Source organism: Pseudoalteromonas sp. XMcav2-N (genome assembly GCF_024124545.1).
GTDB lineage: Bacteria > Pseudomonadota > Gammaproteobacteria > Enterobacterales > Alteromonadaceae > Pseudoalteromonas.
The window spans coordinates 115,343-160,822 of the sequence record NZ_JAMXSF010000012.1 but is presented as its reverse complement, the minus strand read 5'-3'; the positions used below and the strand labels follow the sequence as shown (position 1 = coordinate 160,822).

At 48.6% G+C, this 45,480-nt stretch carries 43 protein-coding genes (1 of these 43 running past the window's edge); 26 read left to right on the top strand and 17 right to left on the bottom strand.

All coding sequences use genetic code 11. The features are described from left to right. Positions 1-322: 322 nt before the first annotated feature. Entirely contained in the window at positions 323-1,060 is a 738-nt protein-coding gene (locus tag NH568_RS16170) for a transporter substrate-binding domain-containing protein (RefSeq protein ID WP_253048776.1), read from the bottom strand. Between the two features lie 110 nt (positions 1,061-1,170). Between NH568_RS16170 and NH568_RS16165 the strand changes: the two genes are divergently transcribed. From NH568_RS16165 to NH568_RS16125, 9 genes are all read left to right on the top strand, one after another. Further along, positions 1,171-1,863 carry a DNA-3-methyladenine glycosylase I gene (locus NH568_RS16165; protein ID WP_253048774.1) on the top strand — a complete coding sequence of 231 codons (693 nt, stop codon included), beginning with the start codon at positions 1,171-1,173 and terminating at the stop codon, positions 1,861-1,863. Further along, positions 1,860-3,296 carry a protein adenylyltransferase SelO family protein gene (locus tag NH568_RS16160; protein WP_253048771.1) on the top strand — a complete coding sequence of 479 codons (1,437 nt, stop codon included), beginning with the start codon at positions 1,860-1,862 and terminating at the stop codon, positions 3,294-3,296. Before NH568_RS16165 ends, NH568_RS16160 begins: the two co-directional genes overlap by 4 nt. A 3-nt stretch (positions 3,297-3,299) precedes the next feature. Continuing rightward, positions 3,300-5,087 (top strand): ABC transporter ATP-binding protein, encoded by a 1,788-nt coding sequence (locus tag NH568_RS16155; RefSeq protein ID WP_253048765.1) that lies wholly within the window; start codon positions 3,300-3,302, stop codon positions 5,085-5,087. A 111-nt stretch (positions 5,088-5,198) separates the two neighbouring features. Next, positions 5,199-6,251: an OmpA family protein gene (locus NH568_RS16150; RefSeq protein WP_253048790.1), complete on the top strand. Its 1,053-nt coding sequence runs from the start codon at positions 5,199-5,201 to the stop codon at positions 6,249-6,251. Between the two features lie 286 nt (positions 6,252-6,537). Beyond that, the gene (gene acnB, locus NH568_RS16145) at positions 6,538-9,135 is read left to right on the top strand and encodes a bifunctional aconitate hydratase 2/2-methylisocitrate dehydratase (protein ID WP_253048763.1); all 2,598 of its coding nucleotides are present in this window, start codon (positions 6,538-6,540) and stop codon (positions 9,133-9,135) included. A gap of 275 nt (positions 9,136-9,410) precedes the next feature. Next, entirely contained in the window at positions 9,411-10,391 is a 981-nt protein-coding gene (locus NH568_RS16140; RefSeq protein ID WP_253048761.1) for an autotransporter outer membrane beta-barrel domain-containing protein, read from the top strand. After that, positions 10,391-11,371 carry a hypothetical protein gene (locus NH568_RS16135; protein ID WP_253048759.1) on the top strand — a complete coding sequence of 327 codons (981 nt, stop codon included), beginning with the start codon at positions 10,391-10,393 and terminating at the stop codon, positions 11,369-11,371. The genes NH568_RS16140 and NH568_RS16135 overlap by 1 nt, the downstream gene beginning before the upstream one ends. Before the next feature lie 368 nt (positions 11,372-11,739). Continuing rightward, positions 11,740-12,372 (top strand): 2OG-Fe dioxygenase family protein, encoded by a 633-nt coding sequence (locus NH568_RS16130; protein ID WP_253048757.1) that lies wholly within the window; start codon positions 11,740-11,742, stop codon positions 12,370-12,372. Positions 12,373-12,381: 9 nt separating this feature from the next. Next, entirely contained in the window at positions 12,382-13,620 is a 1,239-nt protein-coding gene (locus NH568_RS16125) for a cysteine desulfurase-like protein (RefSeq protein WP_253048755.1), read from the top strand. 367 nt (positions 13,621-13,987) lie between these two features. Here the strand turns inward: NH568_RS16125 and NH568_RS16120 are convergent, their stop codons facing one another. The 6 genes from NH568_RS16120 to glnA all read right to left on the bottom strand — a co-directional run bounded on the left by NH568_RS16120 (position 13,988) and on the right by glnA (position 19,603). Beyond that, positions 13,988-14,446 carry a cyclic nucleotide-binding domain-containing protein gene (locus NH568_RS16120; RefSeq protein WP_253048753.1) on the bottom strand — a complete coding sequence of 153 codons (459 nt, stop codon included), beginning with the start codon at positions 14,444-14,446 and terminating at the stop codon, positions 13,988-13,990. Positions 14,447-14,561: 115 nt separating this feature from the next. Further along, positions 14,562-14,738 carry a hypothetical protein gene (locus NH568_RS16115; protein WP_171045659.1) on the bottom strand — a complete coding sequence of 59 codons (177 nt, stop codon included), beginning with the start codon at positions 14,736-14,738 and terminating at the stop codon, positions 14,562-14,564. Between the two features lie 114 nt (positions 14,739-14,852). Further along, positions 14,853-16,253 (bottom strand): nitrogen regulation protein NR(I), encoded by a 1,401-nt coding sequence (gene ntrC / locus NH568_RS16110; RefSeq protein WP_253048751.1) that lies wholly within the window; start codon positions 16,251-16,253, stop codon positions 14,853-14,855. Between the two features lie 55 nt (positions 16,254-16,308). After that, on the bottom strand, positions 16,309-17,370 hold the full coding sequence (glnL, locus tag NH568_RS16105; protein ID WP_138551830.1) for a nitrogen regulation protein NR(II): 1,062 nt from the start codon (positions 17,368-17,370) through the stop codon (positions 16,309-16,311). A 57-nt stretch (positions 17,371-17,427) separates the two neighbouring features. Then, entirely contained in the window at positions 17,428-17,940 is a 513-nt protein-coding gene (locus NH568_RS16100; RefSeq protein ID WP_253048749.1) for a DUF4124 domain-containing protein, read from the bottom strand. A gap of 256 nt (positions 17,941-18,196) precedes the next feature. Further along, positions 18,197-19,603: a glutamate--ammonia ligase gene (glnA, locus tag NH568_RS16095; RefSeq protein ID WP_125720298.1), complete on the bottom strand. Its 1,407-nt coding sequence runs from the start codon at positions 19,601-19,603 to the stop codon at positions 18,197-18,199. 411 nt (positions 19,604-20,014) lie between these two features. On the opposite strand from glnA, the gene typA reads away from it, so the two are divergent. Next, on the top strand, positions 20,015-21,835 hold the full coding sequence (gene typA, locus NH568_RS16090; protein ID WP_253048748.1) for a translational GTPase TypA: 1,821 nt from the start codon (positions 20,015-20,017) through the stop codon (positions 21,833-21,835). 112 nt (positions 21,836-21,947) lie between these two features. Here typA and NH568_RS24035 read toward each other — a convergent pair whose 3' ends face one another. From NH568_RS24035 to NH568_RS16065, 6 genes are all read right to left on the bottom strand, one after another. After that, positions 21,948-22,073: a hypothetical protein gene (locus tag NH568_RS24035; protein WP_290444280.1), complete on the bottom strand. Its 126-nt coding sequence runs from the start codon at positions 22,071-22,073 to the stop codon at positions 21,948-21,950. A gap of 74 nt (positions 22,074-22,147) precedes the next feature. Continuing rightward, on the bottom strand, positions 22,148-22,996 hold the full coding sequence (locus tag NH568_RS16085; protein WP_253048744.1) for a chemotaxis protein CheW: 849 nt from the start codon (positions 22,994-22,996) through the stop codon (positions 22,148-22,150). A 41-nt stretch (positions 22,997-23,037) separates the two neighbouring features. Beyond that, positions 23,038-24,129, bottom strand: a complete 1,092-nt coding sequence (locus NH568_RS16080; protein ID WP_253048742.1) for an ABC transporter substrate-binding protein — start codon at positions 24,127-24,129, stop codon at positions 23,038-23,040. Then, positions 24,074-26,179, bottom strand: a complete 2,106-nt coding sequence (locus NH568_RS16075; protein WP_253048740.1) for a GNAT family N-acetyltransferase — start codon at positions 26,177-26,179, stop codon at positions 24,074-24,076. The genes NH568_RS16080 and NH568_RS16075 overlap by 56 nt, the downstream gene beginning before the upstream one ends. Then, a complete protein-coding gene (gene uvrD, locus NH568_RS16070; RefSeq protein ID WP_253048738.1) occupies positions 26,157-28,322 on the bottom strand; it encodes a DNA helicase II in 2,166 nt (721 codons plus the stop codon). Before uvrD ends, NH568_RS16075 begins: the two co-directional genes overlap by 23 nt. Positions 28,323-28,469: 147 nt before the next feature. After that, entirely contained in the window at positions 28,470-29,414 is a 945-nt protein-coding gene (locus NH568_RS16065) for a chemotaxis protein CheV (protein WP_054016996.1), read from the bottom strand. Between the two features lie 200 nt (positions 29,415-29,614). Between NH568_RS16065 and NH568_RS16060 the strand changes: the two genes are divergently transcribed. Then, entirely contained in the window at positions 29,615-30,676 is a 1,062-nt protein-coding gene (locus NH568_RS16060) for a potassium channel family protein (RefSeq protein WP_253048736.1), read from the top strand. Next, positions 30,673-30,870 (top strand): hypothetical protein, encoded by a 198-nt coding sequence (locus NH568_RS16055; RefSeq protein WP_046004895.1) that lies wholly within the window; start codon positions 30,673-30,675, stop codon positions 30,868-30,870. Before NH568_RS16060 ends, NH568_RS16055 begins: the two co-directional genes overlap by 4 nt. Positions 30,871-30,897: 27 nt before the next feature. Here NH568_RS16055 and NH568_RS16050 read toward each other — a convergent pair whose 3' ends face one another. Continuing rightward, positions 30,898-31,362, bottom strand: a complete 465-nt coding sequence (locus NH568_RS16050) for an EVE domain-containing protein (RefSeq protein ID WP_253048734.1) — start codon at positions 31,360-31,362, stop codon at positions 30,898-30,900. Between the two features lie 173 nt (positions 31,363-31,535). On the opposite strand from NH568_RS16050, the gene tesB reads away from it, so the two are divergent. After that, entirely contained in the window at positions 31,536-32,402 is an 867-nt protein-coding gene (tesB, locus tag NH568_RS16045; RefSeq protein WP_054016993.1) for an acyl-CoA thioesterase II, read from the top strand. A 25-nt stretch (positions 32,403-32,427) separates the two neighbouring features. Here the strand turns inward: tesB and plsB are convergent, their stop codons facing one another. Next, positions 32,428-34,854 (bottom strand): glycerol-3-phosphate 1-O-acyltransferase PlsB, encoded by a 2,427-nt coding sequence (gene plsB / locus NH568_RS16040; protein WP_253048732.1) that lies wholly within the window; start codon positions 34,852-34,854, stop codon positions 32,428-32,430. A gap of 387 nt (positions 34,855-35,241) precedes the next feature. Here plsB and rpsJ point away from each other — a divergent pair, with 387 nt between their 5' ends. From rpsJ to NH568_RS15975, 13 genes are all read left to right on the top strand, one after another. Next, a complete protein-coding gene (rpsJ, locus tag NH568_RS16035; RefSeq protein WP_005495349.1) occupies positions 35,242-35,553 on the top strand; it encodes a 30S ribosomal protein S10 in 312 nt (103 codons plus the stop codon). Between the two features lie 27 nt (positions 35,554-35,580). Beyond that, the gene (gene rplC / locus NH568_RS16030; RefSeq protein ID WP_049863778.1) at positions 35,581-36,216 is read left to right on the top strand and encodes a 50S ribosomal protein L3; all 636 of its coding nucleotides are present in this window, start codon (positions 35,581-35,583) and stop codon (positions 36,214-36,216) included. 17 nt (positions 36,217-36,233) lie between these two features. After that, positions 36,234-36,836, top strand: coding sequence for a 50S ribosomal protein L4 (gene rplD / locus NH568_RS16025; RefSeq protein ID WP_010386164.1), 603 nt, complete (start codon positions 36,234-36,236; stop codon positions 36,834-36,836). Continuing rightward, on the top strand, positions 36,833-37,135 hold the full coding sequence (rplW, locus tag NH568_RS16020) for a 50S ribosomal protein L23 (RefSeq protein WP_049863779.1): 303 nt from the start codon (positions 36,833-36,835) through the stop codon (positions 37,133-37,135). Before rplD ends, rplW begins: the two co-directional genes overlap by 4 nt. 17 nt (positions 37,136-37,152) lie before the next feature. Further along, the gene (rplB, locus tag NH568_RS16015; RefSeq protein WP_054016992.1) at positions 37,153-37,977 is read left to right on the top strand and encodes a 50S ribosomal protein L2; all 825 of its coding nucleotides are present in this window, start codon (positions 37,153-37,155) and stop codon (positions 37,975-37,977) included. A gap of 16 nt (positions 37,978-37,993) precedes the next feature. After that, the gene (rpsS, locus tag NH568_RS16010; RefSeq protein ID WP_010367084.1) at positions 37,994-38,272 is read left to right on the top strand and encodes a 30S ribosomal protein S19; all 279 of its coding nucleotides are present in this window, start codon (positions 37,994-37,996) and stop codon (positions 38,270-38,272) included. A 12-nt stretch (positions 38,273-38,284) separates the two neighbouring features. After that, positions 38,285-38,617, top strand: a complete 333-nt coding sequence (rplV, locus tag NH568_RS16005) for a 50S ribosomal protein L22 (RefSeq protein ID WP_010386167.1) — start codon at positions 38,285-38,287, stop codon at positions 38,615-38,617. Positions 38,618-38,629: 12 nt separating this feature from the next. Further along, a complete protein-coding gene (gene rpsC / locus NH568_RS16000; protein ID WP_010386168.1) occupies positions 38,630-39,331 on the top strand; it encodes a 30S ribosomal protein S3 in 702 nt (233 codons plus the stop codon). A gap of 13 nt (positions 39,332-39,344) precedes the next feature. Next, a complete protein-coding gene (rplP, locus tag NH568_RS15995; protein WP_049863781.1) occupies positions 39,345-39,758 on the top strand; it encodes a 50S ribosomal protein L16 in 414 nt (137 codons plus the stop codon). Further along, positions 39,759-39,950 carry a 50S ribosomal protein L29 gene (gene rpmC, locus NH568_RS15990; RefSeq protein WP_010376372.1) on the top strand — a complete coding sequence of 64 codons (192 nt, stop codon included), beginning with the start codon at positions 39,759-39,761 and terminating at the stop codon, positions 39,948-39,950. Continuing rightward, positions 39,950-40,207 (top strand): 30S ribosomal protein S17, encoded by a 258-nt coding sequence (gene rpsQ, locus NH568_RS15985; protein ID WP_049863782.1) that lies wholly within the window; start codon positions 39,950-39,952, stop codon positions 40,205-40,207. The genes rpmC and rpsQ overlap by 1 nt, the downstream gene beginning before the upstream one ends. Before the next feature lie 922 nt (positions 40,208-41,129). After that, positions 41,130-41,498, top strand: coding sequence for a hypothetical protein (locus NH568_RS15980; RefSeq protein WP_253048730.1), 369 nt, complete (start codon positions 41,130-41,132; stop codon positions 41,496-41,498). A gap of 408 nt (positions 41,499-41,906) precedes the next feature. Next, positions 41,907-43,784 carry a methyl-accepting chemotaxis protein gene (locus NH568_RS15975; protein ID WP_253048728.1) on the top strand — a complete coding sequence of 626 codons (1,878 nt, stop codon included), beginning with the start codon at positions 41,907-41,909 and terminating at the stop codon, positions 43,782-43,784. Positions 43,785-43,831: 47 nt separating this feature from the next. On the opposite strand, the gene hemN is transcribed toward NH568_RS15975, so the two are convergent. Together hemN and NH568_RS15965 are read right to left on the bottom strand one after the other, a co-directional pair. Then, positions 43,832-45,202, bottom strand: a complete 1,371-nt coding sequence (hemN, locus tag NH568_RS15970) for an oxygen-independent coproporphyrinogen III oxidase (RefSeq protein WP_253048726.1) — start codon at positions 45,200-45,202, stop codon at positions 43,832-43,834. A 117-nt stretch (positions 45,203-45,319) separates the two neighbouring features. Next, on the bottom strand, positions 45,320-45,480 hold the end of the coding sequence (locus NH568_RS15965) for a methyl-accepting chemotaxis protein (RefSeq protein ID WP_253048724.1). It continues 1,789 nt past the right edge of the window; only the last 161 of its 1,950 coding nucleotides appear in the window; the start codon falls outside the window, past its right edge; it ends in the stop codon at positions 45,320-45,322.

Below are 45,480 nucleotides of genomic sequence, written 5' to 3'. Positions count from 1 at the left end.
CGTACTTTCTTTCTGGGATCTTTAGTCTGTTTGGAGAGCTTACTAAATTCAGAGGGCAGCAAAATCATTATCACATCGATGGATATTAGATTTTGATATTAGATCATAAATTTAATCAATTTGGTATTAGTTGAGAGCGCCGACATTTCTCCATTCAAACAGATCTACACTACCGTCATCCCGCACTTGATGCGGGATCTACTAACAGGCCACACAGTGAGTATGGATCGTACTCAGAGGAGACAATCATTATCAGACTCCAATCAAGATCAAGCCTGACTAGATAAAATAAGTTTTCTGCTGGATACTAAAACAGCATTTTTTAGTAGTCGTTAATTGCTGAGCAATTTGCCTTATATTTTTCCTGATAAGTGGTGTCAGACATCAGCTTTCTCACTGACTGATCGAATATCCTCGCATATTTTTCACTATGTTGATTTATCAACAGAAACCCCTGGTTAAAGAATGCTGGTTTTGGCTGTCTTACCAGGCGTTTCAGATCAGAGTCTGGTAGGGCTTTGGCGTATTCTCTCTCTGTCTGCTCATCCAAAATAATAATGTCTGTGCGTCGGCGTAGCAGAAATTGTAAGTTTTTGGTGGTATACGTTGCCTCCATGACTTCAATCTCATGTTCCTTAATGGCTTGCCAAAGCAGATCTGGATAAGTCAGGCCTTTGTTAATTAGTAATCGATAGGGCTTGAGGTCGGCATAAGAGTTAAATTTGAATGCCAGAGTATCAAGATGATAAAAGTGAGATACTTCTGAGGTGATAGGATAACTGGTATAGATGTACTCTGATGCCCGCTTTTCATTATAGTACCAGTAAGCGCTACCTATAAATTCAGTTTTTTTCCCCTCCTCATAGGCCCGCTGCCATGGCATAAACACAAACCTGACCCGGATCCCGTGCAAAGCAAATGCATCTCGGATAAGCTGAGCGGTACAGCCCTGATCCTCACGGTGCCTGTCTACGTATGGTGGCCATTGACCTGTTGTAATATGTACTGTCTCGGCTGCGGTAGTGAGACTAAAAACCAAAGCAAAAATAATGTATTTCACTGACAAGGCTCTAAAAACTGGGCTAAACAAAACTATAGCGCTTATTGTTGAATAAAACGAATAGGCCAACAAAAGCGATTAACCAAATGATGAGAATAAAAGGCTAAGTTGTGGAAAGTTTTTTAGATATTTATGAACGAGCATGCGCGAGAAAAGGCTTGAATGATTCACTGGAGCCACTACTCACGGAGCCATTGTCAAAAGTACAGCTGATAAAGCTATCCGATGATGTTTGGTTAGAAGAATTTACAAGAAAAATATTTCAAAGTGGGTTCTACTGGTCTGTGATCAATGCAAAGTGGCCCGGTTTTCGTGAAGTATTTTGGGACTTTTCGGTGGAAAAGCTACTGTATATGTCGCCTGAAATGTATGAACAGCGTGCACAGGACGAACGTATAGTACGTAACTACAAGAAAGTGCAGAGCGTTGCTCATAACTGTCAGATGATCCATGAGCTGGCACTTGAACATGGTAAGTTTAGTAAGCTAGTGGCGAACTGGCCGGAAGACAACATTATAGAATTATGGCTCTTGCTGAAAAAGCAGGGGAGCCGGCTGGGTGGTAACACAGGTCCTTATGCACTGAGGGCTGTTGGAAAAGATACATTTATTCTGAGCCGTGATGTTGAGGCTTATCTGAGAGCACATGATGTTATCTCTGGTGGACTGCATAGCCAAAAGTCATTGCGTGCTGCACAAGCCTTCTTCAATGAGCTACGTAGACAAAGTGGTTATTCGTTGCAAAAATTAAGTCAGCTCGTTGCTTATAGCGTGGGTGACAATGTGGTAGGAGTTTCATCATGAGTGACTTTTTTTCCCGTTACACCGAATTGGGTGAGGTTTACCTGGTGCCGCAACGGCCTCAGCAGTTTGAACACGCACAGCTACTATTAACCAATTCAGACTTATTAACCGAATTGGGTATGGATGTTGATCAGCAGCAGTTGCGAGACTATCTGGCGGGTAGGTCCCGAGTTGAAAACATCGAGCCGGTTGCAATGGCATATTGCGGTCACCAGTTTGGTCACTTTAATCCACAGCTTGGTGATGGCCGAGCGCATCTAATCGCCTCCTTTACTACAGCGCAGGGGCATACCTATGATATGCACCTGAAAGGCTCTGGGGCGACGGTTTTTTCTCGTGGGGGCGATGGGTTATGCGCACTGGGTCCTGCCGTGAGAGAATACATCATGAGTCATGCAATGCGGGCGCTGGGAGTACCGACAACACAGTGTCTGGCAGTGTTGTCGACCAATCAGCAGGTAATGAGGCAAGAGCGAGAGCCCGGTGCCGTTGTATGTCGCATTGCCAGAAGCCATATCCGGGTTGGAACATTTCAGCTGATGGCAATGAAAAAGGACGTTGATGCAATGCAGCAATTGGTGGAGCTTTGCATCACAGATCAGTTTAATGACATTTCCTCAAGTGGTGAGCAAAGAGTCTTCGACTTTTTCGAGCGTGTATGTTTGCATCAGTGTGCCTTGATCCTAAAGTGGATGCAGGTTGGTTTTATCCATGGTGTTATGAACACGGATAACACTCTGATTAACGGTGAAACCATTGATTATGGGCCCTGTGCGATGATGGAGTCTTTCTCATTTGATGCGGTGTTTAGCTCCATTGATCGTCAGGGACGTTATGCATTTGGTCAGCAACCGAATATTGCCAGCTGGAACTGTGGCCGCCTTGCTGAGTCGCTGATGCTGTTGATGGATGATAAAGATGCCGCACTCGAACGCTTTTCCGGTGTCTTAAGCCAGTTTGCGGAAGAATTTAACCAGGGCTATCAACAGATGTGGTCAAAAAAGCTCGGGCTACTAAGCTGGCAGGAGTCTGATCAGACACTGTTAAGTGAACTGCTATCGCTCATGCAGCAAAACAAACTCGATTACACCAATACCTTTGCAGCCCTTACCAACTCGATACAGCCCACTCCGCTTCCTGGTTATGTGATACCAGAGGTATTGGCTGACTGGACCGGAAAGTGGCGAAAACGAGTTGGAGACAGCAACTTGTCAGCTGCACATACTATCATGCAGTCGGTTAATCCTGCGATCATCCCGCGCAATGGTATGGTCGAGCACTTCATTGGCGAGTTTAACCTCGCGAAGCATAGCGACGAATTTACACAATGGCTGCATGCACTCAAAACGCCTTACTTATATCAGGTATACCCTGCAAGGTGGCTGGCAACCATGTCGAACGAACAGACCTATCAAACGTTTTGTGGTACTTAAACTATGAGTGAACAGACCGATCAGGCATTGACCTGGCAGGAAATCAAACGGCAGATCCTCACGCACAAAACGCCATTGATTTATGCCCATCTCATCGCATTGTGTGCTGCTTTGGTGAGTGTGCCTATCCCACTGATGATGCCTTTGCTGGTTGATGAAGTACTATTGGCACATCCCGGGACGGCAGTAGATACGTTGAATGCGTTCTTACCTGCGCAGTGGCAAGGCGCAACAGGCTATATCGTATCGATCCTGATTGCCGTGATATGCATGAGGCTCGCAGCGCTGCTGTTGGGGGTTGCTCAGTCTCGGCAGTTTACCATTATTGGTAAGGATATTTCTTATCGGATCCGCGAAAGACTGCTGGTGCATTTGGCAAAAGTGCAGCTAAAAGAATATGAAACACAGGGTGCTGCGGCGATCAGCTCTCGATGTATCACAGATATTGAAACACTCGATGGATTTATCAGCCAAACTTTATCCCGTTTTTTAATTGGTATTCTAACGATTATAGGAACGGCTGTAGTGTTACTCTGGATCGACTGGGTGCTTGGATTGATCATTCTGACTCTGAATCCTGCAGTGATTTACTTTTCCCGGCAATTTGGCAAACGTGTCAAGGATCTTAAAAAGCGTCAAAACAATGCCTTTGAAGCGTTTCAGAGTGCACTGGTCGACACCTTAGATGCCATCGCTCAGTTAAAAGCCATGCGACGTGAGCAAAGCTATTTTGATACCGTTGTGGATGCTGCAAAGTCATTGCGTCATCACTCTGTACAGTCACAATGGAAGACCGATGCGGTCAATCGCTTGAGCTTTACAGTATTCTTATTAGGCTTTGAGGTGTTTCGCGCCATTGCCATGCTGATGGTGGTCTTTTCTGATCTGACCGTTGGCCAGATCTTTGCGGTGTTTGGCTACTTGTGGTTTATGATGGGGCCGGTACAGGAAATACTAAGCATTCAGTATGCTTACTACGGTGCCACGGCTGCGCTACAGCGCCTCAATCAGGTTCTGGCATTTGACACCGAGCCGCATCAGGTGGCAGACAGCAAGATATTTCAACAGTCCAATATCCGGATAGATTTCCGTCATGTCAGCTTTGCTTATCAGGATGGTTTGCCAGTACTCAATGATGTGTCTTTGACTTTACCCAGTGGGAAAAAAACGGCTTTGGTGGCGGTGTCTGGTGGCGGCAAGTCGACTGTCGTTCAGTTACTACTGGGGCTATACCAGAAGCAGGCCGGGGATATCATGATTAATGATATACCGGTAGAAAAAGTGGGTTTTCACGCAATTCGCGAGCATGTTGTAACTGTGTTACAGCAGCCGATACTGTTTAATGCCAGTATTCGGGAAAATTTGTCAATGGGTAAGCCGTGTGATGATGAGCAGCTTTGGCATGCGCTAAAGGTAGCCGAACTTGCCCAGACCGTTATGGAAATGCCACAGCAGCTCGATACCGTGGTAGGCAGAAATGGCGTTCGCTTATCTGGAGGACAAAAACAGCGTCTGGCGATTGCACGCATGGTAGCTGCCGACCCTAAAGTAGTGATACTCGATGAGGCGACTTCGGCGTTAGATGTTGAGACAGAGGCGAAGATCCACCGCAACTTAAATACCTTCTTATCTGGCAGAACCACACTCATTATTGCACATCGTCTGAGTGCGATTCGTCAGGCAGATCAAATCTATGTATTGGATGATGGAGTGGTGAGTCAGGCTGGCGATCACCTTAGCCTGGTTGCAGAGCAAGGTCTTTATCGAGTGCTATTTGGTCATCAGAGCTGAATGTAAAATTAACAAAAAATTCCTATCTGGTGTTAAGTAAATATTAAGACATCATCTACTATTATTACTGCAAATATCAGATTGCACTATTATTTTACAGAGGGAAGGATGATGAAACTAAGAATGCTAAGCATTGTCGTATCAGCTTTAATTGCAACCGGTGCGCAAGCCGACGAGCACAAAGAAGGCATGTATTTAGGTGTCTTTGGCGACTACTACAATGCGGAGTGGGAAAATAGCCGAGATGCAGCCGGTGTTACGGTGGATGACTCAACAGGCTGGGGTGCTGAGTTGGGTTACCGTTTCAGTAAATACTGGAGTGGTCGCATTGAATATGCAGACATGGATTTTGATCTGTCGGGCGTTCGTAACGATTCTGTCGATGGTGACAGGATTGGCGTTGACGCTTTGTATCACTTCAACGGTGGACCTTTCTATGCGCTGGCGGGTCTCAAGTCAATTGATGTCTTTGACAGCAATACCTTTGTGAATGTGGGTGCAGGATATCGCCATCACTTCAGCGATAACTTTGCGGCTAATTTTGAGACGGCGATTTATCAGGGTATTGACCGTGGGTACACGGATGTTGGCGCAAAGCTGGGGATCAATTATTTCTTTGGCAGTTCAGGTCACAGCAAGCCTGTTGAACCTGCTCCTGCTCCGCAGCCAGAGCCTGTGGTGGTAGATGCAGCGCCTGTTGATAGCGACAAAGATGGTATCTATGACATGGATGATCAATGTGCTAACACACCTATGAGCGATGCAGTCGATGCCAAGGGGTGCACACTGTATGAAGACAAAGAAGTGACGGTTAGCCTGCTGGTACGATTCCCTAACAATAACTCCAGCGTGTCTCAGCAGTATCTGGATGACATTCAGGCGGTTGTACGCTTTCTGAATGAGCATCCTGAAACAACGGTGGTGCTTGAAGGTCATACCTCAGCGGTGGGTAAAGCAGAATACAACAAATGGTTGTCCAAGAAGCGTGCAGATGCCGTGGCAAAACAGCTAGTCGAGAAAGGCATTGATGAAATGCGTATTACAACGGTTGGCTATGGTGAAGAACGACTTAGAAACATGGGTGACTCTGCACAAGCTCATGCGGAAAACCGTCGTGTAGAAGCAAAAGTGAAATCAATCGAACGCGTAAAAGTTCAACGTTAATCAGATTTGAGTAGAGATAGCCCGGAGTGAACCGGGCTTTTTTGTGGCTGGTTTATACCCATGTCACTGACTATTTACGGTTACATATATTCATGAGTTTGCTCTTTTTCTTTTCTGACATTCACGTTGTTTATATCGAGTATAAGACGACTAAGTAGCCGTTTGATTTTCATCTATACTCTAAGACCTTATAATCAATCATCATATTTTATGTTTAAGTAAATTTATTGGTACTTGTGAGTACCTGGCTTTAACTATCCGTTCACGTCACCAAGAGGGCAAAACTGTGCTTCAAGAATATCGTAAACATGTTGAGGAGCGCGCGGCACAAGGGATCGTCCCTAAACCGCTCGACGCGCAGCAAACGGCAGAACTGATCGAATTATTGAAAACACCACCGGCAGGTGAAGAAGAGTTTATTGTCGATCTATTTATCAACCGTGTACCACCAGGGGTGGACGACGCTGCCTATGTTAAAGCGGGCTTTTTGGCCGCTATCACAAAAGGTGAAGCTGAGTCGGCATTGATCTCAAAAGCTTATGCAGCCGAGTTGCTGGGTACTATGCTGGGCGGTTACAACATTGCCCCTATGATAGATCTTCTGGATGACGACGAACTGGCACCCATTGCTGTTAAAGGGTTGTCTCATACCCTACTGATGTTTGATGCATTTTATGATGTTGAAGAAAAAGCCAAAGCAGGTAATGCATTTGCTAAACAAGTGATTGAGTCTTGGGCCAACGCTGAGTGGTTTTTAGAAAAGCCGGCTGTCGCAGACAAAATCTCTGTCACCGTATTTAAAGTCACTGGTGAAACAAATACCGACGATCTGTCACCGGCACCTGATGCCTGGTCACGGCCGGATATTCCATTACATGCGCTGGCGATGCTGAAAAATGAACGTGATGGGATTAATCCGGACAAGCCGGGCGAAGTTGGCCCGGTGGACCAGCTGGAGGTCTTGAAGCAACAAGGCTTACAATTGGCGTATGTCGGTGATGTGGTTGGTACCGGCTCTTCACGTAAATCGGCGACAAACTCTGTACTGTGGTTTATGGGGGATGACATTCCGTTTGTCCCGAACAAGCGAGTGGGCGGTGTTTGCCTTGGCGGTAAGATTGCACCTATTTTCTTCAATACCATGGAAGACTCGGGCGCGCTGCCGATTGAGTTACCCGTAGACGACCTGAACATGGGTGATCAAATTGATATCTACCCGTATGAGGGCGTTGTGAAGCGTCACGGCAGTGATGAGGTGATCACCACATTTAGCCTAAAATCAGACGTGATCCTGGATGAGGTGCGTGCCGGAGGCCGGATCCCGTTGATCATTGGTCGGGGCTTGACTGACAAAGCGCGTCAGTCGCTGGGCATGGCGCAGGAAGAGATATTCTGTAAACCGAAATTGATCCAAGATTCAGGCAAAGGCTTCACTCTGGCGCAGAAAATGGTGGGTCGTGCCTGCAATATGCCAGGTGTACGTCCGGGACAATATTGTGAGCCAACTATGACCACAGTAGGGTCACAGGATACCACTGGACCTATGACCCGGGATGAGCTGAAAGATCTGGCCTGTCTGGGCTTTTCAGCAGATCTGACAATGCAGTCGTTCTGCCATACTTCTGCTTACCCCAAACCTATCGATGTGAATACGCATCATACTTTGCCTGATTTCATTATGAACCGTGGCGGTGTGTCATTGCGCCCTGGAGACGGGGTTATCCATTCATGGCTGAATCGAATGTTGCTGCCTGACACAGTAGGCACTGGCGGAGATTCCCATACGCGTTTCCCATTGGGCATTTCCTTCCCTGCGGGGTCTGGTGCGGTAGCCTTTGCGGCGGCGACCGGCGTGATGCCACTGGATATGCCAGAATCCGTTTTGGTTCGTTTTAAAGGTCAGATGCAGCCTGGTATTACGTTACGTGATTTGGTACATGCGATTCCCTATTATGCCATCAAGCAAGGCCTGCTGACGGTTGAAAAGAAGGGTAAGATCAATGAGTTCTCTGGTCGTATACTGGAAATTGAAGGGGTTGAACACCTCACTGTAGAACAGGCATTTGAATTATCTGATGCATCGGCTGAGCGTTCAGCTGCGGGTTGTACAGTTAAGTTGTCACAGGAGTCCATCGAAGAGTATCTGAACTCCAACACCGTCATGTTAAAGTGGATGATCTCAGAGGGGTATGGTGATGTTCGAACCATAGAGCGTCGTATTACTAAAATGGAAGAGTGGCTGGCCAATCCAGAGCTGATGACGGCAGATGCCGACGCAGAGTATGCGCATACAATTGAGATTGATCTGGCAGAAATTCAAGAGCCTATTTTATGTGCGCCGAATGACCCTGATGATGCGCGTTTGCTATCAGAAGTTACCGGCGAGAAAATCGATGAAGTCTTTATAGGTTCTTGTATGACCAACATCGGTCACTTTAGGGCGGCAGGTAAGTTACTGGACAATTTCGGTGGTCGGTTACCCACTCAACTGTGGGTGGCGCCTCCTACCAAAATGGACAGGGATCAGCTAACTGATGAAGGTTACTATGGGATTTATGGTCGTGTTGGTGCGCGCATCGAAACGCCGGGATGCTCTTTGTGTATGGGTAATCAGGCTCGGGTGGCTGACAAAGCCACTGTGGTGTCTACGTCGACGCGTAATTTCCCCAACCGCTTAGGGACAGGTGCCAATGTTTATCTGGCGTCTGCAGAACTGGCCGCCGTGGCAGCGATTATGGGTAAATTACCGACCCCAGCGGAGTATCAGGAATATGCCGAGCGGATCAATGCCACTGCAGCTGATACTTATCGCTATCTGAACTTCCACAAAATGCCTCACTACACAAAAAAAGCAGACAGTGTGATTATTCAGCAGGCTGTGTAAGAGTAGTATGTTCGAAAAGCCAGCCTCGTGCTGGCTTTTTTAGTTTTCGGGGCAGAGCGAATACTGCTTGTGTATCAAAAAAGCGTCTTAATAATCTGTGCTGAGTGTTTTTTGATTATATTTCAATTTCTTGCTGGTATTTTTGATTATTCAGGTCGCCTTGACTATCCGGTGAGCTGAATTAAAATTGTACAATGATGTAAGAAATTGTGACCAGGGATCGTTACATGCTCCTTGTGTTGCATTCACGTCCACTCTGCGCAAGGTCTAATTCTATGAATAAATCGTTCATCATGGCGTGCTGTTTTGCAACAGGCACAGCTGCCGCAGCCCCTAACCCCTCTTATAGTGAAATCCGGCTTGGCTTTGAATCCATCGATTATAGTGAAGCACTCAATGATTTGAGCGGACTGGGTCGTCTTACCCAGGATGCGACTGTCAGGAACCCGACTATCCGACAACTGTCATATTCTGGCATCAACGATGACTGGGGAGTTTATATCGGGACGGCTGCAACTATATATCCAGGTCTGGATACAGAGACCTGGTATGTGCATGATTTCACGGACCCCAACGACAGTTCTGTGATACACCAGTTTGGCGCAGTACAGCTCAACGATTTTAAAGTTAAGTCCAACGAAATTGCGATGAGTGCCGCCTATAATATGACGCGGGCATTGCAAGTGACTATGGGTGGACGGGTATTCACAACCAGTTTCACCCGCTCGGATTTTCAATTTGCACAGCCCGGTGCAGGTCAGTTTGATCAGGTTTTACAGTCAGCTCCACGTGGCGAGAATGATCCGGTCGCCCGTTTTAATTTGCCCGGGCAAAACAACATTGGCACAGGAGATTTAGAAGGCCTGCCAGGGAACTTGCAATCTGTGGTGTCAACGACTGAAGATCAAATGAGTATTATTGCAGCTGTCGGAGTCAGGTATGACAGCAAGTTGCAGAACACCGCCAATAAATTCAGCTGGTATGCCGATGCTGAAATTACGCTCCCGATATATACACGGGTGCAAAATACTCGCACTATAGAAAAAACACTCAGTGAAACGTTTAACGGCTGGGGCATGCAAGCCCGTGCGGGCGTTCGTTATCAGGTATTTAAAACCATTGCCGTGATGGCGGGGGTTGATGTGTCCTATAAAGAACGTGATGCGATTTCAGAATCAGATGGTAGCCGGCGGACCGTGCCTGATATCGAATATACCAATGTGTCTCTTTCAGCTGGATTACAGTGGAGCTATTAATGTACAAACAAAGCAGTATCGCATTATTACTGACAGTAGCCTTGTTAGGCGGATGTAAAACGCTCGATTCGGTGAGTAATATTGTCAGCAGTGACAGCGCTACACCAGAGCAGATCCAGGCAGCTTACAGTAAAGCGGAGGCTGCTTATCTGGAGGCTCAGCGGGCAATCGCTTTGTCCGCCGAGGAGTCCCTGGTTGAGTACGACAGCGAGCGCACAGCTAAAGCAAACAAGCTCTGGCAGTCTTTACAGGGCGACTTTGCTGAGCTGCGTGCGAACCCCGGTGAGTCTCTCGACAGTGCCTCGCTTTTTTCGTCTGATACAAAAGCCGATGAGGTGATGGCAAGCAGTCAGGAGATCGTAAGCCTGCTTGCGGCTGCGCACAGTGCAAAGCAAGCTATCGTGAGCGTGCTTGAACCGATCCGTTCACATTTTGCGGTGCTCGATAAGTTGGAAACTCCACGGCACTTTGAGCGCCGTTATGAACGTGTTAAACGTCGTCACCTTGAACTCAAGGAAATGCTGGTGGCAGGCAAACGCGCACTGGTTGAAGGGAGCTTGCCTGAATTTCAGTCTCAGCTTCATGCGTTAGAGCAGGATGCTGCTGAGCACTACTTTTTGGGGAAAGTGCTTGGAGGCGTGAAACGACTAGCAAGCTCAGACAAGGTCGAGGTTTTACCTACGGTTTTTCAGGATGTCAAAGTCACGACAGAGTCTGCTCGGGAGTTTATTCGTCAAAATGTGCGTGCTTATGATGACATAAAGCATACTGTGAACCTGGCTGAATTACAGATAAAAAGACTGGAACAGCTTTTTTCAGAGCATTTGAGGAGAAAAACCGCCGTAGAAGATAAACGTGTTGAAGCGCAATTACTGACACTCGAAACTCAGCTTTTCCAAATGACGCAAAAGGCTGGGTTAGGGGACTTACGCCACCTGAGCTTTAGTGAACAACTGGCGGCAATTAACAATAAGCTGTAGCCTTACGGCCTTAGTGCCGGCCAATTTGGGTGGTGATAAGCCTGGCACCCACTCACTGTTTCATCACTCACCCACGTATTGTGAGTCGAAAAATCGCCCGTGTGTTCATTAAGGCAGAGGTGTTGGAGCTGTAGCCGCTTAGTTTCTTGACTATGTCTATCGGTTGAACCCATTGCTGTGTGAGTATAGGCTGCGTATTTGTATTCAACTACAAGTGAACTTGCTGTATCTGTATTTTTGATTTAAAAAATTGCAAAAAACAGGCTAATTATTCTTTTAAACCGACTAAATAAACAGATTCAAAATCATAATTCCCTCTAAAATGGATTAAGATCACCGCCAAATTGTCATCCCTAGGCGAGAGCAAAATGACCGCAGTAAACAACCAGAATTTGCTACAACTTCGTTTTATTCAACAAGCGCAGATCGATGCCGTTAAACCTTCGTTTAACCGTCTGCCAGACAACCCATATGCGGACGGCGCATTCCGTAAACGCCGTTATTCCGTCGTGAAATTCGCCGGTGGCGAGGTGGCATTGCAGCCGACCAAAGCCTTTGTGCAGGACGACTCAATTAACACCTTTCAGGGCAATGTTGAGCGCGTGTATGAAAACCTGGAGGATGAGCTGATCCACAGTGATGGGTTTAAACATCTGCTGAATGAGTTTAAAGCGATGACAGGTATCAGCGATGAGCGTGATATCGAAGTACACCAATTCCGTATGCTGGCCATTGAAAGCGATACGCCGCCAGCACCGGAAGGCGTGCATCAGGATGGCTTTGACCATGTTTGTGTGTGTGGCGTCTCTCACGAAAATATCGCCGGTGGTGAGCTGCTGGTATATGAACACAAAGAGGCAGAGCCATGCTTTAAGATGGAGATCAAAGATGGCCTGTTCGCTTTGGTCAATGATCGTGAGGTGTGGCACAACGCGACACCAATGAATAAGTTGGATGCAACGCAGACAGGATACCTGGACTGCTTCGTGTTTACCGCGTAAGAGGCTGCTATGAACCTGAATCAAGTGCGTCGTCAGTTTCCTGCGCTAATGCAGCAAGTGGCCGGTCATTCACCTATTTTCCTCGATGGTCCGGGTGGCTCACAAGTTCCTCAGTCGGTTTTGAGTGCCATGTCTGCTTATCTGGGTTACTTTAACTCAAACCTTGGTGGGGCGTTTTTTTCCAGCGATAAGACTGTTGAGCTGATGAATAATGCTCGCCAGGCTGTGGCAGATCTGCTTAACGCTCCGGCCAAAGAGCAGATTGTGTTTGGTGCTAACATGACCAGCCTGACCTTTAGCTTCAGCCGTGCCATCTCTCGCGACTGGCAGCCGGGTGATGAAGTGATTGTCACTAACGCCGATCATTTCTCGAACGTGTCATCATGGCGCCAGGCCGCTGAAGACAAGGGCGCCAGTGTCCATGCAGTTAAAGTGAATGAGGCCGATTGTACGCTGGATATGGACCACTTCCGCAGTTTGCTCAGTAACAAGACTAAGCTGGTGGCGGTGACCTACGCATCTAACACGACTGGCTCTATTAACGACATTAAACAAATAGTTGAGCTGGCGCACCAATTTGGTGCCTTAGTGTATGTTGATGCGGTACATTATGCGCCGCATGAACTTATCGATGTGCAGGCGCTGGATTGTGATTTCCTGGCTTGTTCGGTGTATAAGTTTTTCGGCCCTCATGTGGGCGTGGTATACGGTAAAATGGTGCACCTTGCAGGCTTTACACCTTATAAAGTTGAACCGGCAAAAGACGTTGTGCCAGGTCGCTGGGAAACTGGAACACAGAGCTTTGAAGGTCTGGCTGGCGTTGTCGCCGCCATCGACTACATTGCATCATTGAGCGGACTGCCTGAAGATACCCCACGACGTGAACGTTTAGGGGTGGCTTTTGCCAATACCAAAGCCCATGAAATGGCGTTGAGTGAGCACTTTTTGTCACGCTTGCAGGCATTCCCGCAGATCCGCTTGTTTGGTATCTCAGACACCACGCGTCTGGCAGAGCGCACACCTACCTTTGCATTGACCTTTGAGGGCATTGCACCGCGCACTGTATCCGAGTATCTGGGCAAGCAGCATATTTGTGTCTGGGACGGTAACTTCTACGCGCAAGGCTTATGTGAGCAGCTGGGTGTGATGGAGAGCGGTGGCGTGGTGCGTATTGGATGCATGCACTACAACACCATCGAAGAGCTGGACACTTTGTTCGGACACTTCGAAGCGTTACTGGCACAGTAGTCATAAAATAGGCGTCTGGTTAGACGCCTTTTTATACTCTTTGGTCTCAGCAGCCGTACTGAGGCTTGTTGCTGATGTAACCCAGATAGCTCATACAGTGCCAGGCGGGTTGTGTATGTGGGCAGGTCGTCGGTGCCAGGCTGTTACCGCCTGCAACGTCGTGAGTCTGCTGGTTGTTCAGTGGTGTCTGGTTAAGTCGCTTGATGGATTTTTTGATAGAGTCAGTTTCATAGTGCTGTCCTTATAGTGTGGTTTGAACAGAACCATCATATCTGCGGGGAATCTCAGTTGACAATTGAGATTTTTTTAATCAGTAAGGCTTTCCATGGTTTAGGTCAACGAGTGCACTCAGCATCATGCTCTCCAGTTATAAATGATCTTCAATATAATGGTTGAGTTGACTGATCCGCGCGCTCATTCCATCTATGATCTTATCTTTGATTTTTTCTCTGATCACATTGGGCAGTCGAGTGAGTGCATCGGGTGTGATTGCCAGTAAAATGGTGTCTTTGGTTGCCTGTGCACTGGTGCTGCGCTCCCTATGGGTTATGAACGCCCCTTCTCCTAGGAATTCACCCGGACCGACTTTGCCAATCGCGTGATGCTGATCCTGAGTGTAGATTGACAGCTCGCCGCTGAGCACAATGTAGAGTCGATTATCTTTGTCAAAGCGCCGAAATGCATGTCTGTCTTTACTGACCAGGTACAGGTGACTAAAGGACTCCAGCAGTACCTGACGTTCAGACAGGGTAAACTCTTTAAAGAAAGTCAGTCTGTTGAGAATTTCCAACTGTTTGATCAGTGGGATATGCTCCAGTAGTTTCATGATATAAAGCAAGTTCGGATCAGTATGACTGCATAGTGCTTGCTTTTTACAGTGGGGTCAAGGCAGAAGCCGGTACAGACACTGCCGGGCAGTCGCTCGGCAGTCAGGTATGCATTTAGCAGCCCGGATCATACGGAGAGGTTGGGCAAGTCAGCCCCTTGTATGTCATACATCCGGGGTTGTAAGGTGAGCTCGCGTACATACCACCAGCAGCTTGTGGGGTCAGCTCCTGAGCTAACGGCGTTTTGTTGTTCAAGCGTTTGAGCGATTTTTTCTGTAATCTGATTTTCATGGTCGTTCCTTAAATGTTGTATTTCGTTCTTTTAGTGTGCTAAGGCACGTATTAAAAGTACGGATTCAAGCTTTCAGGAACAAGTGATGTTTTTTCATACAGCTGCCAGCGCACTCAGGTAAAGTTGCGTTCTTTCAGCTTTCTAGTCAGGGTATTGCGTCCCCAGCCGATTTTCAGGGCGGCTTCTTGTTTGTGGCCATGGCACACGGCCAGTGCTGTTTTGATCAATCTGGTTTCGAGTTGCGCCTGAACCTGAGGCCAGATGTCTTCTTTGCCCTGATGCAACTCCTGCTCCAGCCAATGCTGAAAGGCGTCCAGCCAGTCACCTTCAATGGCATCTGTCGAGCTAAGTTGTACAGGTTGGTTCAGCTCTTCAGGCAGGTCAGCGACATTGATAACATCGCCCGGTGCCATCACAGTTAGCCATCGGCAGCTGTTTTCAAGCTGGCGAACATTACCGGGCCAGTGAAACGCCTGCATGACGTTAAGCGCTTCCTGAGTCAATACCTTACTGGGTACTTTCAACTCTTTTGCACTGCGAGCCAGAAAGTTCTCGCTTAACTTGGCAATGTCTTCACGACGTTCTCGCAGCGGAGGGAGCCTGAGCCTGACAACATTCAGACGATGAAACAAGTCCTCACGAAATTCCCCTTGTTCAACCAGGCGCTCCAGATCCTGGTGTGTTGCTGCAATGATCCGCACATCCACCTTCACACTGTGGTGACCACCAACACGATAGAACTCACCATCAGCCAGCACCCGTAATAACCGGGTTTGTACATCCAGTGGCATATCGCCTATCTCATCCAGAAACAGCGTGCCGCCATTAGCTTGCTCAAACCGTCCACGGCGAATGCTGTCAGCACCGGTAAAGGCGCCTTTTTCGTGGCCAAACAGTTCAGATTCGACCAAATCTTTGGGAATGGCGGCCATGTTGAGAGCGATAAATGGTTGTTCCTTACGCGGGCTATGATTGTGTAAAGCTCCTGCTACCAGCTCCTTTCCTGTGCCGGATTCACCGTTAATCAGCACGCTCATGCTGGAGACAGACAGTTTACCTATGGCGCGAAAAACTTCCTGCATGGCTGGTGCTTCACCAATGATGTCGGGTTGTTTGGCATTGTTGCTGGGTCGTCTGGCCTTATTATTCTGTGAGCTTGCCTGATAGGCGCGCTCAACCAAAGAGACTGCTTCATCGAGATCGAATGGCTTAGCCAGGTACTCAAAGGCCCCTTTTTGGAAGGCGTTGACAGCGGAATCCAGATCGGAATGGGCAGTCATAATGATGACCGGCAGGTTTGGGTGTTGTTCGGCTATTTCTTCGAGCAGTGCCATACCGTCTATGCCTGGCATCCTGACGTCTGAGATCAGCACCGCGGGTTGACCATAGGTCAGGGCTGTGAGCACATCCTGGCCGTTGGAGAAGCTCTCAGTTTGAAAGTCCGCACGGGCCAGCGCTTTTTCCAGAACAAAGCGAATAGAGGCGTCATCATCGACAAGCCAAACATTTTTCATGGTGTGATCCCACTTCTCATAATTAGTTACCAGCGCACCTTTGTTTGCGATGCGTTTATGCGTCAAAGGGCAGGTAGATAGCAAACTCCGTATGTCCGGGCCAGCTGTCACAGTCGATAAAGCCATGGTGCTGTTCAACCAGAGTTTGTGCAATCGACAAGCCTAGTCCCGAGCCACCTTCTTTATTGGTCACCATAGGGTAGAACAGGGTTGCCTGCATTTCTTGCGCAATACCCGGGCCATTGTCTGTCACTCGGATCTGCAGGGCTTTCTTCATTAACTGCTTACCACGCCTGATGCGATGGCGGATCCGAGTGGAGACTTTTATCTCACCTTGCTCACCCAGTGCCTGTTGTGCATTGCGAACAATGTTTAAAACCACCTGTTGGATTTTTGCTTCATCCATAACCACATCCGGAATACTGGGGTCATAATCTTTGACCAATCGGATCCCGGGTGCGCCGTCGAGTTCGCTGAGGCGGAGCACCGACTCCAGCATACGGTGGACATTACAGGGCTCCTTTCTGGGTAATTCATTGGGTCCCAGCAAACGGTCAACCAGTTCGGTCAGGCGGTCGGCTTGTTCGATGATCAGCTCGGCGCATTCGTCCCGCTCTTCCTGCTGAACTTCATACTGCAATAATTGCGCCGCTCCTCTGATCCCACCCAAGGGATTTTTTATCTCATGTGCCAGCCCCCGGATCAGATTTCTGGCTGCCTGATATTGGTGAGCCTGATTAAAGGCCTGATCAAAGCGCAGCTCTTCGTCAATACGACGGCATTCCAGTTGAATAAACGCACGATCCTGGAGCATAAAGCGACGTGCGAACAGGTTCAGTGTACTGGCGCGATTGTCGATGAAGACCACGTCAACCTTGTGCTGCTGGCAGTCTACACCATCGTCCAGGACATATCGTTGCAGCCGCTTCATGTCGATCATGTGGTGATGAAAAATGGTTTCGAAAGGTTGGTTCAGCAGCCGCTTATTGCCTAGCCCCAGCAGTTCACTGGCGCTGTTGTTGGCAAAGTAAATGGTCAGATCTTCGGTCAATAAGATCACCGCGGTAGATAAATTTTGCCATAACTCGTGTATCAGTTCAGAGGAGGGTTGTGCCATATTGGATCGCCTTGCACCAAGTTGGTGCACTGCAGATTAGCACACCTGTTATTATAATCAACGGTTAAGCAGGCTGGCGCGATGCAGGAAAAAGGTGGTTATTGCACTTTGGGCAACCAGCATGCCTTTGTCATTAAAGACTTTCATCTGCAATTTGTGTTCCCCCCTGGGCACATCTCTTAACGCAAAAGACGCCGTAGTCTGTTTAGGGCCTGTTGCTTTCCCATTCAGAAAGAGTTGCACCTGAAACCCAGCAGCAAACCGAGGCGTCACTAACCCATTCACATAAACGCTGCCGCTGTTTTCACGCAGCGTTTGTTGGTCGCTTGGCGCGGTTATTTTCGCCTGATAGGTTACGGTAGGTGTTGTCTGGGTGGGTGTCAGAATACTGGTATCTGTGGCGGGCATAGTGAGCATATTGGTGCTCAGTTTGACTTTTTCAGAGCCCTTTTTGGGTACATCCGAATAGACCCAGTTGCCGTTTTTGTCCTTCCAGCGGTAGACTTTTTGATCCGATACAGCACTGCTGCTGTACACTAAACAGAGAATGATCCAATAAAGCCGCAACACGATTTCACCTTGCTCAAAAGACGCTCATTACCAGCTATAACTTTAGTGCTTTTAGCGTCAATTTACCATGGCGGCAGGATGAAAAAAGCCCGCAATGCGGGCTTGAGAACACATATGATTTAAGAGCGCAGAGTCAGCCTGTTCTTTCACCGAGCAGCTGACTGCTCTGTGAGCGAATATGGCTTAATTAAGCATTCCGGATTGCGCAGTGTGCATGCCTTAACAGCTTGCACACACCGAAATACTAAAAACCAGTTTATACGCTGTAGTACATCTCGAACTCAACCGGGTGAGTTGTCATGTTCAGCTTTTCAACTTCCTGAGACTTCAATGCGATGTATGCATCGATCAGGTCATCAGTGAATACACCGCCCTGAGTCAGGAATTCGCGATCTGCGTCCAGAGAATCCAGTGCTTCTTGCAGTGAAGAGGCAACCGTAGGGATCTCTGCCGCTTCTTCCGCTGGCAGGTCATAAAGGTCTTTATCCATCGCATCGCCAGGGTGGATCTTGTTTTTGATTCCATCAAGGCCAGCCATCAACATGGCAGAGAACGCCAGGTACGGGTTCGCAGTTGGATCCGGGAAACGTACTTCGATACGACGCGCTTTTTCAGACGGTACAACCGGGATGCGGATAGACGCTGAACGGTTACGTGCTGAGTAAGCCAGCATAACAGGAGCTTCAAAGCCAGGTACCAGGCGCTTGTACGAGTTAGTAGAAGCGTTAGCAAATGCGTTGATGGCTTTGGCGTGCTTGATGATACCACCGATGTAGTAAAGCGCTTCTTCAGACAGGCCGCCGTACTTGTCGCCAGCAAAGATGTTCTTACCATCTTTACCCAGTGACTGGTGACAGTGCATACCAGAACCGTTGTCACCAACAACAGGCTTAGGCATAAAGGTTGCTGTTTTACCGTACAAGTGCGCCATGTTATGGATAACGTATTTCATTTCCTGAATTTCGTCAGCCTTGATCACCATAGTATTAAAGCGTGTTGCGATCTCGTTCTGACCAGCAGTCGCTACTTCGTGGTGGTGTGCTTCAACAACCTGACCCATTTCTTCCAGAACCAGACAGGTCGCACTACGCCAGTCACCTGATGAATCAACCGGTGCAACCGGGAAGTAACCGCCTTTTACGCCTGGGCGGTGACCCATGTTGCCTTCTTCATAGCTTCTGTCTGAATTCCAGCTTGCTTCCTGGGCATCAATTTTGTACATAGAGCCAGACATATCAGTTTTGAACTTCACGTCGTCAAACAGGAAGAACTCAGGCTCTGGACCGAACAATACGGTGTCAGCAATGCCGGTAGAGCGCATGTAGTCTTCCGCACGTTTTGCTACAGAACGCGGATCACGCTCGTAACCTTGCATAGTTGATGGCTCAAGCACGTCACAACGTACGATCAGCGTGGTTTCTTCTGAGAAAGGGTCCAGTTTAGCGGTAGAGGCATCTGGCATCAGTACCATGTCTGATTCGTTAATGCCTTTCCAGCCTGCGATAGACGAGCCGTCGAACATCTTGCCGTCTTCAAAGAAGTCTTCATCGGCCTGGTGATGAGGAATAGAAACGTGTTGCTCTTTACCTTTGGTATCCGTGAAACGTAAATCAACGAATTTAACGTCGTGTTCTTTAATAAGGTCTAAAACCGATTGTGACATGTGTCCTCCGACTCGTAGGGTTATTTTTTGTTGCAGTGCTCTGCATTTGCGCACTACTAAGCGTTATTCGTGCCAGTTTTATAATGCATTGTTAATCAATGAGTTACTTTTACCTGTAATGTATGGAACCTTAATGCGCACCAAGTTGGTGCGTATTGATATCGGAATTTGCACCACCCTGGTGCACTGTGCGATGAGTTCACTGTAGCACATGGCTGTGACTGTGGAGCGATAAAACAGCAGACTTTAGTTATTTCACGGGCTGGGCTGTAAAAAAAAGCTGGATAAACTTTCATCTGTCACATTATTAGGGGATAATACGCGACCTTTAATTGTGGATCGGCATCTTAGGTGCGCATTTTTGCGCGATTCGACTAGGATCACTGAGGGCCAACTTCTCTGAGTAAAAATATGAGCATTGAAAAGTTAAGAAATATCGCGATCATCGCGCACGTTGACCATGGTAAAACTACCCTAGTCGATAAGCTGCTGGAACAATCTGGCACATTAGAGACACGCGGTGGCAACGAAGAGCGTGTCATGGACTCGAATGATATTGAAAAAGAGCGTGGCATCACCATCCTGGCGAAAAACACCGCCATCGAGTGGAATGACTACCACATCAATATCGTAGACACCCCGGGACACGCCGACTTTGGTGGTGAGGTAGAGCGTGTACTTTCAATGGTTGACTCAGTATTGCTACTGGTTGATGCCCAGGAAGGTCCAATGCCACAAACGCGTTTCGTAACGCAAAAAGCATTCGCGCTGGGTCTGAAGCCTATCGTTGTTATCAACAAGATCGACAAGCCAGGTGCACGTCCTGACTGGGTAATGGATCAGGTATTTGACCTGTTCGACAACCTGGGCGCGACTGATGAGCAGCTTGACTTCCAGGTTATCTACGCATCTGCTATCAATGGTTGGGCGACGCTTGACCTGGATGAGCCGTCAGACAACATGCAGCCAATGTTCGAAGCGATTGTTGAGCAAGTTGACCAGCCGGATGCAGATCCAGCAGGTGACTTCCAGATGCAGATCTCTCAGCTGGACTACAACTCTTACATCGGTGTAATCGGTGTAGGCCGTATCAAGCGTGGTACAGTGAAAGTAAACCAGCAAGTTACTATCGTTGGTGCCGATGGCTCAACACGTAACGGTAAAGTAGGTCAGGTTCTGACTTATCTGGGCCTTGACCGTCACGAAGCACAAGAAGCACAGGCTGGCGACATCATCGCTATCACAGGTCTGGGCGAGCTGAAAATCTCTGACACTGTGTGTGATGTCAATGCCGTTGAAGCATTACCGGCATTGTCTGTTGACGAGCCTACAGTAACCATGACGTTCTCTGTAAACACGTCTCCGTTCTCAGGTCAGGAAGGTAAATTCGTTACGTCACGTAATATCCTTGAGCGTCTTCAGGCAGAACTGGTACACAACGTTGCACTGCGCGTTGAAGAAACCGATAACCCGGACAGCTTCCGCGTTTCTGGCCGTGGTGAACTGCACTTAGGCATCCTGATTGAAAACATGCGTCGTGAAGGGTACGAGCTGGCGGTATCTCGCCCAGAAGTAATTCTTCGTGAAGTAGATGGTCAGCTGGAAGAACCGTACGAGACAGTAACGGTTGACGTTGAAGAAGAGCACCAAGGTTCTATCATGGAGCAACTTGGCCTGCGTAAAGCAGAAATGACTGACATGGCACCAGATGGTAAAGGCCGTATCCGTATGGACTTCATCATGCCTTCTCGTGGTCTGATCGGCTTCCAGACTGATTTCATGACACTGACTTCAGGTTCAGGTCTGATGTATCACACGTTTGATCACTACGGCCCGCACAAAGGCGGTAACATTGGTCAACGTAAGAACGGTGTACTGATCGCAAACGCAGCGGGTAAAGCGCTAACCAACGCCCTGTTCAACCTGCAAGACCGTGGTAAGCTGTTCATCGGTCACGGTGTTGAAGTATACGAAGGTATGATCATCGGTATTCACGCACGTGACAACGACCTGACTGTTAACGCCCTGAAAGGCAAGCAGCTAACCAACGTACGTGCATCGGGTACTGACGAAGCACAGAACCTGGTTCCGCCTATCATCATGACACTTGAGCAAGCACTTGAGTTCATCGATGATGACGAGCTGGTGGAAGTAACACCAGAAAGCATCCGTATTCGTAAGAAGCTACTGACTGAAAGTGAGCGTAAGCGCGCAAGCCGTCAGGCCAAGTAACTATTTACTTATCGAATACAAAAAACGCCGCATCTGCGGCGTTTTTTATTGCTATAACGAATGTGTTAACACCGTCCATGCGGGTCAATTCATGGTTGTCAGCAATGAGTACTCAGAACAAACCATAGGCCTCGGTTTCTTCCGGTTCATATTGCTGCAAGTGGTCCGGGCGAAAGGTGGCACTGGGGGCGAGTACCAGACTATGTTGCTCTCCCTGTTTAATTAGCCCTTTCATCATCTTGCGGGTCTGAGTGTCAGTGGTTCGATTTCAAAGCCAATGCGTGTCATTTCATGGTTGCCAGTATTGAATGCTCAGAACAAACCATAGGCCTCGGTTTCTTCCGGTTCATATTGCTGCAAGTGGTCTGGGCGAAAGATGGCGCTGGGGTCGAGTACCAGGCTATGTTGCTCTCCTTGCTTAATCAGCCCTTTCATCATCTTGCGGGTTTGCGGATCGATTTCAAAACCCATACTGGTCATTTCATGCAGAGACTTGATGTCCGACTCATCGCAGTGAATATTGTCCTCGACCTGATCAACCAACAGACCAATGTGTGGCCGCTGGCCATCCTGGGTGGTGAAGACAATAATGGGTTTGTGGTCCAGAATGATTTGATCCCGGGCTGATTCAAACAGACGGATGAGCTTCATAAAGGTGGTCGCCTTTTCTTTTTCCAGCAATCTCAGAGCTTCATCTTTATCACCCTTGGCATTGATGGTTAGCAGCTTATCGGCGAGCGTATGGAGTTTATTGTGGGGCTCCTCAAAGCGCGCCAGCAGCGTGCGTAAGTCTTCATTGTCGGTTTTAAAACTGTAGTACCATTTACCAAACGCAGATTGCTTGGGGTCTTTGGCCTGGGTAAAAGGCTGGTCGTTATAGATGCAGCGTTCCAGCTCAGCAAGCCAGGCTTTTTGATCTTGCTCTCGTTCTTGCAACATAGTGACCAGAGACTTGTTAATATCGTAGGACGACTGGTTATTTAATATCAAGCCCAGATCAAAGATGGGCGTCGGTGTGCCCATATAATCCTTCACGCCCATAAAGCTGGGATTATCATTGGGCAAAGAGGTGAGGTTGCCTTCGTAACGCTCTGTAAGCAGGATATCCAGTATTTTTAGTGAAATGGTTTTTTTCCCTACCCGAAAATTGATTAAATCCATGTCTGCCTCTGTACGTTTACCTGATGCTCTAAGCATAGACATTATTGAAAGTAAGATCGATACACGCGGGGTTTATTCTCTTTCTCTGTGAGGCCGAAAATATACCTGATCGCTTTATCCTCTGTCAGCACCTGTTGCAAGGCACCAGGCAGACACCCTCGGGTTATCGGGCGCGGGCAATGCTTGAGTGCTGCTGTAAAAATGGCAGCATTGAGAAAGCCCTCAAACACCTGCGGACTGGTCTGTAGCCCTTGCTCGCGTGCCAGCTTTCGGAACAAATCGCATAATTCAGCCTGACAAGCCTGAAGGGCTGGCACGACTTCACTGATCATCAGGGTAGGTGTGCTGGTGAGCTGGGCAAACAGGGCTCTGGACGAGGTAAAGGAGACTCCGCTAAAGGTTCCCTTAAAGCCCCGATGCATCGCCTTGTCTATGAATATCGACAGCGGTTGATAAGTGCCAATCATGGCGACAGCGGTAGCCTCGCTGCGCATGATAACTTGGAGTGCTTTTTTAATATCGGCACTGTTGCGCCGAAACCGGGCGATCACGGTCGGTTGCATGCCCCGATCTGCCAGGGCCCGGCGAAAGCTTTTTTCCAGTGTCAGGCCAAACTCGTCAGCCTGGATAAACAGTGCAATGTGCTTGTGCCCCTGTTCGTCAACCAGATAAGTAACTTGTTCACTGGCTTCACCCATATAACTGGCGCGCCAATTAAAGACCGGAAAAGGGGGGTCGTGGCGCAGAAAGTCCGCACCGGTAAAGGGCATCAAAAAAGGCAGTTGATGGTGCGTCAGAATAGCCTGGATGGCATGAGCGGTGGGTGTGCCCATATTACCAAACAACGCCATAACCTGATGCTGTTCAATTAAATAGCGCGTATTGACCACAGTGCGGTTGGGTTCATATCCGTCGTCCAGTACCACCAATGAGATAGTAGGGTGGGTTTTATTCGCACGGCTATTCGCATAATTAAAGTAAAGATCTGCGCCTTGCCTGAGTTGTTGGCCAATATCTTTGGCGGGCCCGCTCAATGCGACTGACATGCCAAGCCTGAGCTCCTCATCGGCGATAAGCTCAGGGCTGCCCAGCAGGGCGATGCAACAGCTCAGGGTTGAGATTAATTTCAGCATGCACTTCCGTCACAAGTGACCGCATGGCGGTCTGTCGTTGTTTTTTTGTAGCCAAATTCAAAGCTTCTTCTAATACTTTTGGCGGGTGACGTTGTAATAATAGCCGAATCACTAAGGCTTGGGAACTGGCTGATAATCGGTCCAGCAGATCGGGTCGACACTTGAGCAGCTCAGTAACCAGGGCTGCGATCTGTTGTTCACCTGGCGTACTGTTCGTAAAGTAGCTTAACTGGGCTAACAAGAGGGTATCGGGCGCATAGCGCGGGAGTGTTTTATACAGCTCTGTCACCAAGGTACAGGGAAAATCACGATATAACTCGCTGAGCTGATTGAGCAGCAGGTGTTTGAACCATAGTTGGAGTGGTTCGAGTTGGATATGTTTATTAAGAGGTTTAATCACCAGCAGTGCAAATTCACCGCTGGCTTTATCTTGCTTAAATCCCAATTTAACGGGCCGGTACTGATGATGTTGCCAAAACCTGAGTAGCTGTGCATTACAGCCAAAGCTGCTGCCAAAGTAATCAACCTGGTTAGTGAGTTGCTGCTCTGCAAAGCGCAGTAGCTGACTGCCAATAAGCTGTCCTTGTTGCTGCGGTGACACGGCAATGCGCACCACCCGGGCACCACGACGTTGTGCCAGCTCCGGATTACCAGTGAGCTGAGCGAGCTGTTGTGCCATTAAATGCCCGGCCGGGCGACGCGTTGTTGCGGTTATGTCCTGACTGAGGGCGGTGTCAAAGCCGCCTTCCAGCTTGAGCAGACACACCGCCACCACGCTGCCTTGCTGACGGGCAAGGTACAAGCGGTTATGTGGGCTGTCGAGCAGCTGGCGCAGATCGTTCACCGAAGTTTGGTAGTGCGCCAGCACCAGCAAAGCAAAAACCTGAGACAGGGTGTCTTCATCCGCTGCCAGTTGTGCACCTGAGCATGACTCGAATGTGCAGGGTGCCGACGGTGACGGGGGTTGTCGATAATCGCAATCCAGGGCAAACAGCTGGCGCAACCGGGCTTCAAGCGGATCCCCTTCGCTGTAGCGGATTGGTAGACTGAGTGACAAGTTCAGACGCTGCGGATGAGCGTGTTCAAGTTGCCTGGCAAAGCGTAGCGTATAACCCCGGCCATTGCCTTCATAGCCAATCAGGGTGCTGGAAAACACCACTTTAGGGTAAGCGCCTAACAATGACATCAGCATGGGCACGGGAATAGCCGCGGCCTCATCAACCAGCAACACATCACAGCTCGGGCGTTGTGCAAGAAGCTGATCGGGTGGCATAAAGCGCAGGTTGGCAAGCTGGTTGAGCTTATCGCTGACCGGCTCATCCAGTGCCGCGCCGAGATGAACAAAGCTGTTGTGTACCGCGCGGCGCTGCTGCGCGCACAGAATAAAGGTCAGATCGGGCAGGCTGGCTGCCAGCTTGCCCAGTAACGAGGATTTGCCCCGACCACGATCAGCGCTGAGTAACACGGGCCCGGGTGCAGGCTGCGTTAAGTGGGCTGTCAGCTGAGTAAGCGTGTTTTGTTGTTCACTGGTGTCTGGCGTTGCTTGCGGCGCGTCATAGTGCTGTGGTAGTAAGTCGCCCTGTGATTGACTAATCTGCCATACTGAGTTGCTGGTTAGCAGGCGCTGCCAGCGCTGCAGATAAGGACTGAACTGTGTCGTTTCGTCATAAGACAGCCAGCGCGTCAATGTCGGATCGCACCAGCTATGCCACTGAGATAACTCCGGGGCGAGCAAAATCAACAGACCACCAGCTTGCACTGTGCCTGCGGCGGCAGCCAGTTTATTTGGTAACACTCCGCTGTAGAGGTCGTAAACGACGCAGGAATATTCCTGGCCCAGCACCTGATGCAGGTGTTCAGGCCAGCGGGCGCCAGGCAGTTGTGTATGCTGACTCAGTACTAATGCTGAATCAGCCAGAGTAGGGAACAAACGCTGTACTTCGTTGTAAGTCCAGTGCTGTTCGCCGCTTATCAGTAAAAGCTGACGATGCCGAGCCTGCGCAAGTTGTGTGAGCAGGCGCGCAAGCTTAGAGTTCTTGCAGTCTGGCATAGGCAGTCACCAGCCATTTGCTGCCGACATCGTCAAAGTTAACCTGAATGCGTGACTGTGCGCCGCTGCCTTCGTAATTGAGTACCGTGCCGGCTCCAAATTTGGCATGTAATACGCGCTGGCCCAGGCTGAAGCCGCTGTCTTCAAACACGGCATGGCTCACCGAGCTGCTGAAACGACCACTGGGTGCCGGGCGAGATACTTGCGTCTTGATGCGAATTTCTTCCAGGCAGTCTTCGGGGATCTCGCGTAAAAAGCGCGACGGGCTGTGGTATTTTTCCTGACCATAGAGGCGACGGCTTTCCGCATGACTGATATAGAGCTTTTCCATTGCCCGGGTCATGCCCACGTAACACAGGCGGCGCTCTTCTTCGAGGCGACCGGATTCTTCATGGCTTTGTTGTGACGGGAACATGCCTTCTTCCACGCCCACCATAAAGACCAGTGGAAACTCCAGGCCCTTGGCCGAGTGCAGCGTCATCATCTGTACGGCATCTTCATGCTCATCGGCCTGACCTTCTCCAGACTCCAGCGAGGTATACGCCAAAAACCCCTGCAGTGGCGAGGTAAACTCTTCTTCTACCGGTAGTTCAAACTGACCACAGGCGTTGATCAATTCCTCAAGGTTTTCTACTCGGGCACGGCCTTTTTCACCTTTTTCGGCCTGATACATGGCCAGCAACCCGGATTGCTCTATGGTGGTCTTGGCTTGTTCGGCCAGTTCGAGTTCCATCAGCTTGTCGTCGAGCTGCTCAACCAGTTCAATAAAACGGCGAATAGCGGTGGCGGCGCGGCCAGCCAGGTGCCCTTGCTCCAGCACGGCTTTGGCGGCATACCACAGCGGCAGCGACTCTGCCCGGGCGCAATCACGAATATGGCTCAGAGTTTTGTCGCCAATGCCACGAGCCGGGGTGTTGATCACCCGTTCAAACGCGGCATCATCATTGCGGTTGCTGATCAAGCGCAGATAAGACAGGGCATCTTTGATCTCCTGGCGTTCGAAGAAGCGCATACCGCCGTAAATGCGATACTTCAGGCCTTCCTGTAACAAAGCCTCTTCCAGTACCCGAGACTGGGCATTGCTGCGATAAAGCACAGCACAGTCGCTCAGTGCGTTGCCGCCCTGCAGCCAGGATTTTACTTTACCGACCATAAACCGCGCTTCATCCAGTTCGTTAAACGCGGCATACACGGAAATCGGCTCACCCTGATTGCCGTCGGTCCAGAGGCTCTTACCCATGCGCTCGGCGTTGTTCTGGATCAGCGCGTTGGACGCTTTCAGTATGGTGCCGGTGGAGCGATAGTTCTGCTCCAGGCGAATGGTTTCTGCGTCAAAGTCGCTCAAAAAGCGTTTGATGTTTTCAATGCGTGCGCCCCGCCAGCCATAAATACTCTGGTCGTCATCGCCTACAATCATGATATTGCTGTCGCTACCTGCCAGCAGTTTTAGCCATAAATACTGAATGCTATTGGTATCCTGGAATTCGTCAACCAGCATATGGCGGAAGCGTTGCTGGTAGTGACGCAGCAAAGTGGGGTATTGTTGCAGTACTTCATAGCAGCGTAGCAAGATCTCAGCAAAGTCGACTAATCCGGCGCGGTCACAGGCATCCTGATAGGCGGTATACACCTGCAACATCAGTTGTTCGTTGACGTCATGGGCGGTAATGTCTTTAGGGCGCTGACCTTCGTCTTTACGCGCACTGATGTACCAACTGAGCTGCTTGGGTGGCCACTTTTTATCATCGATGTTCATCGATTTCAGCAGGCGTTTGATCATTCTTAGCTGATCGTCGGAATCTAAAATCTGAAATGACTCGGGCAGTTTGGCTTCACGATGATGGGCGCGCAAAATACGGTGAGCCAGACCATGGAAGGTGCCGATCCACATGCCGCCTACCGGACTTTGCAAGGTCTCTTCAACCCGGGTACGCATCTCTTTAGCGGCTTTGTTGGTGAAGGTGACGGCAAAGATGCTGTAGGGAGAGGCATGCTCAACCTGCATCAGCCAGGCAATGCGGTGCACCAGTACCCGGGTTTTGCCCGAGCCAGCGCCTGCCAATACCAGCATATTTTGCAGCGGCGCAGCCACTGCTTCACGTTGTTTGTCGTTTAAGCCGTCAAGTAATTCTGATACGTCCATCTTTGCGCCCATCGTCTATATTCAGCGCAAAGTATACCTAGGGCAGGGCACAAAGCCCAGTTTGGTGCGGGTGTTTTGCACTCCTTTAAAACTAACTAAATGATAAGTATGAGGTTTTAAATTCTATTTACCTGTTTTTATATACAGTTACTGATTCAGCACGTCTTTTAGTCGACGCTGCATTTCCTCAACCAGGCGGTCCGGCTGGAACTTTGACAGGAAAACATCACACCCTACTTTTTCAACCATGGCTTTGTTGAAGCTGCCACTGAGCGAGGTATTGAGCACGATATAGAGATTCTTCAGACGACTGTCGTTGCGAATCTCATAGGTTAATCGATAACCATCCATGACCGGCATCTCCGCATCGGTGATCACCGCCATCAGCTCCTGTTCGACATTGATGCCTTCGTCGGCCCAGTGTTGCAATAGCTTTAATGCTTCATGACCATCGGTGGCGGGCAGTACTTCAATGCCCAGCTGGGCCAGAGTATCTGACACCTGGCGACGAGCGGTGGGAGAATCATCAACATGCAAGATTTTTCGTCCCTGGAACTCATTGATGATGTTTTTATCCAGAATATTTTCGGGGATCACCACGTCGTACGCAATGATTTCGGCCAGTACTTTTTCTACGTCAATGATTTCAACCAGCAGTTCCTGATCGCCCCGTTTGAGCTTGGTCAGTGCGGTCAGATAGTGGTTGCGACCAACTGAGCGTGGTGGCGGCATAATATCAGACCAGGTGGTATTGACGATTTGGTCGACTTTACCGACCAGGAATGCTTGGATGGTGCGATTATATTCCGTGATCACCAGGTTACTGTCGCTGTCGTATTCACAGTGCGGCATGCAGATCGCCTGGCGTAAGTCGATCACTGGTATAGACTCTCCCCGTATGGTGGTTACACCTGCTACCTTAGGATGTGCATTTGGCATCTTATTCAGGTGGGGCAGTTTAACGACTTCTTTGACCTTAAATACATTGAGCGCAAACAAGTGTCGGCTGTGCAGATGAAACAACAGTAATTCGAGGCGGTTTTCTCCCACCAATTGTGTGCGTTGATCAACGGATGCTAATACTCCGGCCATAAAGCGATCCTAAGATATGTACCTTCTCTCAGTATATACTTATTAGTAAATAAATTAACACTCTCTGTGCACACTATTTGGGCTTTGGCAGGTTGAGTAGGATTAAGACCGGTGGCTGAAGATGGCCTAGGACCTGTCTCAGTTGCATAATCCTGATTATTCAGTATGGTAAATCAGAGACTTGGAACATAGGAAGGACAATGCCTTTGTTATTTAAGCGCTTGCTGTTGGTATTGCAGGCGCATATTGATCAGGCCAGCTGGCCCTTGATTGGTCTGGCGACACTGTTGCATATGGGGGCAACCTGGGCGCTATTATGGTTCGCTCAGGAGCATGCCTTATTGCCCGTCAGCACTTATATCTATTATTACGTGGTGACCACATCGACCGTCGGTTATGGCGACTTTAGTGCCACAACCGATATGGGACGCTGGGTTGTAGCCATATTTCAAATCCCGCTGGGTCTGGCGCTGTTTGGTATTTTGCTGGGTAAGGTTGGGCAACTAATTACAATTTGGGTAAAACGAGCAATGAAGGGCGATAAAGACTATTCACATCTGAGCGATCACATCATTATTTTCGGCTGGCATGCGACACGCACGGAACGCATGATCGAATATATACTGGCCGACAACAAACGCATAGCCAGGCGCATCGTGCTGGCGGTGTGTGATGAGATGGAGCACCCGCTGTTGCGCTTCACCGAGGTCGACTTTGTTCGCCTGGTAAGTTTTACCGATGATCAGCAACTGAGTCGCACCGGACTGGCTCATGCAGACAAAATCATTGTGGATGGTCAGGATGACGATCAGACCTTTACTACGGCGTTAAAACTGAGCCCACTGGTAAAAACGTCTGCGCACATCAGTGCCCATTTTAACGATGAAACTAAAGCGCAATTATTGCGTCAGCACTGCCGTAATGTCGAGTGCTCGACGGCCATGTCTGCCGAGATCCTGGTGCGTTCGATGCAGGACCCGGGGTCCAGTCGTATTCAGGAAGAGCTGCTATCGACTCTGCATGGTGATACTCAGTTTAGTTTGCAGTTGCCGATGTCATTGGGCGCTCTGACCTTTGGTCAGCTATTTTTGTATTTTAAAGAGCATCACAATGCGACTTTGCTGGGGGTGGCGCACGACCTCAGCGGTCGTGATATGGATTTAAACCCACCTCTGGACTACGCGCTGAAAGGGGGGGATGTACTACATTACATAGCTCCGCAGCGGGTGCTCCATAGTGAGGTGAACTGGGAGCGAGTATGACCGACGAACTGATGTTACTGATGGGCGCGCTCTGCCTGTATTTACTGCCCATAGGGCTGGTTGCAGGCAGCAAGCGCACCCGTGGCCATGAAAAAAATGGCTGGCTGATAGGTACTTTGCTGTTTTCCTGGCTGGCGTTGATCTTGTACTTCTCTATGATCCCCAAGGGGGGAAAACAAAAAAAACATCGCTGAAGTCCAGTGCGCGCTGGCCTGGCGGTGTTACACAGCCCCACCAAGCCGGCAGATATGTGTCCACTCCGCTTCAGTGACTGGCATAATAGATAGCCGGCCGGCTTTTTTCAGCGCCAGCTCGGTGATGGCAGCATCGGCTTTAATTGCCTTGAGTGTCACAGGGCGTGTCAGATGTTGCGCATAGCGCAGTGTTACACCGACCCAGCGTGGGTTTTCCTGGCTGGATTTGGCATCATAATAATCGCTGCTCAAGTCAAACTGGTGGGGGTCGGCCTCAGCGTCCTTAGTTATTGTGGCGATACCCACAACGGCTGGGACTTTACAGCTTGAGTGATAAATAAAGACCTGATCGCCCACTTTTACGTCGTCGCGCAGAAAGTTGCGTGCCTGATAATTGCGGATCCCTTCCCAGAACGTACTTTGCTCCGGGGCCTGATGCAGATCGTCAATGGAAAATGCGTCGGGTTCGGTTTTAAATAACCAGTATGCCATGTCAATTACCTTGTCTGAGGAAGCGGGCAACCAGTTTACCTCACTCTTGCCTGACCCGCTATGTACTCAGTCTATCGTTCAGGGTTAACCACCTGATTTAACTTGCGATGCCTCTCTTTACTTGCACAATAGTGTATAATTATGAGATCAGCTACGAGTGAAAGAGGTGCGCAATGAGTCAGGCATTAAAAGGGTTGCTGGAGCTACTTCAGCTGGAAGAAATTGAACAGGGGATCTACCGCGGTCAGAGCCAGGATCTGGGCTTCCCGCAAGTGTTTGGCGGCCAGGTAATGGGTCAGGCGCTGTCGGCAGCTAAATATACATTGCCAGAGGGGCGCTATGTTCATTCGTTGCACTCGTACTTTTTACGCCCGGGTGATGCCAGCAAACCCATAGTGTACGATGTGGAGAATATTCGCGACGGACGCAGCTTCAGTACACGCAGGGTCAGCGCCATTCAGTACGGCAAGCCTATCTTTTATATGACGGCCTCTTTCCAGGGAGATGAACCAGGCTTATCACACCAGTCTGAAATGCCTGAGGTTCCCGGGCCCGAGGCACTGCGGTCATCGCTGGAGTTTTATCAGGACAAAGCCGATCTGATCCCTGAGCCACTGGTTGCCAAGTTTACGCAACAGATGCCCATTGAAATGCGCCCGGTGGAATTTCACAACCCGTTTCAGCCTGAGGTGATGGAGCCTGTGCGTCATGTCTGGTTTAAAGCCAGTGGCGAGATGCCCGATGATCGCCGTATCCATAACTACTTGCTGGCGTATGCCTCGGATTTTGAGTTTTTACCGACGGCGTTGCAGCCCCATGGCGTATCCTTTATGCAGAAGAATATGCAAGTTGCAACCATAGATCATGCCATGTGGTTTCATCGTCCTTTCCGCATGGACGAGTGGCTGCTCTACAGTGTTGATAGCCCCAGTGCTAGTAATGGTCGCGGTCTGGTCAGGGGTCAGTTCTTTAATCGTCAGGGGGAGTTGGTGGCGTCGACTATTCAGGAAGGGGTTATGCGCCAGCGCGAAGCGCGCTGACGCCGACGGGTTGGTAGTTCGTCCTTTACAGTGTGTCTCGGATGGACTGCCAGATCCTGGCTGGCAGCAGATCATTGAGGTGATCAGACAGGTTTGTGAGCGAGGGCAACGCTGCGATTTTTTGCTGATCAGAAATGTCGATAAAGCCTTGTGCCTGCAGCACACTAATCAGGTTACTCTGCACTTTCTTGTCAAAAAACTCCGGGCTCTTAATGCCATGTAAGGTCCCCAGTCGTTTTGCCAGCACCTCACTTTCGCTCTCCAGCGTAGCACGAGCAATCCCTTTATCTCGCAGTAGCAAGCTGACACTGATGGCATAGCGCTCCAGTGTCAGATGGATCACTTTGCCGAGCATTTCCAGTTGTGCCAGTGCCTTGTTGTCTTTCACTGTAGTGGCGAGGTGGCCATCAAAGTCTATGAGACCCTGCTGAGCGAAGCAGTTCAGCACTTCTGTTATATAGTCTTCACGCAGATCATGCATAAACCACTCTTTGGCAAAGAGTGGGTACAGTGTGCTTAGACGCTCCTGGCACTCAGTAACCGTGACGCTGTAACGGTTAAACAACATCTGAGCAATCACGCTGGGTACGGCAAACAGGTGTAAAATGTTGTTGCGGTAATAATTGAACAGCGTGCGTTCTTTTTCCTTAATGGTGATGATCTCACCCAGCTCATCCTCCAGCACATCGAATTTGTCCAGTTTCAGCGCATGCTTTAGCAGCGCCTCAGCGTCTTCGTCCGGTGCGGTCACATTGGCACTGTAAGGTGCCTGACTTTGCAGGGTGAGGTAGAAGCGTAACTGGGCTAACAGCTTCTGTTTGCTCAGTGCAAACTGTTCATTACACAACAGTATCATGGCCAGCAGGTTGATGGAGTTCAGTGCCGCACTGGCATTAATGTTGGTCATGATTTGGTCTGCGACCAGCGCAACCTGACCGTTCAGCCATTGTGGTTTAACGGCTTCATCCTGGCCAATGGTATCTCGCCAGTCAGCCTGATGTTCATTCAGGTATTGATTCAGGTGGATAGGCTCACCAAAGTTCAGATAGCCGCGGCCATAGTTTTTGAGGTTTTTAATGGCTTTAAATACCCCGGCGACTGATTCATTCTTTTTACTGTTACCTGCCAGTTCCTTCAGATAGGTGTTGATCTCCATGACATGCTCATAGCCAATATAAACAGGCACAATGGAGATGGGGCGGTCGATACCACGCAACATTGACTGCATAGTCATGGCCAGCATGCCGGTTTTGGGTGGCAATAAGCGGCCTGTACGGCTGCGGCCACCTTCGGTATAGAACTTGACGGAATAGCCTTTGATAAACAGTTGGGTCAGATATTCCTTGAAGATGGCGGAGTAGAGCTTGTTACCAGCGAAGGAGCGGCGAATAAAAAACGCACCACAACGGCGGAAAATACCGCCAGCCGGGAAGAAATTGAGATTTACCCCTGCAGCAATGTGCGGCGGCACCAGGCCCTGATGATAAATCACATAGGTCAGCAGCAGATAGTCCATGTGGCTGCGATGACAAGGCACATAGATGATCTCATGACCTTTGTCGGCCAGTTCATGTACGCGTTCTGCATTTTTTACTTCAATGCCGTTGTAGAGTTTATTCCATAGCCAGGTCAGTACGCGATCTCCGACACGGACCATGGCTTCAGAATAGTTGGCTGCGACTTCTTCGAGCAACTCCAGTGCTTTTAGCCGCGCTTCGTCATGGCTCAGCCCTTTTGATTTGGCTTCGTCGGCAATGGCCCTTTTTATGCTCGGTGCAGCCAACAGAGAGTTGAACAAGGCTTCGCGAGAGGGCAACTTGGGTCCTGTTGCGGCCAGCTTCTGGCGGTGAAAGTGCACCCGGGCTACCCGCAGTAATTTGTGGGGTAACTCGTCGACATCTGCTTTGTCTGTCATAAGTTGATCCAGCGCGATGGGAGCGGAAAAGCGTACCAAATTGTCGCGGCCGGAAAACAGCACCACCATGGCCTTGCGTAACCAGCTGGGTGTCAGCGAATGGCTAAACAGGGTACCTAAACCGGGCTTTTCTTTACCGGGATTACGACCCCATAACACAGTCACCGGGATCACTTGTGCTTTGATGTCCGGGTGCGCGCGCAGGGCAGAGAAAATGGCTTTGCCCTGATCAATCGCCGGGCTTGGGCCTGGTGTTTTACTCAGTAGCGGAGTCGGGTTCTTGATGCCGATAAAACGCGGCAGTGTTTTACTTCCCAGCACCTGATCCTGCATCGGGCTTGGCAGTCCCAGCTTTTTACACATCGCATTCAAAGCAGCCAGATCGGCCCGAGAGTTTAGTCGGGCAACATAAAAAGTGGGCAAGTTTGGATCCAGGTCGAACTGCGAGACCGGATCTGTCGGCAACAGTTTGCTCCTGACCAGCAAGCGGTTGGTCCATTGGGCCACTCGGTTGAGCCCCTGAGAAAGTAAGCGCATAGCGGTACCAGATTTGTATTTTTGCTGTATAGAATAACAGGCTTTAACTGGACTGACCATTTGTGTCAGTACAATGACAAGGCTGATGTATGTATTCCCTTGCGTAAAGTATAGACGCCTTGAGCCACTTACAGTGTAGACGCGGCGCAGGACAAATAATTTTGCAATAATTGTTGCATTTATCACCAGTGTCATTATAATGCTCAAACTTTCTGTGATTCGTCACAAGAAAGTCATACAAAGGCCTGGATTTCAGGCACGTAAACAGGAACTCCGATTTGGAGTTCAATGGTAGAAATAGAAGAACAACCGACCTCTTATATTTTGAGATGGCCTCGGCGGTTTTTTTATGCTCTTTTTAAATGCTCTTTTAATTGAGGTTTAAGAATGTCAAATCAACGCATTCGTATTCGCCTAAAAGCTTTTGACCACCGTTTGATTGACCAATCAACGGCGGAAATCGTGGAAACTGCGAAACGCACTGGCGCTCAGGTACGTGGTCCAATCCCACTTCCTACTCGCTTTGAACGTTTCACTGTATTGATCTCTCCGCACGTAAACAAAGACGCGCGTGATCAGTATGAAATCCGCACCCACAAACGTCTGATCGACATCGTAGAACCAACTGACAAGACTGTAGACGCTCTAATGCGCCTAGACCTTGCTGCTGGTGTTGATGTTCAAATCAGCCTGGGTTAATCGAAAGATTAGAGAGGTTTTAGGAAAATGGCATTAGGTCTAGTCGGTCGTAAAGTGGGTATGACACGCATCTTCACTGAAGATGGTGTATCTATCCCTGTGACAGTTATCGAAGCGACTCCTAACCGTGTTACTCAGATCAAATCTGACGCAACAGACGGTTATAACGCGCTTCAAGTTACTGCAGGCGAGAAAAAAGCAAGCCGTGTAAACAAACCAGAAGCGGGTCACTTCGCTAAAGCTGGTGTTGAAGCGGGTCGCGGCCTGTGGGAATTCCGTCTTAACGGCGGTGAAGGTGAGTTTGAAGTAGGTGCTGAGCTTACTGTTGAGCTATTCAACGAAGTAAACAAAGTAGACGTTACTGGTACTTCAAAAGGTAAAGGTTTCCAAGGTGGTGTTAAGCGCTGGAATTTCAGCACACAAGACGCTACTCACGGTAACTCTCTATCTCACCGTGCTCCTGGTTCAATCGGTCAAAACCAATCACCTGGTAAGGTGTTTAAAGGTAAGAAAATGGCTGGTCAAATGGGTAATGTGCAAACAACTACTCAGAACCTAGAGCTAGTACGTGTTGACGCTGAGCGTAATCTGCTATTAGTTAAAGGTGCAGTACCTGGCGCTATCGGCGGCGACGTTATCGTTAAACCAGCTGTTAAAGCTTAAGTCCTGGAGATTTAGTGATGGAATTAGCAATTAAAGGCGCTGGTGCGCTTGAAGTTTCCGAAGCTACTTTTGGACGTGAGTTTAACGAAGCATTAGTACACCAAGTAGTTGTTGCTTTCGCAGCAGGTGCTCGTCAGGGTACTAAAGCTCAGAAGACACGTTCTGAAGTTGCTGGTGGTGGTAAAAAACCATTCCGCCAAAAAGGTACTGGCCGTGCACGTGCTGGTACAATCCGCAGCCCAATCTGGCGCAGCGGTGGTGTGAGCTTTGCAGCTAAGCCGCAAGATCACAGCCAAAAAGTTAACCGTAAGATGTATCGCGGTGCGATCAAGAGCATTCTTTCTGAGCTTGTTCGTCAAGATCGTCTGGTAGTTGTTGAAGAATTTGGTCTGGAAGCACCAAAGACTAAAGAACTAGTAGCTAAGCTGAAAGAGCTTGAGCTTAAAGACGTACTAATCGTGACTGAAGAAGTAGATGAGAATCTATTCCTTTCTGCACGTAACCTGTACAAGGTTGACACGCGTGATGTAGCTGGCATCGACCCAGTAAGCCTAATCGCTTTCGATAAGGTACTGATTACTGCTGCTGCTGTTAAGCAACTTGAGGAGGCGCTAGCATGATCCGTGAAGAACGTCTTTTAAAAGTAATCCTTGCTCCACACATCTCTGAGAAAAGCACCATCTCTGCTGAAGAGAACAACACGATTGTTTTCAAAGTAGTTAAAGATGCAAACAAAGCAGAAATCAAAGCTGCTGTTGAGAAGCTTTTCGAAGTAGAAGTAACAGGTGTTCGCACGCTAAATGTTAAGGGTAAAACTAAGCGTACAGGCATGCGTTTCGGCCGTCGTTCAGACTGGAAGAAAGCCTACGTTACTCTTAAAGAAGGCAGCGAGCTAGACTTTGTCGGCGGCGCCGAGTAATAAGGGGAGTTAGAATTATGGCACTTCAAAAGTGTAAACCAACTTCTGCGGGTCGTCGTCACGTCGTTAAAGTGGTTAACCCTGATCTGCACAAGGGTAAGCCTTACGCTCCGCTATTAGAGAAAAACTCTAAATCAGGTGGTCGTAACAACAACGGTCGTATCACGGTTCGTCACATCGGTGGTGGTCACAAGCAACACTACCGTTTAATCGACTTTAAACGCACCAAAGATGGCATCCCAGCTAAAGTTGAGCGTCTAGAGTACGATCCTAACCGTAGCGCAAACATCGCTCTTGTATTATATGCAGACGGTGAGCGTCGTTACATCATCGCACCTAAAGGTGTTCAAGCGGGTGATGCAATCCAGTCTGGTGTTGATGCACCAATCAAAGCTGGTAACGCAATGCCTATGCGTAACATCCCAGTAGGTACAACGGTACACAATGTTGAGCTTAAGCCTGGTAAAGGTGCTCAGATTGCCCGTTCTGCTGGTGCATATGTACAGATCCTAGCGCGTGAAGGCCAGTACGTGACTCTACGTCTACGTTCAGGCGAAATGCGTAAAGTTGAAGCGGATTGTCGCGCAACTATCGGTGAAGTAGGTAACGCTGAACACATGCTACGTTCACTAGGTAAAGCTGGTGCAACTCGCTGGCGTGGTGTTCGTCCTACAGTTCGTGGTGTTGCCATGAACCCGGTAGACCACCCACACGGTGGTGGTGAAGGTCGTACATCTGGTGGTCGTCACCCTGTGTCTCCATGGGGTAAGCCGACTAAAGGTGCTAAGACACGTAAGAACAAGCGTACTGATAAATTTATCGTACGTCGTCGTACTAAGTAATAGTTGAGGAATTGCCATGCCACGTTCTCTCAAGAAGGGTCCATTCATTGACCTACACTTGCTGAAGAAGGTAGAGAAGGCGTTGGAAAGCGGTGACAAGAAGCCTATCAAGACTTGGAGCCGTCGTTCAATGATCATCCCTAACATGATCGGATTGACCATCGCTGTCCATAATGGTCGTCAGCACGTACCTGTATTCGTTACAGACGAAATGATCGGTCACAAACTAGGTGAATTTGCACCTACACGTACTTACCGCGGTCACGCTGCGGATAAGAAAGCTAAAAAGCGTTAATCGGAGGGTATGATGGAAGCATTAGCTAAACACAAATTCGCCTCTGGTTCGGCGCAAAAAGCACGTCTAGTTGCAGATCAGATCCGCGGACTTCCGGTTGATCGCGCGCTAGAAATCCTAGCGTACAGCCCAAAGAAAGCGGCTGTATTAGTTAAGAAAGTACTTGAGTCTGCTATCGCTAACGCGGAGCACAACGAAGGTGCTGACATTGATGAGCTTAAAGTGGCTAAAGTATTTGTAGACGAAGGTCCTACAATGAAACGTATTATGCCACGTGCTAAAGGACGCGCTGACCGCATCCTTAAGCGTTCAAGCCACATCACTGTTGTGGTTTCAGATAGCTAGGAGATATAAGTAATGGGACAAAAAGTTCATCCTACTGGTATTCGCCTAGGTATCTCTAAACCTTGGGTTTCTACCTGGTACGCGAATTCAAAAGATTTCTCTGAGCAGCTTTTTGGTGATCACAAAGTGCGTCAATACCTTACTAAGGAATTGAAAAACGCTTCTGTGTCTAAAATCGTTATTGAGCGTCCAGCTAAATCTATCCGTGTAACAATTCACACAGCTCGTCCTGGTGTTGTTATCGGTAAAAAAGGTGAAGATGTTGAAAAGCTTCGCCACGCTGTAACTAAGCTTGCTGGTGTACCTGCGCAAATCAACATCGCAGAAGTACGTAAGCCAGAGCTTGATGCACAACTAGTTGCTGACGGTATCTCTTCACAGCTAGAGCGTCGTGTAATGTTCCGTCGTGCTATGAAGCGCGCGGTACAGAACGCAATGCGTCTGGGTGCAAAGGGTATCAAAGTTGAAGTTAGCGGCCGTCTTGGCGGTGCTGAAATCGCACGTTCTGAGTGGTACCGTGAAGGTCGTGTACCTCTACACACTCTACGTGCTGACATCGACTACGCAACTTCTGAAGCTTTGACCACTTACGGTATCATCGGTGTTAAAGTTTGGATCTTCAAAGGCGAAGTTATCGGTGGTCTTCCACTGAAACAAGAAGCTGAGAAGCCAGCCAAGCGCGCTCCGAAGAAAGCTAAAAAAAGTGCTAAGTAAGAGGTAGCGACTAATGTTACAGCCAAAACGTACAAAATTCCGTAAAGTGCACAAAGGCCGCAACCGTGGTCTTGCAACTAGCGGTAATAAAGTTAGCTTCGGTTCTTTCGGCTTGAAAGCGACTGGCCGTGGCCGTATGACTGCTCGTCAAATCGAAGCAGCTCGTCGTGCTATGACACGTCACATCAAGCGTCAAGGTAAAATCTGGATCCGTGTGTTCCCAGATAAGCCAATTACAGAAAAGCCGCTTGAAGTTCGTATGGGTAAAGGTAAAGGTTCTGTTGAATACTGGGTTGCTGAAATTCAGCCTGGTAAAGTACTTTACGAGATGGAAGGTGTTTCAGAAGAGCTTGCTCGCGAAGCATTCAACCTAGCTGCTCGTAAATTACCTTTCAAAACCACTTTTGTAACTCGGACGGTAATGTAAATGAAAGCTAGCGAACTTAAAGACAAAAGCGTAGAAGAGCTAAATGCTGAACTTCTAGAGCTTCTGCGTGAGCAGTTCAACCTGCGCATGCAAGCGAGCACTGGTCAGCTGGCTCAGACTCACGAGCTGAAAAAAGTACGTCGCAATATTGCGCGTGTTAAAACGGTTATCAACCAGAAGGCAGGTGCATAATGAGCGATAAGATCCGTACTCTTCAAGGTCGTGTAGTTAGCGACAAAATGGACAAGTCAATCGTTGTTGCTATCGAGCGTCAGGTTAAGCACCCGATCTACGGTAAATTCATCAAGCGTACAACTAAGTTGCACGCACACGATGAGAGCAACACTGCGCAAGCAGGTGATACTGTGACTATCCGTGAATGTGCGCCGATTTCTAAGAAAAAATCTTGGACTTTGGTAGACGTTCTGGTTCGTCCTAAGAAAGCTTAATTTTTATTAATTAAGTTTGTCTTGAAAGCCCCGGCCTTTGGTCGGGGCTTTTGCGTTTGGGGCGCTCAGTACATGTAAAGAATCGCCTGAATAGGGCGACACTCCGTGAATGTGCGCCGATTTCTAAGAAAAAATCTTGGACTTTGGTAGACGTTCTCGTTCGTCCTGAGAAAGCTTAATTTTAGTTTCTAACTAAATTAAACTTTTGAAAAGCCCCAGCCTTTTGGCTGGGGCTTTTGCGTTTGGGGCACTCAGAATGTTCAAAAGGGTTTGCTGTATGGCGCGACACTCCGTGAATGTGCGTCACCACCAAAACCCCTAAGAAAACATCCTGGACTTTGGTAGACGTTCTGGCTCGTCCTAAGAAAGCTTAATTTTTATTAATTAAGTTTGTCTTGAAAGCCCCGACCTTTGGTCGGGGCTTTTGCGTTTGGGGCGCTCAGTACATGTAAAGAGTCGTCTGAATAGGGCGACACTCCGTGAATGTGCGTCACCACCAAAATCCCTAAGAAAAAATCTTGGACTTTGGTAGACGTTCTGGTTTGTCCTGAGAAAGCTTAATTTTAGTTTCTAACTAAATTAAACTTTTGAAAAGCCCCGGCCTTTTGGCTGGGGCTTTTGCGTTTAAGGCGCTTAGAATATGGAAAGCGTCGTCTGAATAAAGCGATGCTCCATGATGTGCGTCACCGCCAAAATCCCTAAGAAAACATCCTGGACTTTGGTAGGAAGCTAGTTTCACCCATTGACACTTGGTTGGCTTTTGTTTTTATTGCTATACTCTGGAGTACCCATTTTAGTTACTGATTCATAACTTAAGCACTAAAGGAGTAAGTATCATTCTCACCATTCGCCGGCCTACCGAGCTTCAGAACAATCTAAGTAAACATTGAACTGAATTGTTGATAAGGAATTTGGAGCTTCTATGCTAACAAAATACAGTACTGAACTGGTAAGTTTAATATTGATTGGACTGTACCTGATTCTGATTGGTTCATCTTCCGTGCTAATGTCGCTGTGGATAATATCAGTGCCATTATTTCTTCTTGTTATTAACCTGATCAATCATTATCAGGAGTCTCGTATCAGTTTTCGCCAGCAAATGGTGAATGGGATTGTTCATTTTTTGATGTTATTGACAACATTAGGGTTTTATTTCGATATAGGCCAGATTGCTACCGGGAGTTCAACGTCTGCTTTATTGCTCGTCGTTTTGCCTCTGTATTGTGTGGCTGCTGCAACTTTTGCGGTAGGGATTCATTGGCTAAATAGCCGTTTTGTGAGCAGCCACTAGAAAATAAGAGGATTGTCTGTGGAGCAAGGTGACTGCACAAAATCCAGTGCTCACTTAATGTTCATATTTAACTGAATGAGACTTTTAAAAAGCCCCTGCCTTTGGTCGGGGTTTTTGCGTTTGGGGCGCTCAGAACATGTAAAGGGTCGTCTGAATAAAGCGATGCTCCATGAATGTGCCTCACCACCAACCCCCCCTAAGAAAACACCTTGGACTTTGGTAGACGTTTTGGTCTGTTATCAGTGGCCAATCAAGACCGAGTAATGTTATTAAAACCAGTAGGTTAAAACCTCTAATCTGAGCTTTTGAGCGTACTTGTTGCAATATGGTCCGCAAACTTTGTCAATCAGAGCAATACTCTACTATATTGTTTTTATAGAAAATATTTTGATTTCAGCAAGGTAATTTATGAAGCTCAAGCAACTCTTGGTACTTTCCCTGATTACAGCAACGATATTACCTCTGCTGATCGTTACCCTTGTTTTCGCGACCACGATCAGCACCTTTTTAACTGAGAAGGTTGAGCAGTCCGAAATACCCACCGTACTCAAACAAATAAAATATGCGGTTGAGCTTGATATCTATTCGTCCATTGCGCCATCAAGAGCGCTGGCAAAGAGCGAGTTTATCAAAGCCTGGATGGCGAATGGGGAAGCCCCAGCCGACCTTGGCATGATCGTTCGGGAGCTGGGCTCAGTAAAGCGTGTGAACAATAGCAATACTGCGTTTATTGTTTCTGCTGTTAGCAGGAATTACTACACACCCGCGGGTATTGTAAGGAAAGTGGAGGCTGATAAAGAGCCGTGGCTGGATATTTTTATCAATTCCGGTGCTGAATATGAAATTTCGATTGATGTAGACAAGTCGTCCACCGAAGCGACCGCTTTTATTAATTATGTCATTGAAGACAAAGGCCGCAGAGTTGGTTTGGCGGGAGTAGGTCAGTCTCTGGGCGCCATGACGGAGTTGATAAGCTCATATAAAATTGGTGAATCTGGTATCGTCTTTTTAGTGGACGCCGACAACACGATCCAAATCCACCCTGACAGATCCGCCGTGGGTAGCAAGGTTAACATTGCGGCTCTGGCAGGCAATGTGGTGACGGATGAAGTCAATGACAGGGCCGTCGTGCGCTCGGCAATAAAGCTGGACTCATTAGACTGGTATGTGGTTGTGGAAATCCCTGAGGAGGAAATGTTCTCAGCAATCCATACTGCAATTATGACAAACATTGTAATTGGCTTTGTGATTGCTGTGATAGGTCTGTTTGGTGCAAACCTACTTGCGAATCGGATATTTAAGCCAATAGAAGTGATCTCAGATGCGGTAACAGAACTGTCTGGTAAAGGCGGGGATCTCACTGCGCGCCTGAGAGTTGAGCAAAACAATGAAGTGGGCTCTCTTGGAAAACAGATTGATATCTTTTTGGATCAATTGCACGAGATGTTTAAAAGCGTATCTGAGACGGCAAAGCATGTCGAAGGCACGGCCGCTGAGGTATATCAGAATGTAAAGCATGTCCATGGCCTCTCTGAACAACAATCATCCAGTACAGACTCGGTCGCGGCAGCGGTTGAGCAGATGAATATGACGGTCTCTGATATATCAAATAACGCGCAGGACGCTTCAAAAGTGGCGTCGGATACCGAAGGCAATGCCCAGGTAAGCCTCAAGATTGTTTCAGATACCATAGGGCATATGGCTGAGCTGGAGTCGATAATGCGTAATTCTGTGCTCTCTGTTAATCAACTATCAAAAGAAATTGAATCAATCTCAGGAGTCCTGGAGGTGATCAGAGGGGTTTCTGAGCAAACCAACCTGTTAGCCCTCAATGCGGCTATAGAGGCGGCACGGGCGGGTGAACAGGGGCGTGGTTTTGCGGTAGTAGCAGATGAAGTACGTAATCTGGCGAAGCGGACCGCAGAGTCGACGGAAGAAATCAATGGCATGATCAACTCCCTGAATGCCACTGCAACCGAAACAGTGAACACCATCACGCATGGCAGTGACGGGACCCACAAAACATCTCAGCTCTTATCCGAATGTGGTAAATCGTTGAGAGAGATCTCTGAGCACATAGTCAGGCTATCAGAAATGAATATTCAAATAGCCACAGCAACTAAAGAGCAATCAGCAGCAACCAGAGATATCAGCCAGAATGTCACGGTTATCTCAGATACGGCTAGGCAGACAAAAACGGCTATGGAACAGACCTATCAGTTTTGCAATGACTTAGATAGTGAGGCTAAGTCCCTCTCAGGCACTATAGGTAAGTTCAGACTGTAGAGAAAAAGTGGCTGCGCAGCATTGTGCTACTCCAGCCATTATTATGCTCAAATCACTCGTGAAAACCGGGTGTTTTTGAGCTGTTGCTGCAGGTAGGCATCAAAGCACATGCAAATGATACGAATAAACAGGTTGCCTCTGGCCGTGACTTCTATGCGTTGCTCGCTAAGCTCAACCAACCCATCGTCTGCCAGTGGCTGGAGCGCAATCAGGGCATCTGCGAAATAGTCGTCAAAGTCGATGTCATATTCCGAGGAAAAGGTCACTTTATCGAGTTCAAAGTGACAGATCAGCTGTTTGATGGCCGCAGCGCGAATTTCATCGTCCCGGGTGAGTTGCACGCCCTTATGAATGGCGCTCTGGCGCTCAGTCACGGTCTGATAGTAAGGTTTCAGGTCTTTTTCATTCTGTAAAATGGCATTGCCAATCTGTGATATGGACGACACGCCCAGACCGAGCAAGTCACAGTTACCATGGGTGGTGTAGCCCTGGAAGTTGCGGTGCAGGTGATTATGTCTCTGTGCAACGGCCAGTTCGTCATCGGTTTTTGCAAAATGGTCCATGCCAATAAACTGATAACCTGCGGCGGTCATCTGTTCCAGCGTTTGCTTAAAGATAGCCAGCTTTTCTTTTGGTCCCGGCATATCGGCATCTTTCAGCTTGCGCTGGGCGGCGAATCTGTCTGGCAGGTGGGCATAGTTAAATACCGACACCCGATCAGGGCCTAACTCAATCAGCTGCGCTATGGTGTCACGATAGGACTCGACGCTCTGATGAGGCAGGCCGTAGATCATGTCCATATTAATAGACTTAAACCCCAGTTCGCGGGCCTGTTTCAGTAGTGTCAGTACTTCTTCAATCTGTTGCGGGCGATTGACTGCGGCCTGTACCTGATCGTTAAAATCCTGCACCCCGAATGACACCCGATTAAAGCCGAGCGCTTTCAGTGCTGGCAGCATGTCTTCGGCCAGTGATCTGGGATCGATTTCAATGCCGCGCTGGGCAGTTGGTGTGAAGGTGAAGTGCTGCTCCAGCATGGTGACCAGGCGTGTCATTTGCGCTGTGGTCAGAAAGGTGGGGGTGCCGCCCCCCAGGTGCAATTGCTCAACCTGATACGCTTTAAAGAGCGGTGCCTGAGCGGCTATCTCCAATTCCAGATGGTCGAGGTATACGTCGGCCTTGGACTGATGTCGGGTAATAATCTTATTACAGCCACAGTAATAGCAAAGCTGGTGACAGAATGGGATATGAATATACAACGACAGTGCACGGGTGTCTGAGTGTGCGATGGCATCAACCAGATCGGCCTGAGTATAACCCGATTCAAGTGACAGGGCTGTTGGATAGGATGTATATCTGGGGCCTGAGATATTGTATTTGTTGATAAGGGAGTCATCCCACTGAGGTAATTTAATCACGATCGCACTCTCTTTGCTATTGAGAAGATTAGTGTAAGCAAAGTTGTGCTTTGGGGCGTTGATCTAAAGCAAAAGGAAGGGCTGGTGATGGCGCTCACTGCCCCATCTTGTCAGACCCTACAGCCTAAATTGGTCCACCAGGGTGTTCAGTTCACGGGCAATGTGGCTCAGCGCCTTGGCGTCCTGAGACACTTGCTGTGCCCCTTGCGCTGTTTCTGCGGCACTCTCACTGACATGGGTGACACTTTCAGATATTTGCATTGAGACCGTATTCTGCT

Bases quoted from the DNA above. Each gene is read 5' to 3' on its own strand.
- NH568_RS16160 (WP_253048771.1), top strand. From the start codon at position 1,860: ATGAGTGACTTTTTTTCCCGTTACACCGAATTGGGTGAGGTTTACCTG.
- NH568_RS16155 (WP_253048765.1), top strand. From the start codon at position 3,300: ATGAGTGAACAGACCGATCAGGCATTGACCTGGCAGGAAATCAAACGG.
- NH568_RS16150 (WP_253048790.1), top strand. From the start codon at position 5,199: ATGAAACTAAGAATGCTAAGCATTGTCGTATCAGCTTTAATTGCAACC.
- NH568_RS16140 (WP_253048761.1), top strand. From the start codon at position 9,411: ATGAATAAATCGTTCATCATGGCGTGCTGTTTTGCAACAGGCACAGCT.
- NH568_RS16135 (WP_253048759.1), top strand. From the start codon at position 10,391: ATGTACAAACAAAGCAGTATCGCATTATTACTGACAGTAGCCTTGTTA.
- NH568_RS16130 (WP_253048757.1), top strand. From the start codon at position 11,740: ATGACCGCAGTAAACAACCAGAATTTGCTACAACTTCGTTTTATTCAA.
- NH568_RS16125 (WP_253048755.1), top strand. From the start codon at position 12,382: ATGAACCTGAATCAAGTGCGTCGTCAGTTTCCTGCGCTAATGCAGCAA.
- NH568_RS16120 (WP_253048753.1), bottom strand. From the start codon at position 14,446: ATGAAACTACTGGAGCATATCCCACTGATCAAACAGTTGGAAATTCTC.
- NH568_RS16115 (WP_171045659.1), bottom strand. From the start codon at position 14,738: ATGAAAATCAGATTACAGAAAAAATCGCTCAAACGCTTGAACAACAAA.
- ntrC (WP_253048751.1), bottom strand. From the start codon at position 16,253: ATGAAAAATGTTTGGCTTGTCGATGATGACGCCTCTATTCGCTTTGTT.
- glnL (WP_138551830.1), bottom strand. From the start codon at position 17,370: ATGGCACAACCCTCCTCTGAACTGATACACGAGTTATGGCAAAATTTA.
- glnA (WP_125720298.1), bottom strand. From the start codon at position 19,603: ATGTCACAATCGGTTTTAGACCTTATTAAAGAACACGACGTTAAATTC.
- typA (WP_253048748.1), top strand. From the start codon at position 20,015: ATGAGCATTGAAAAGTTAAGAAATATCGCGATCATCGCGCACGTTGAC.
- NH568_RS24035 (WP_290444280.1), bottom strand. From the start codon at position 22,073: ATGATGAAAGGGCTAATTAAACAGGGAGAGCAACATAGTCTGGTACTC.
- NH568_RS16085 (WP_253048744.1), bottom strand. From the start codon at position 22,996: ATGGATTTAATCAATTTTCGGGTAGGGAAAAAAACCATTTCACTAAAA.
- NH568_RS16080 (WP_253048742.1), bottom strand. From the start codon at position 24,129: ATGCTGAAATTAATCTCAACCCTGAGCTGTTGCATCGCCCTGCTGGGC.
- NH568_RS16075 (WP_253048740.1), bottom strand. From the start codon at position 26,179: ATGCCAGACTGCAAGAACTCTAAGCTTGCGCGCCTGCTCACACAACTT.
- uvrD (WP_253048738.1), bottom strand. From the start codon at position 28,322: ATGGACGTATCAGAATTACTTGACGGCTTAAACGACAAACAACGTGAA.
- NH568_RS16065 (WP_054016996.1), bottom strand. From the start codon at position 29,414: ATGGCCGGAGTATTAGCATCCGTTGATCAACGCACACAATTGGTGGGA.
- NH568_RS16060 (WP_253048736.1), top strand. From the start codon at position 29,615: ATGCCTTTGTTATTTAAGCGCTTGCTGTTGGTATTGCAGGCGCATATT.
- NH568_RS16055 (WP_046004895.1), top strand. From the start codon at position 30,673: ATGACCGACGAACTGATGTTACTGATGGGCGCGCTCTGCCTGTATTTA.
- NH568_RS16050 (WP_253048734.1), bottom strand. From the start codon at position 31,362: ATGGCATACTGGTTATTTAAAACCGAACCCGACGCATTTTCCATTGAC.
- tesB (WP_054016993.1), top strand. From the start codon at position 31,536: ATGAGTCAGGCATTAAAAGGGTTGCTGGAGCTACTTCAGCTGGAAGAA.
- plsB (WP_253048732.1), bottom strand. From the start codon at position 34,854: ATGCGCTTACTTTCTCAGGGGCTCAACCGAGTGGCCCAATGGACCAAC.
- rpsJ (WP_005495349.1), top strand. From the start codon at position 35,242: ATGTCAAATCAACGCATTCGTATTCGCCTAAAAGCTTTTGACCACCGT.
- rplC (WP_049863778.1), top strand. From the start codon at position 35,581: ATGGCATTAGGTCTAGTCGGTCGTAAAGTGGGTATGACACGCATCTTC.
- rplD (WP_010386164.1), top strand. From the start codon at position 36,234: ATGGAATTAGCAATTAAAGGCGCTGGTGCGCTTGAAGTTTCCGAAGCT.
- rplW (WP_049863779.1), top strand. From the start codon at position 36,833: ATGATCCGTGAAGAACGTCTTTTAAAAGTAATCCTTGCTCCACACATC.
- rplB (WP_054016992.1), top strand. From the start codon at position 37,153: ATGGCACTTCAAAAGTGTAAACCAACTTCTGCGGGTCGTCGTCACGTC.
- rpsS (WP_010367084.1), top strand. From the start codon at position 37,994: ATGCCACGTTCTCTCAAGAAGGGTCCATTCATTGACCTACACTTGCTG.
- rplV (WP_010386167.1), top strand. From the start codon at position 38,285: ATGGAAGCATTAGCTAAACACAAATTCGCCTCTGGTTCGGCGCAAAAA.
- rpsC (WP_010386168.1), top strand. From the start codon at position 38,630: ATGGGACAAAAAGTTCATCCTACTGGTATTCGCCTAGGTATCTCTAAA.
- rplP (WP_049863781.1), top strand. From the start codon at position 39,345: ATGTTACAGCCAAAACGTACAAAATTCCGTAAAGTGCACAAAGGCCGC.
- rpmC (WP_010376372.1), top strand. From the start codon at position 39,759: ATGAAAGCTAGCGAACTTAAAGACAAAAGCGTAGAAGAGCTAAATGCT.
- rpsQ (WP_049863782.1), top strand. From the start codon at position 39,950: ATGAGCGATAAGATCCGTACTCTTCAAGGTCGTGTAGTTAGCGACAAA.
- NH568_RS15980 (WP_253048730.1), top strand. From the start codon at position 41,130: ATGCTAACAAAATACAGTACTGAACTGGTAAGTTTAATATTGATTGGA.
- NH568_RS15975 (WP_253048728.1), top strand. From the start codon at position 41,907: ATGAAGCTCAAGCAACTCTTGGTACTTTCCCTGATTACAGCAACGATA.